At 67.9% G+C, this 57,671-nt stretch carries 46 protein-coding genes and 1 riboswitch (2 of these 47 only partly in view); of the genes, 19 read left to right on the top strand and 27 right to left on the bottom strand.

Annotation, left to right across the window (positions count from 1 at the left end; translation table 11 throughout):
* Both GQ674_RS14120 and GQ674_RS14125 read left to right on the top strand, forming a co-directional pair.
* A protein-coding gene (locus GQ674_RS14120) for an L-serine ammonia-lyase (RefSeq protein WP_159497579.1) crosses the window boundary here: on the top strand, positions 1–527 show its final stretch. It extends 856 nt beyond the left edge of the window; 527 of the gene's 1,383 nt are visible here — the last part of the coding sequence; its start codon lies beyond the left edge, outside the window; the stop codon is at positions 525–527.
* 114 nt (positions 528–641) lie between these two features.
* Complete coding sequence (locus tag GQ674_RS14125) at positions 642–1,643, top strand: alpha/beta hydrolase (protein WP_159497580.1); 1,002 nt, start codon at positions 642–644, stop codon at positions 1,641–1,643.
* 207 nt (positions 1,644–1,850) lie between these two features.
* On the opposite strand, the gene GQ674_RS14130 is transcribed toward GQ674_RS14125, so the two are convergent.
* The 3 genes from GQ674_RS14130 to GQ674_RS14140 are packed head-to-tail and all read right to left on the bottom strand — an operon-like array spanning position 1,851 to position 5,190.
* A complete protein-coding gene (locus GQ674_RS14130; protein WP_159497581.1) occupies positions 1,851–2,921 on the bottom strand; it encodes a homoserine dehydrogenase in 1,071 nt (356 codons plus the stop codon).
* On the bottom strand, positions 2,918–4,162 hold the full coding sequence (locus GQ674_RS14135) for an O-succinylhomoserine (thiol)-lyase (protein ID WP_159497582.1): 1,245 nt from the start codon (positions 4,160–4,162) through the stop codon (positions 2,918–2,920). The genes GQ674_RS14130 and GQ674_RS14135 overlap by 4 nt, the downstream gene beginning before the upstream one ends.
* Positions 4,159–5,190, bottom strand: a complete 1,032-nt coding sequence (locus GQ674_RS14140) for a homoserine O-succinyltransferase (RefSeq protein WP_137191633.1) — start codon at positions 5,188–5,190, stop codon at positions 4,159–4,161. The genes GQ674_RS14135 and GQ674_RS14140 overlap by 4 nt, the downstream gene beginning before the upstream one ends.
* Positions 5,191–5,268: 78 nt before the next feature.
* Positions 5,269–5,389: riboswitch (SAM riboswitch) on the bottom strand.
* 155 nt (positions 5,390–5,544) lie between these two features.
* On the opposite strand from GQ674_RS14140, the gene GQ674_RS14145 reads away from it, so the two are divergent.
* The 4 genes from GQ674_RS14145 (at position 5,545) to GQ674_RS14160 (ending at position 11,582) form a co-directional block, all read left to right on the top strand.
* Positions 5,545–6,438, top strand: coding sequence for a M23 family metallopeptidase (locus GQ674_RS14145; protein WP_159497583.1), 894 nt, complete (start codon positions 5,545–5,547; stop codon positions 6,436–6,438).
* A 76-nt stretch (positions 6,439–6,514) separates the two neighbouring features.
* Entirely contained in the window at positions 6,515–8,119 is a 1,605-nt protein-coding gene (locus GQ674_RS14150) for a peptide chain release factor 3 (protein WP_159497584.1), read from the top strand.
* Positions 8,120–8,203: 84 nt separating this feature from the next.
* The gene (locus GQ674_RS14155) at positions 8,204–8,845 is read left to right on the top strand and encodes a hemolysin III family protein (RefSeq protein ID WP_137191636.1); all 642 of its coding nucleotides are present in this window, start codon (positions 8,204–8,206) and stop codon (positions 8,843–8,845) included.
* A 751-nt stretch (positions 8,846–9,596) separates the two neighbouring features.
* Positions 9,597–11,582: an AsmA family protein gene (locus GQ674_RS14160; RefSeq protein WP_159497585.1), complete on the top strand. Its 1,986-nt coding sequence runs from the start codon at positions 9,597–9,599 to the stop codon at positions 11,580–11,582.
* A gap of 343 nt (positions 11,583–11,925) precedes the next feature.
* On the opposite strand, the gene GQ674_RS14165 is transcribed toward GQ674_RS14160, so the two are convergent.
* From GQ674_RS14165 to mtgA, 3 genes are read right to left on the bottom strand one after another with little or no spacing between them, the layout of a single operon-like run.
* The gene (locus GQ674_RS14165; protein ID WP_159497586.1) at positions 11,926–12,357 is read right to left on the bottom strand and encodes a CBS domain-containing protein; all 432 of its coding nucleotides are present in this window, start codon (positions 12,355–12,357) and stop codon (positions 11,926–11,928) included.
* A complete protein-coding gene (locus GQ674_RS14170; protein ID WP_159497587.1) occupies positions 12,317–13,336 on the bottom strand; it encodes a glycosyltransferase family 2 protein in 1,020 nt (339 codons plus the stop codon). Before GQ674_RS14170 ends, GQ674_RS14165 begins: the two co-directional genes overlap by 41 nt.
* 39 nt (positions 13,337–13,375) lie before the next feature.
* Entirely contained in the window at positions 13,376–14,125 is a 750-nt protein-coding gene (gene mtgA, locus GQ674_RS14175) for a monofunctional biosynthetic peptidoglycan transglycosylase (RefSeq protein WP_159497588.1), read from the bottom strand.
* 79 nt (positions 14,126–14,204) lie between these two features.
* On the opposite strand from mtgA, the gene GQ674_RS14180 reads away from it, so the two are divergent.
* The 4 genes from GQ674_RS14180 to GQ674_RS14195 all read left to right on the top strand — a co-directional run bounded on the left by GQ674_RS14180 (position 14,205) and on the right by GQ674_RS14195 (position 20,819).
* Positions 14,205–15,101, top strand: coding sequence for an Hsp33 family molecular chaperone HslO (locus GQ674_RS14180; RefSeq protein WP_159497589.1), 897 nt, complete (start codon positions 14,205–14,207; stop codon positions 15,099–15,101).
* 119 nt (positions 15,102–15,220) lie between these two features.
* The gene (locus GQ674_RS14185) at positions 15,221–16,081 is read left to right on the top strand and encodes a hypothetical protein (RefSeq protein ID WP_159497590.1); all 861 of its coding nucleotides are present in this window, start codon (positions 15,221–15,223) and stop codon (positions 16,079–16,081) included.
* A gap of 445 nt (positions 16,082–16,526) precedes the next feature.
* Positions 16,527–19,430, top strand: coding sequence for a TonB-dependent receptor (locus tag GQ674_RS14190; RefSeq protein ID WP_159497591.1), 2,904 nt, complete (start codon positions 16,527–16,529; stop codon positions 19,428–19,430).
* A gap of 75 nt (positions 19,431–19,505) precedes the next feature.
* Positions 19,506–20,819 carry an aspartyl/asparaginyl beta-hydroxylase domain-containing protein gene (locus GQ674_RS14195; RefSeq protein ID WP_159497592.1) on the top strand — a complete coding sequence of 438 codons (1,314 nt, stop codon included), beginning with the start codon at positions 19,506–19,508 and terminating at the stop codon, positions 20,817–20,819.
* A 2-nt stretch (positions 20,820–20,821) separates the two neighbouring features.
* On the opposite strand, the gene GQ674_RS14200 is transcribed toward GQ674_RS14195, so the two are convergent.
* Entirely contained in the window at positions 20,822–21,424 is a 603-nt protein-coding gene (locus tag GQ674_RS14200; RefSeq protein ID WP_125357883.1) for a TetR/AcrR family transcriptional regulator, read from the bottom strand.
* A gap of 166 nt (positions 21,425–21,590) precedes the next feature.
* Between GQ674_RS14200 and GQ674_RS14205 the strand changes: the two genes are divergently transcribed.
* The 3 genes from GQ674_RS14205 (at position 21,591) to GQ674_RS14215 (ending at position 25,521) form a co-directional block, all read left to right on the top strand.
* The gene (locus tag GQ674_RS14205) at positions 21,591–22,511 is read left to right on the top strand and encodes an alpha/beta hydrolase (RefSeq protein WP_159497593.1); all 921 of its coding nucleotides are present in this window, start codon (positions 21,591–21,593) and stop codon (positions 22,509–22,511) included.
* Positions 22,508–24,988 (top strand): acyl-CoA dehydrogenase, encoded by a 2,481-nt coding sequence (locus GQ674_RS14210; protein WP_159497594.1) that lies wholly within the window; start codon positions 22,508–22,510, stop codon positions 24,986–24,988. The genes GQ674_RS14205 and GQ674_RS14210 overlap by 4 nt, the downstream gene beginning before the upstream one ends.
* Positions 24,989–25,050: 62 nt before the next feature.
* On the top strand, positions 25,051–25,521 hold the full coding sequence (locus GQ674_RS14215) for a hotdog fold domain-containing protein (RefSeq protein ID WP_159497595.1): 471 nt from the start codon (positions 25,051–25,053) through the stop codon (positions 25,519–25,521).
* An 87-nt stretch (positions 25,522–25,608) separates the two neighbouring features.
* On the opposite strand, the gene GQ674_RS14220 is transcribed toward GQ674_RS14215, so the two are convergent.
* Together GQ674_RS14220 and GQ674_RS14225 are read right to left on the bottom strand one after the other, a co-directional pair.
* Positions 25,609–25,965, bottom strand: a complete 357-nt coding sequence (locus tag GQ674_RS14220) for a DUF1304 domain-containing protein (protein ID WP_121038995.1) — start codon at positions 25,963–25,965, stop codon at positions 25,609–25,611.
* Between the two features lie 31 nt (positions 25,966–25,996).
* Positions 25,997–27,334, bottom strand: coding sequence for an MFS transporter (locus GQ674_RS14225; protein ID WP_159497596.1), 1,338 nt, complete (start codon positions 27,332–27,334; stop codon positions 25,997–25,999).
* Between the two features lie 206 nt (positions 27,335–27,540).
* Between GQ674_RS14225 and GQ674_RS14230 the strand changes: the two genes are divergently transcribed.
* The gene (locus GQ674_RS14230; RefSeq protein WP_236546088.1) at positions 27,541–29,145 is read left to right on the top strand and encodes a choline dehydrogenase; all 1,605 of its coding nucleotides are present in this window, start codon (positions 27,541–27,543) and stop codon (positions 29,143–29,145) included.
* A gap of 153 nt (positions 29,146–29,298) precedes the next feature.
* Positions 29,299–30,687: a serine hydrolase domain-containing protein gene (locus GQ674_RS14235; RefSeq protein WP_159497597.1), complete on the top strand. Its 1,389-nt coding sequence runs from the start codon at positions 29,299–29,301 to the stop codon at positions 30,685–30,687.
* A gap of 473 nt (positions 30,688–31,160) precedes the next feature.
* On the opposite strand, the gene GQ674_RS14240 is transcribed toward GQ674_RS14235, so the two are convergent.
* The 9 genes from GQ674_RS14240 to nudE all read right to left on the bottom strand — a co-directional run bounded on the left by GQ674_RS14240 (position 31,161) and on the right by nudE (position 38,461).
* On the bottom strand, positions 31,161–31,712 hold the full coding sequence (locus GQ674_RS14240) for a histone (protein WP_128097885.1): 552 nt from the start codon (positions 31,710–31,712) through the stop codon (positions 31,161–31,163).
* A gap of 937 nt (positions 31,713–32,649) precedes the next feature.
* Entirely contained in the window at positions 32,650–33,045 is a 396-nt protein-coding gene (gene gcvH, locus GQ674_RS14245) for a glycine cleavage system protein GcvH (RefSeq protein WP_128097886.1), read from the bottom strand.
* 89 nt (positions 33,046–33,134) lie between these two features.
* Entirely contained in the window at positions 33,135–34,247 is a 1,113-nt protein-coding gene (gene gcvT / locus GQ674_RS14250) for a glycine cleavage system aminomethyltransferase GcvT (RefSeq protein ID WP_159497598.1), read from the bottom strand.
* A gap of 75 nt (positions 34,248–34,322) precedes the next feature.
* Positions 34,323–34,754 (bottom strand): NfeD family protein, encoded by a 432-nt coding sequence (locus GQ674_RS14255; protein WP_159497599.1) that lies wholly within the window; start codon positions 34,752–34,754, stop codon positions 34,323–34,325.
* A gap of 1 nt (position 34,755) precedes the next feature.
* Positions 34,756–35,718, bottom strand: coding sequence for an SPFH domain-containing protein (locus GQ674_RS14260; protein WP_159497600.1), 963 nt, complete (start codon positions 35,716–35,718; stop codon positions 34,756–34,758).
* 238 nt (positions 35,719–35,956) lie between these two features.
* Entirely contained in the window at positions 35,957–36,280 is a 324-nt protein-coding gene (locus GQ674_RS14265; RefSeq protein ID WP_159497601.1) for a YnfA family protein, read from the bottom strand.
* Positions 36,277–37,089, bottom strand: coding sequence for a nucleoside triphosphate pyrophosphohydrolase (gene mazG, locus GQ674_RS14270; protein ID WP_159497602.1), 813 nt, complete (start codon positions 37,087–37,089; stop codon positions 36,277–36,279). Before mazG ends, GQ674_RS14265 begins: the two co-directional genes overlap by 4 nt.
* Positions 37,090–37,112: 23 nt before the next feature.
* Complete coding sequence (cysQ, locus tag GQ674_RS14275) at positions 37,113–37,916, bottom strand: 3'(2'),5'-bisphosphate nucleotidase CysQ (protein WP_159497603.1); 804 nt, start codon at positions 37,914–37,916, stop codon at positions 37,113–37,115.
* Positions 37,913–38,461: an ADP compounds hydrolase NudE gene (nudE, locus tag GQ674_RS14280; RefSeq protein ID WP_128097892.1), complete on the bottom strand. Its 549-nt coding sequence runs from the start codon at positions 38,459–38,461 to the stop codon at positions 37,913–37,915. Before nudE ends, cysQ begins: the two co-directional genes overlap by 4 nt.
* Before the next feature lie 50 nt (positions 38,462–38,511).
* On the opposite strand from nudE, the gene bioA reads away from it, so the two are divergent.
* Together bioA and GQ674_RS14290 are read left to right on the top strand one after the other, a co-directional pair.
* Positions 38,512–39,903, top strand: a complete 1,392-nt coding sequence (bioA, locus tag GQ674_RS14285; RefSeq protein ID WP_159497604.1) for an adenosylmethionine--8-amino-7-oxononanoate transaminase — start codon at positions 38,512–38,514, stop codon at positions 39,901–39,903.
* On the top strand, positions 39,894–40,628 hold the full coding sequence (locus GQ674_RS14290) for a 16S rRNA (uracil(1498)-N(3))-methyltransferase (RefSeq protein WP_159497605.1): 735 nt from the start codon (positions 39,894–39,896) through the stop codon (positions 40,626–40,628). The genes bioA and GQ674_RS14290 overlap by 10 nt, the downstream gene beginning before the upstream one ends.
* Before the next feature lie 202 nt (positions 40,629–40,830).
* Here GQ674_RS14290 and GQ674_RS14295 read toward each other — a convergent pair whose 3' ends face one another.
* From GQ674_RS14295 to pilG, 7 genes are all read right to left on the bottom strand, one after another.
* A complete protein-coding gene (locus tag GQ674_RS14295; protein WP_159497606.1) occupies positions 40,831–41,304 on the bottom strand; it encodes a chemotaxis protein CheW in 474 nt (157 codons plus the stop codon).
* 33 nt (positions 41,305–41,337) lie between these two features.
* Entirely contained in the window at positions 41,338–42,675 is a 1,338-nt protein-coding gene (locus GQ674_RS14300; RefSeq protein WP_159497607.1) for a chemotaxis protein CheB, read from the bottom strand.
* Positions 42,662–49,561, bottom strand: a complete 6,900-nt coding sequence (locus GQ674_RS14305) for an Hpt domain-containing protein (protein WP_159497608.1) — start codon at positions 49,559–49,561, stop codon at positions 42,662–42,664. The genes GQ674_RS14300 and GQ674_RS14305 overlap by 14 nt, the downstream gene beginning before the upstream one ends.
* A 94-nt stretch (positions 49,562–49,655) precedes the next feature.
* Positions 49,656–51,692 carry a methyl-accepting chemotaxis protein gene (locus tag GQ674_RS14310; RefSeq protein ID WP_159497609.1) on the bottom strand — a complete coding sequence of 679 codons (2,037 nt, stop codon included), beginning with the start codon at positions 51,690–51,692 and terminating at the stop codon, positions 49,656–49,658.
* Between the two features lie 44 nt (positions 51,693–51,736).
* Complete coding sequence (locus GQ674_RS14315) at positions 51,737–52,267, bottom strand: chemotaxis protein CheW (RefSeq protein ID WP_038686785.1); 531 nt, start codon at positions 52,265–52,267, stop codon at positions 51,737–51,739.
* Complete coding sequence (locus GQ674_RS14320) at positions 52,267–52,629, bottom strand: response regulator (protein ID WP_038686783.1); 363 nt, start codon at positions 52,627–52,629, stop codon at positions 52,267–52,269. The genes GQ674_RS14315 and GQ674_RS14320 overlap by 1 nt, the downstream gene beginning before the upstream one ends.
* 17 nt (positions 52,630–52,646) lie before the next feature.
* Entirely contained in the window at positions 52,647–53,048 is a 402-nt protein-coding gene (gene pilG, locus GQ674_RS14325) for a twitching motility response regulator PilG (protein ID WP_017356958.1), read from the bottom strand.
* A 247-nt stretch (positions 53,049–53,295) separates the two neighbouring features.
* Here pilG and gshB point away from each other — a divergent pair, with 247 nt between their 5' ends.
* Both gshB and GQ674_RS14335 read left to right on the top strand, forming a co-directional pair.
* Positions 53,296–54,246, top strand: a complete 951-nt coding sequence (gene gshB, locus GQ674_RS14330) for a glutathione synthase (RefSeq protein ID WP_128097898.1) — start codon at positions 53,296–53,298, stop codon at positions 54,244–54,246.
* Entirely contained in the window at positions 54,243–55,130 is an 888-nt protein-coding gene (locus GQ674_RS14335) for an energy transducer TonB (RefSeq protein WP_159497610.1), read from the top strand. Before gshB ends, GQ674_RS14335 begins: the two co-directional genes overlap by 4 nt.
* A gap of 62 nt (positions 55,131–55,192) precedes the next feature.
* Here GQ674_RS14335 and tsaB read toward each other — a convergent pair whose 3' ends face one another.
* A complete protein-coding gene (tsaB, locus tag GQ674_RS14340) occupies positions 55,193–55,900 on the bottom strand; it encodes a tRNA (adenosine(37)-N6)-threonylcarbamoyltransferase complex dimerization subunit type 1 TsaB (RefSeq protein ID WP_159497611.1) in 708 nt (235 codons plus the stop codon).
* A gap of 5 nt (positions 55,901–55,905) precedes the next feature.
* Positions 55,906–57,671, bottom strand: the 3' portion of a protein-coding gene (locus GQ674_RS14345) for an ATP-dependent DNA helicase (RefSeq protein ID WP_159497612.1). The gene runs 295 nt beyond the window's last position; 1,766 of the gene's 2,061 nt are visible here — the last part of the coding sequence; its start codon lies beyond the right edge, outside the window; its stop codon occupies positions 55,906–55,908.

Below are 57,671 nucleotides of genomic sequence, written 5' to 3' on the forward strand. Positions count from 1 at the left end.
GCGTGGTCACCGCGCCGACCAACGGTGCGGCCGGCGTACTGCCGGCGGTGCTGCATTACTTCGACCGTTTCTGCCCCGGCGCCAATGAACAACGCATCTTCGACTTCCTGCTGACCTCGGCGGCCATCGGCATCCTGTACAAGGAAAACGCCTCGATCTCGGGCGCCGAAGTGGGCTGCCAGGGCGAAGTGGGCGTGGCCTGCTCGATGGCGGCCGGCGGCCTGGTCGCCGCGCTCGGCGGCAACCCCAGCCAGATCGAGAACGCGGCCGAAATCGGCATGGAGCACAACCTTGGCCTGACCTGCGACCCGATCGGCGGGCTGGTGCAGATTCCCTGCATCGAGCGCAACGCGATGGGCGCGGTGAAGGCGATCAATGCCAGCCGCATGGCCATGCGCGGCGACGGCAAGCACAAAGTCTCGCTGGACAAGGTCATCAAGACCATGCGCGACACCGGCCGCGACATGCAGGACAAGTACAAGGAAACCAGCCGCGGCGGGCTCGCGGTCAACGTCATCGAGTGCTGATCCACTGACCCGCCGGTAGAGCCGACCGTTGGTCGGCTGCTCGCATGCGCATCATCGGCACACCTGCACGACCGCTCCGGTACAGTCAGGCCTCCCCCCGTTCCGGAGACCGCCATGCGCATCCTGGCTGCCGCCCTGCTCGCCTGCCTGCCCCTGACCTCCCTTGCCGCCGACACCTACGGGCCCCGCCTGGAAGGCTTCGACTACCCGTGGCCGGTCAAGACCTTCGACCTTGAATCGCAGCGGCAGCCGCTGCAGATGGCCTACCTGGACGTTCCCCCGGCCGGCACCGCCGTGGCGGGCACGGTGGTGCTGCTGCACGGCAAGAACTTCTGCGCGGCCACCTGGAAAGACACCATCAGCGCACTCAGCGCGGCCGGCTACCGGGTAATCGCACCGGACCAGATCGGGTTCTGCAAATCCAGCAAGCCCGAGCGCTATCAGTATTCCTTCGGCCAACTGGCCGCCAATACCCATGCGCTGCTCGCCCACCTGGGCCTGGATGCGGCCCAGGTCGACCTGGTCGGCCATTCAATGGGCGGCATGCTGGCCGCGCGCTATGCGTTGATGTACCCGCAGCAGCTGCGCCGACTGGCGCTGGTCAACCCGATCGGACTGGAAGACTGGAAGGCCAAGGGTGTGCCGTGGCGCAGCATCGACGCATGGTATGCCGGCGAACTGAAGACCACCTTCGACAGCATCAAGAAGTACCAGCTGGACGTGTACTACAACGGCGACTGGACGCCGGCGTATGAGCAGTGGGCGCGCATGCAGTCGCGCATGTACGACGGCCCCGGCAAACAGGCGGTGGCCTGGAGCCAGGCACTGACCTCGGACATGGTGTTCAACCAGCCGGTGGTCCATGAACTGCCGGACATCCGCGTGCCCACTACGCTTTTCATCGGGCAGAAGGATCGCACCGCGATCGGCCGCGACCTGGCGCCGCCCGCGCTCAAGGCCACGCTGGGCGACTACCCGGCACTGGGCAAGGCCGCTGCCGCCGCCATCCCCGGTGCCACCCTGGTGCCCTTCGACGACCTGGGCCATTCGCCGCAGGTCCAGGCCCCCGCGCGGTTCAACGCCGCGTTGCTGAAGGCGCTGTCCAACGCCCCCTGACCACCGACGTAGAGCCGACCGTTGGTCGGCTGCCGTTCGCGCGATGTTGAGATCAAGAGCAGCCGACCAACGGTCGGCTCTACGCGCGGAATGCGCCAGCGTTGCAATGCTCCGTGTCACCGATACGCCCACCCCGGTAGAGCCGACCGTTGGTCGGCTGCCGTTCGCGCGATGCTGAGATCAGGAGCAGCCGACCAACGGTCGGCTCTACCGGTGGCGCACGATCGCCAGTACGTCATCCAGCAGCGCCGCCGCAGTGACGTCCGCGCCTGCGCCCGGCCCCTGGATCAGCAGCGGCTGGGTGGGGTACCGATCGCTGTGGATGGCCACGCGGTTGTCGGTCTGGCCGCCACCGGCCAACGCATGGCCCAGCGGCAGGATGCGCAGGCCGACCGTCGCGCCGTCATGGTCGAAGCCGCCGACGAAGCGCAGGCAGCCGCCCTGTTCCTGCGCCTGCTGCCAAAGCGACTGCAGCGGTGCATCCAGCAGCGACAGCTGCGCCAGCGCGGCGTCGGTCGGCAGCGCGGCGAGTGCGGCCGGCACCAGCGAGTTCACCGCCACCTGCTCGCCGCGCAGTGCGATGCCACTGGCCCGTGCCAGGATCAGCAGCTTGCGGCGCACGTCCTCACCGGACAGGTCCACGCGCGGATCGGGCTCGGTATACCCGGCACTGGCCGCTTCACGCACCCATTCTGAAAATGCGCGCTGGCCGTCATAGTGATGAAACAGCCAGGCCAACGAACCGGACAGCACGCCTTCCACGCGGTGGATGCGGTCGCCGCCGGCCACCAGCGCGCGCAGGCTGCTGAGCAGGGGCAACCCGGCACCGACCGTGGCGCTGTCACCGTACTGCGCGCCGCCGCCGACCCGCCCTTCGGTGATCGCCTGCGCCCGCGCCAGCTGCGCACCCTGGCCCAGCTTGTTGGCGGTCACCACGTGCACGCCACGCGCCAGCCATTGTTCGTGCCAGTTGGCCACGTCGTCGCTGGCCGTGGCATCCACCACCACGTCGCCCCGCTGCAGCCCTTCGGCTTCCGCCCACGGTTGCAGCGCCGGCACGCCGCGCGCCGCCAGGTTGGCCTGCTGCAGTTCGTGGTCCGGTGCGTGCGCGCAGGCACGGGCCGTGCGCGAGTTGGCCAGCCAGGAGAACGCCGGCAACGCCACGCCGCGCGCCTGCAGCGACTGATAGCGCTGTACGAATGCGGTGCCCACTGTGCCGGTGCCGAGCAGCGCCAGGCGGCGTGCCGGGGCGGCGTCAAGGCTCAATACGGCGCTCATGCGTCCACCTGTTTGCGCACCACGGCCGTGGCCTGCAGGTCGAGCACCGCCTGCGCGCGCTCCAGCCCGGCCTGCAGGTCGGCCACCAGGTCTTCCGGCGACTCGATGCCCACCGACAGGCGCAGCAGCCCTTCGCTGATGCCGGCATGCGCGCGCGCTTCGGGCGTCATCGCCGCGTGGGTCATGGTGGCCGGGTGCGCCACCAGGCTTTCAACCCCGCCCAGCGATTCGGCCAGGGTGAAACAGCGCAGGCCATCGACGAACGCGCGCACCGCCGCATGCGGATCATCGCCCGGGCAGGAAGCCAGTTCGAAGGACAGCATCGCGCCGAAGCCGTCCTGCTGGCGGGCGGCGATGGCATGGCCGGGGTGATCGGCCAGGCCCGGGTAGTAGACCTTGGCCACCGCATCGCTGGCGGCCAGCAGGTTGACCACCGCGGTGGTGTTTTCCTGGTGCGCGCGCAGGCGAGCGCCAAGGGTGCGCAGGCCGCGCAGGGTCAGGAACGCGTCGAACGGGGAGCCGGTCAGGCCCAGCGCGTTGGCCCACCACACTAGCTGTTCGTGCACGGCCGGGTCACGGGCGATCACCGCGCCGCCGACCACGTCGCTGTGGCCGTTGATGTACTTGGTGGTGGAGTGCAGCACCAGGTCCGCGCCGAACGCGATCGGCCGCTGCAGCGCCGGCGACAGGAAGGTGTTGTCCACCACTACCTTGGCCCCGGCCTTGTGCGCGGCATCGATGACGAAACGCAGGTCGGTGATGCGCAGCAGCGGGTTGGACGGGGTTTCCACCAGCACCAGCGTGGGCGACTGCGCCAGCGCGTCGGCCAGCGAGCGCGGGTCGGTGAGATCGGCGGTGATCAAGCCGAAGTGGCCTTTCTTCGCCAATGCGTTGAACAGGCGCCAGCTGCCGCCGTAGGCATCGTGCGGCACCACCAGCGTGTCACCGGGCTGCAGCAGCGCGTTGAGCACCAGGTTGATCGCGCCCATGCCGGTGGAGGTGATCACCCCGCCCGCGCCGCCTTCCAGCTCGGCCAGTGCTTCGCCCAGCAGGTCGCGGGTCGGGTTGCCGCTGCGGGTGTAGTCGTACTGACGCTTGTTGCCGAAGCCATCGAAGCTGAAATTGGAGGACAGCACGATCGGCGGGGTCACCGCGCCGTGGGCGGTATCGCGGTCGATGCCGGCGCGCACGGCGGCGGTGACACGGCTACAGGACGGCTCGGTACCGGTGGACTGGCTCATGCGGTTTCTCCCAGGGAACGGATGGCGTTGGCGAGGATCGCGTCGATGCGATCGGTTTCTTTGAGGAAGGCGTCGTGCCCGTAGGGCGAGCGCAGCACGCGCAGGCTGCCGCGCGGACCCAGCCCTTCCACCAGGCCAACGCAATCGGCCAGCGGCACCAGGCGGTCGCCTTCCACGGCCACCACGACGGTCGGCACCCGGATGGCGGCAGGGTCGACGCGGTGCAGGTCGATCGATTCGGACAAGCGCAGGTAGGCATCGACCGGGGTGCGCGCGGCGTACTGCGCGCCTGCGGCATCGAGGTAGTCTTCGGCCGCCACACGTACGCGGCCATTGACCACTTCCGGCGGCGCGTCGAAGCGCTCGCCGAATTCTTCCGGCGTGCGGTAGCTGAGCATCGCGAACTGGCGGGCCAGTACCAGCCCGTGGCTTTCAGCGCACTGCAGCTGGCCCAGCGCCACGGCACGGCGCTGCAGCGCACGCCACGCGGCGGCATACGGATGCGGGCGGTGCGCGCCGCTCACCGCCACCAGCTTGAGCAGGCGCTGGCGGTGGCGGATGGCGAACTGCTGCCCCACCAGCGCGCCGTAGGAGTAGCCCACAAAGCACTGCAGCTGGGGAATGCCAAGGTGATCGAGCAGCAACGCCAGCGCGTCGGCCTGGTCGGCGGTGTCGATCGGAAGGTCGAGGGCGCCATCGGCGCCGATGAAATCGAACGCCAGGATGCGCTGCACCGCCGGGTCCAGCGCGCGCCCCGCCGCGACCAGGCCTTCGGCCCAGCCCTTCTCCGGGAATTCGGCATTGGCGGCCACATGGCGATGCGCCGAGATGCCTCCGGCCAGCACCACCACCGGCGCATCGCCGCGGCCGACCAGTTCGTAGCGCAGCCGGACCGGGCGCGGACCGTTGTGGCGCATCGACAGCACGGCGGCGATTTCGCCGCGCACGGCGTGCAATCCCGCGTCGAGCGGAACGCTGACCGGGGCGAAAGTGTCGGTGGCAACAGCGGCGGCAGTGGCGAAACCCATGGCGGTATCCAAAGTAGGAAAACGGCCATCGAGCTTTCGCGGAGCTCGCGTTCGAAGTGCACGCACGGTGCACGGTTCGAACCATCTTTCGGAAGACGCCAACGGTCTCCGCAGGATTTGGCACCTACGCAGGTCGCTTGCGCGTCTGCGGGCTGCCCCGGCTTCAAAGGGCCTGTCCCTCTGCCGGTCTCGATGGTGGAGCCACGATGCCAGCCCTTTCCGGCCATGTCAATCCTTTCATCGGGATGAAGCGATATAGTTTTTCCTCATCAGGCGTGCGGCCCATGCCGGCGGCCGCTTTCCTGAATGAACCCGGGTGCGTACAGTCGCGGCCATCGTTACTGGATGCCTGCCATGCGCCCTACCCTGCTGCTGACCGTGCTCCTTGTGCCCCTGGGACTGCAGGCCGCCGCCGCGCCAGAGGGGGCGGGCTGGCGCGCCGGGTGGGGGCTGGTCGAGCAGGCTGCGACCCGCGCGCCTGCGGCCCCGGCCAAAGCAGGCATCGCCACGGTGAGGCTGGAAGGGGGCGGCAACCGCTGGCAGGCGCGGGTGGACAACCACCTGCCAGGGCCGGTGCAGGTGGCGCTGCGCCAGCCGGCCGGGGCGACCGCCCTGCCCGGGTTGCCGCTGCAGACCGTCCTGGCGGGCTCGGCCAGCGTGGTGGTGAGCCGCCTGCAGCTGCCCGGCGACGTGCCGCGTCTGGACGTGCTGCTGGACGCCGTGCCCGGTGACCCGGCCGCCAACCCGCAGGACGTGGCCTACGCGCTGCCGTTCGACGCCCGGGGCTTTCAGGTCAGCCAGGCCCCGCAGGGCCGCTTCAGCCATACCGATGCCGAGAACCGCGATGCCATCGACTTCGCCCTCCCCGAGGGCACCCCGGTGCTGGCCGCGCGGGCCGGCCGGGTGATGCAGGTGCAGGGCACCTTCGCTGACCACGGCCTGGACCCGCAGCGCGACCGTGACCGGGCCAACTTCATCCGGATCCTGCACGAGGACGGCAGCATGGCGGTGTACGCCCATCTGCAGGCCAACGGCGTGCTGGTGCGGAGCGGCCAGTGGGTGGACGCCGGGCAGCGCATCGGGCTGTCGGGCAACACCGGCTACAGCACCGCCCCGCACCTTCACTTCGTGGTGCAGGCCAACAGCGGCATGCAGTTGCGCTCGGTGCCGGTGCGCATCGTGACCCCGCAGGGCGAGCTGCACTTCGCCCGTGCGTCCGCCGCCAGCGGCACCACCGGGAAGCCCTGACCCCGGCCGCCGCCCACCCCCGCTATACTGGGCGGCTTATCTCCATGAAAAGCGCCCCGGGCGGGCGCGTCACGCCATGTCCGAAGTCGCTACCGAAGCTGCGCGCCGTCGTACCTTCGCCATCATTTCCCATCCTGACGCCGGCAAGACCACGCTGACCGAAAAGCTGCTGCTGTTCGGCGGTGCGATCCAGATGGCCGGCTCGGTGAAGGGCCGCAAGGCCGCCCGCCACGCTACCTCCGACTGGATGGCGCTGGAAAAGGAGCGCGGGATCTCGGTCACCTCCTCGGTGATGCAGTTCCCGTACGAAGGCAAGATCGTCAACCTGCTCGACACCCCCGGCCACGCCGACTTCGGCGAGGACACCTACCGCGTGCTCACCGCAGTGGACTCGGCGCTGATGGTGATCGACGTGGCCAAGGGCGTGGAAGAGCGCACCATCAAGCTGATGGAAGTGTGCCGGCTGCGCGACACGCCGATCATGACCTTCATCAACAAGCTGGACCGCGAAGGCAAGGAGCCGATCGACCTGCTGGACGAAGTGGAGAGCGTGCTGGGCATCCAGTGCGCCCCGGTGACCTGGCCGATCGGCATGGGCCAGCGCCTGAAGGGCGTGGTCCACCTGATCAGCGGCGAAGTGCACCTGTACGAGCAGGGCCGCAACTTCACCCGCCAGGATTCGACCATTTTCCCGTCGATCGATTCGCCTGGCCTGGCCGAGAAGATCGGCGAGCGCATGCTGGCCGACCTGCGCGACGAACTGGAACTGGTGCAGGGCGCCAGCCATCCGTTCGACCTGGAGGCCTACCTGGCCGGCAAGCAGACCCCGGTGTTCTTCGGTTCGGGCGTGAACAACTTCGGCGTGCAGCCGCTGCTGGACTTCTTCGTCGAGCACGCGCCGTCGCCGCAGCCGCGCGCCACCACCGGCCGGGTGATCGCCCCGCAGGAAAACAAGCTGACCGGTTTTGTGTTCAAGATCCAGGCCAACATGGACCCGCAGCACCGCGACCGCGTGGCCTTCATGCGGGTGTGTTCGGGGCGTTTCGTGGCCGGCATGAAGACCTTCCACGTGCGCACCGGCAAGGAGATGAAGCTGGCCAACGCGCTGACCTTCATGGCCAGCGACCGCGAGATCGCCGCCGAGGCGTGGCCGGGCGATGTGATCGGCATCCACAACCACGGGACGATCTCCATCGGTGACACCTTCACCGAAGGCGAAGCGGTGAGCTTCACCGGCATTCCGAACTTCGCCCCGGAACTGTTCCGTCGCGCACGCCTGCGCGATCCGCTGAAGCTCAAGCAGCTGCAGAAGGGCCTGGCGCAGCTGTCCGAAGAGGGCGCCACCCAGTTCTTCCGCCCGCTGATGAGCAACGATTTGATCCTGGGCGCGGTGGGTGTGCTGCAGTTCGACGTGGCGGCCTACCGCCTGAAGGACGAGTACGGGGTGGAAGCCACCTTCGAGCCGGTGAGCGTGACCACGGCGCGCTGGGTGAGCTGCAGCAACGAGAAGAAGCTGGAGGAGTTCCGCGAGAAGAACGCGGGCAACCTGAGCATCGATGCGGCCGGCCACCTGGTGTACCTCGCGCCGACCCGGGTCAACCTGCAGTTGGCGCAGGAGCGCGCGCCGGACGTGCGGTTCGCGGCCACGCGCGAGGCGGCACACAGCATTTCGGTGTCCTGAGACACCGGCTGAACAGGCACGCGTGCATGCGCGTGCCAACGCGGCGATGATAGGGGGGAGCGGGTCCCCCTCCCCGCACTGTCGATGGCCATGACCACTGTTGCTTCCGTTCGTGAAGAAATCGCCAGCGCCCTGACCCACGGGTTGGGCGCGGTTGCCGCGCTCGCCGCCAGTGCGGTGCTGATAACCCTTGCCGCCATCTACGGCGACGGCTGGCAGTTGGCCAGCGCGATCGTGTTCGGGGTGGCGCTGTTGCTGCTGTATACGGCATCTACGCTGTACCACGCGATCCAGCACCCGGTGGCGAAGGGGCGGTTGAAGGTGTTCGACCATTGCGCGATCTATGTGTTGATCGCCGGTACGTATACGCCGTTCACGCTGATCGGCCTGCGCGGCGGTCCGTGGGGCTGGGGGATGTTCACGGCGATCTGGGCGCTTGCACTGGCCGGGGTGATTTTCAAGCTGTTCTTTACCGGCCGCTTCAAGCTGCTGTCGACGATCATCTACATCGCGATGGGCTGGATGGTGATGGTGGCGATCAAGCCGATGTGGGCATCGATCGACGGCTGGACGCTGGGCTGGCTGTTGGCCGGCGGTCTGTCCTATACGTTGGGCACCTATTTCTACCACCGCGAGTCGATCCGCTATTCGCACGCGATCTGGCATCTGTTCGTGATCGGCGGCAGTGTCTGCCATTTCGTTGCGGTTACTGCGCAGATTCTTTAGAGGTTGTTTGTTTTTTTCGGCAACTTTTTCAGGTCAAGGTCAAGGTCAACTGCTGAAGCCGGTTGGCCGGTGCTGTCGGGCTGGGTCGGGGCGGGTGGGTTGGCCGGACACGCCGTGAATCCATCCCTGGAGGCTCGTGGGCGCCATCCATGGCGCCCAACGGTCCCGCCAACCCACCCGCCCCGACCCCTGACAGTTTTTCGGGCCTCTTGGTGAAAGCGGTGGAGCGGAGCTGAGCTATTGCCCCGCCACACACCCTTCCCAATACCCCAAACGCCCAAATCCCCGCCCCAGAATCGACGGCCCACACACCTCGGCATCCATCAAGATCAGCCACCGATGGAAGATCAGCCACCCATGGGGTGGCTCTACGCCTGGCATACCGGGGTCTGTCGGGGTGTGGCGCGGGTGGTTTTACGGGACCGTTGGGCGCCATGGATGGCGCTCACGAGCTTACAGGGGTGAGGGCGCATTGCTTGCGAGGCACTGCCTCGCATGCGTCCGAACGCACAGCCGCCAACGGCTGGGCCGGGCCGCGGAGCGGGACTTGCAGCGTGTCCCGCAGACCCACCCGCGCCGCGCCAACCAGCCAAACCCTCAGCCAAAGGCCGTTGAAGTTGCAGTTGCAGTTGCAGTCGCAGTTGCCGTGGCTGTTGCTCTTGCTGCTGCTCTAAAAGCTTCTAAAAAAAGACCGCACCCTGACACCATCCTTACCAATGCTTCGCACCCCCTGCACGATGAACAGGCAAGGATGGAGCACGTGAACACTGTCGACTCCCCTGCCCCATCCCCCGTGTCGCGCCGCCGGCGCTGGCGTCGTCCTGGCAAACGTGGACAGCGTTGGCTCGCCATCCTCGTCTTCCTTTTCGCAGGGGTCCTCCTGCTGATCGCGCTGTGGGACTGGAACTGGTTCAAAGGCCCCGTCGAACGCGCCGTCCAGGCCAAAACCGGGCGCGAGTTCCATATCAATGGAGACCTCGACGTCGACCTCGGCCGCACCACCACCGTCCGCGCCGATCGCCTCACCTTCGCCAACGCCAGCTGGGCCAAGACCCCGCAGATGGCCAGCGCCGACCGCGCGGAAATCGCCATCCGCGTCTGGCCCCTGCTGCGCGGCCAGGTCCATATCCCAGAAGTCCGCCTCACCCGCCCCGATCTCCTGCTCGAAACCGGTCCCGGCAAGGACACCCCCGGCAACTGGGATTTCCTCGGCCCGTCAACCGGCAACCCGCCGCAGTTGCAGCGCCTGCTGATCGATGATGGCCGGCTGAAGTTCCTCGATGCCGCCGGACGCACCGACGTCCTGGTCGCCCTCAACAGCGGTAAACCGCGCAGCGCAGACAGCGCACCGCCCCTGCTGGTCAACGGCAAGGGGCGCTGGAAAGGCAACCCGTTCACCCTCGACGGCAGCACCGAATCGCCGCTCGAACTGACCAACAGCGACCACCCGTTCCGCATCCATCTGGACGGCCGCGCCGGCGGCACCCATGCCATCGCCAGCGGCACCCTGACCAACCCCTTCGCGCTGCGTACCTTCGATCTTGAACTGATGCTCAGTGGCCAGGACATGGAAGACCTGTTCCCGCTGATCGGCGTGGCCATGCCCTCCACGCCGCCGTACCGCCTGAAGGGCCGGCTCAAGCGCAACAACGACATCTGGCGCTATGAGAATTTCACCGGTACCGCCGGCGACAGCGACCTGGGCGGCACCGCGCAGATCGACGTGGGCGGCGAGCGGCCGTTCCTGAAGGCCGACCTGGTGTCCAAGCGCCTGGACTTCGATGATCTGGCCGGCTTCATTGGTGCGCCCCCGAAGACCGGCGCCGGCGAAACCGCCAACGCCGAACAGAAGGCCAAGGCCGCCGCGCTCGCCACGCGCGCCAAGGTCCTGCCGGACACCCCGTACAACCTGACCAAACTGCGCGCGATGGATGCCGACGTGCGCTGGAAGGCCCAGCGCATCAACTCGCCGGTGCTGCCGCTGGACGACATGGACGCGCACCTCAAACTGGACGGCGGCCTCCTGCGCCTGGAACCGCTCAACTTCGGCGTGGCCGGCGGCGACATCCGCAGCACCATCCGCATGGACGCGCGCAAGGACACCATTTCCACGCAGCTGCAGGCCAGCCTGCGCAAGATCCAGCTGGGCAAACTGATGCCCGATTCCAAGCTTGCCGAACAGGCGTCGGGCGGTATCAGCGGCGACCTTGCCCTGGCCGGCACCGGCAACTCCGTCGCGGCCATGCTGGGCAGTTCCGATGGCAATGTCGCTCTTGGCATTGGCCGTGGCCATGTCGGCAACCTGGTCATGGAGCTGGCCGGGCTGGATGTGGCCGAGTCGCTGAAATTCCTGTTCACCGGCGACAAGCAGATTCCGCTGCGCTGCGCGTTCGGTGATTTCGGCGTGGCCAACGGGGTGATGACCTCGCGCGCGCTTGCCTTTGATACCACCGACACGCTGATCGTCGGCGAGGGCACCGTGGACCTCAAACAGGAACGGCTGGACCTGCTGCTGCGCCCGCGGCCGAAGGACATCAGCATCCTCGCCCTGCGCTCGCCGCTGCGCATCGGCGGCAGCTTCAAGGACCCCTCGTTCCGCCCGGACTTCAAGGCGCTCGGCATCCGCGGTGCGATCGCGCTGACACTGGGCAGCATCGCCCCGCCCGCCGCGCTGCTGGCCACCATTGAAACCGGCCCGGGCAAGGATTCGAACTGTGGTGGTCGTTACGCGAAGTGAGTGCGGCCAGAGGTCAGCGTACCGACCAACGGTCGGTACCTACCGGGAGCGGTGTGCGTGCATCGCGACATCCTGATCGCGCACCGCGAACGCACAGGATCGGTGCGCGTGTATCGCGCGACCGGACTACGCACAAGGTAGTGTCGACCGGTGGTCGACACGCTCCGCCCCTCTTCCAACCGCGCGCTCGAGAACTGTCCAGAGCCCGTGGGAAGGCCGGTGCAGGACCGTTGGGCGGCATGGATGCCGCCCACGAGCCCCCACACGGATGGGTTCACGGCGTGTCCTGCACCGGCGCCTGACCCATGGGCTCAGCCACGTGTCAGCAAGGCGCCAACCGCATTTACCCCGCGACGATGTACTGCTGCAGCTGGTCCAGCTTCTGGGCCTGCTCGTCGATCACCGATTTCACCAGGTCACCGATCGATATCACGCCCACCACGCTGCCGCCATCCACCACCGGCAGGTGCCGGATCCGGTAGTCGGTCACCAGTTGCAGGCAATGCTCCACCTGCTCGGACAGCGCCACGGTCACCACCTTGGGGGTCATGATGTCGCTCACCCGCGTGGTCCGCGACGAGCGCTCATGCAGCACGATCTTGCGCGCGTAATCGCGCTCGGACAGGATGCCGACCAGTTGCCGGCCGTCCATCACCAGCACCGCGCCAATCCCTTTTTCAGCCATCAGGCGGATCGCATCGATCACCGGCGATTCCGGGCCTACCGCGAAAACCTCAGGGGACTTGCCGTCCAACAGCTGTCGTACCGTGGTCATCTCGTTGCTCTCCACCGATGGGATGCACGGACGAGTCTGCCACGAACGGTGCCTGCCAGGTGTCAACCAGGTACAGCGGGCGCTGCTTGGACTCGTCGTACAAGCGCCCCAGGTATTCCCCGATCAGCCCCAGCGCAATCAGCTGCACGCCGCCCAGGAACAGGATCGCCGCCATCATCGTCGGCCAGCCGGCCACGCGGTCGCCATACAGCGCCGCCTTGGCAACCACCCAGACCGCAAACACGAACGCCACACTGGCGGTCAGCAGGCCCAGATAGGTCGTCACCCGTAGCGGCGCGGTCGAAAACCCGGTAATGCCTTCCAGCGCGAAGTTCCACAGCTTCCACAGCCCGAACTTGCTCTGCCCCACCAGCCGCGCGTGTCTACGGTAGGGCAGCGCCTTGCGCCGGAAGCCCACCCAGCCGAACAACCCCTTCATGAACCGGTGGCGCTCACGCAGCTGTCCCAGCGCCTGCAGCGCGCGCGGCGACAGCAGCCGGAAATCGCCGGTGTCGGCCGGAATGGGGGTCTTGGACAGCCGCCCGATCACGCGGTAAAAGGCCGCCGCCGTGCTTCGCTTCAACCAGCTTTCGCCGTCGCGGGCCAGCCGCGTGCCATACACGTTGTCGTAGCCCTGCTGCCACAGTGCGACGAACTCGGGGATCAGTTCCGGCGGATCCTGGCCATCGGCGTCCAGGATCATCACCGCGCCGCTGTCGACGAAATCCAGCCCCGCCGTGAGCGCGGCCTCCTTGCCGAAGTTGCGCGACAGGCGCAGCACCCCCACGCTGGGATCCGCATCGGCCAGGGCCTGCATCACCGCCCAGGTGGCGTCGCTGCTGCCGTCGTCCACGTACAGCACGCGGCCGTCGATGCCGTGCAGCCCGTCCAGCACCGCGCGCAGGCGGGGGTGCAGCCGCGGCAGCGCCAGGGCTTCATTGTGGGCAGCGATGACCAGGGTGAGGCGTTGGACAGTCATGCGGCGATTGTAGCCTTGCCCCGTCACCTTCATGAATCGTCAGTCGTCGGCCAGGTAGCCGCTTCCGCCCAGCTGCCGCGCCTGCCGCTGGATCCACGCCGCGCGACGCTGCACATAGGGCCCCGGCCTGGACGCGTTGTAGCGCCGCGGCGCCGGCAGCACCGCCGCCAGTCGGGCGCTTTCGGCCGGACTCAACCGCGCCGCGTCCTTGCCCCAGAACTGGCGTGCCGCCGCCTGCGCGCCGTAGATGCCATCGCCGAACTCGGCGATGTTGGCGTACATCTCCAGAATCCTCGACTTCGGCCACAGTGCCTCGATCAGCACCGTGTACCAGACCTCCAGGCCCTTGCGAACCCAGCTGCGCCCCTGCCACAGGAACAGGTTCTTGGCCACCTGCTGGCTGATCGTGCTGGCCCCGCGCAGCCGGCCGCCCCTGGCATTGTGGTCGCGTGCCTTCTCGATGGCCTGCAGGTCGAACCCGTTGTGCACGGGGAAGCGCTGGTCCTCGGCGGCCACCAGCGAAATCGGCAGGCTGGGTGCCATCTGGTCCAGGTCGCGCCACTGGTAGTGCAGCCGGTAGTCCCACTCGCCCTGGCCCAGCGCCTCGCCGTACCGCCACAGCATCACCATGGACACCGGCGGGTCGATGAACCGCAGAACCAGGACCTGCAGCACGCTGAAGGCGGCGAACAGCACCGGCAGCCATAGCAGGCGTTTCCAGTGCCAGCGTCGCGGGCGCGACGGTTCCAGGCCCGGTTCGGCCTTGAGGTTGCTGCGCTCTGCCCCCATTAGTGGTGCATCCTTTGCTTGCACGGTTGTCGGCGCATTATCCGGCAACTGCATCCCACTTCGCGCGCCCATAGAACCGATGACCGCCCAATCCGACACCCTTGTCCGTTTCCTGCTCCCCGATGCCGGCGTCCGCGGCGTGCATGTGCACCTCGATGCGACCTGGGCTGAAATCCTCTCGCACGCGGTCTACCCGCCGGCCGCCGCCGAACTGCTCGGCGAAGCCGCCGTCGCCTCGGCGCTGTTCACCGGCCACACCAAGGTCGATGGCCGCCTGTCGATCCAGCTGCGCAGCAACACCGCCATGCGCACCCTGTTCGCCGAATGCACCGCCGCCGGCACCCTGCGCGGCATCGTGCAGCTGGCCGACGGTGGCGGCGATGCCCCGCGCGACCTGACCACCCTGGGCGATGACGCGCTGCTGGCCATCACCATCGAAAACCCGGGCCTGGACCCGCGCGAACCGCAGCGCTACCAGAGCCTGGTCGGGCTGACGGCCGCCGGCCTGGACGAAGCGTTCGAAGACTACTTCCGGCAGTCCGAGCAGCTGCCCACCCGCCTGCTGCTGGCGGCCGACGGCACCCGGGCCGCTGGCCTGCTGCTGCAGAAGCTGCCCGGCGACGAAGGCGACAACGACGGCTGGTCTCGCGCCAGTGCCCTGTTCGAGACCCTGGGCAAGCAGGAACTGCTGGACGTGCCCGGCAATGACCTGCTGCACCGCCTGTTCCATGAAGAGAAGCCGGAACTGCTCGGCGAGCGGGGGCTGCGCTTTGCGTGCTCGTGCTCGCGCGAACGGGTGGAAGGCATGCTGCAGTCGCTGGGCGAGGACGAAGCCCGCGCCGCCGCCGAGCCGACCGGCGCGGTGGACGTGCGTTGCGAATTCTGCGGACAGGAGTATCACTTTCCGTTGACGGAGTTCGCCATACTGTTCAGCGACACCGGTGTTTCCCCACCGGCACCTGAACGGCTTCAGTAATCGCCGCACGAGTTTTGTTCTGGGGAGAACCAAGACTTGTTAAGAATTCATAAACGCCCTAGGATCAGTGTCCCGCTTCGGCGGGAACTTGTGCTCACCGCTGCTGTCTGAGAGTTCCCATGCGTTCCCTTCTGCGTCTACCGCTGGCCCTTGTGATCGCCCTCGCCGCGATCACGGGCGCGCATGCGCAGAACAAACCGCGCCAGGACAGCACAGTGATTCCTGTGTGGAACAAGGGCAGCGGCAAGGTCGAGGCCCTGCTGTACCTGGAACCCACCGGTGAACAGGCCGTTGGCGCGCGCTGGCACTTCGGCCGCAGTTCGCTCGACGCCGCCTTCGGGCTGTCCTCGGGCGACTCGCTGGGCCTGCTCTGCAACAGCAGCCGCGGCACCAGCATCAGCGGCCTGGCCAGTCATTGCATGCTGGCCAGCTTGGGCGATGACGATGACAACGCCTCGTTGAGTCGCCGGGTCAGCGGTACGGCCGCGTTCAACCGTCCGGGTGGTCGCCTCGGCATCACCGCCGGGACCGGCCGTGACACCCTGCCGGCCTGGTTGGCCGGCCCGAACAAGTCACCGGCATTGCGCGCCGAACAGAACGACCTGACTGTGTTCGGCCAGAAGAACATCGGTCGCGAAGGCTTTGTCTCGATCGGCGGCACCTACGCCAAGGCACGCCTGGTGCCGCTGTCCGATGCGTCCCCGGCCATCGTGGACCGCTGGGACAGCAAGAGCCTGACCATCGGCGCCGGCTACGGCAACTTCAGCGGCAACATCATCGGCCGCGTGGTCGATGTGCCCGGCCAGCCCGGCAAGTGGGAAGGCCTGGGGGTCGGCTTGACCTGGCGCACGCCCTGGAGCGGGCAGCTGACCGTAGGCGCCGAGAACGTGATCACGCGCGGCAAGAATCCGTTCGCCCCGCGCAACGAGAGCACCGACGAAGGCACCGTGCCCTACGTCCGTTACGAACAGGATCTATGATCGACGCGCGCCGTGTGGCGCCGCCGAACGAGCCAAATGCGCGCCTCACGGCGCGTTTTTTTTGCCTGGAACCCCGGCCCCCCGTGGCCCACACCTGCCCCACGCGGCGGTCCAGCGCTGCACACCGTGTATCGCCACCGGCGCATCCGCCGGCAAATGGGACGTGACGACACCGTTCGATACATACCGTTACAAATCAACTGCAACTATTTTCATCACAAATACTTAACCAATGAGACAGCAAGTTCCTTGAGCGCCGGAAAATCATTGATCCACAACGACTTTGCCGAATTTAACCCAGTTCACACCCTTCATTAACGTGGCTTTAATTCTCTCCAGTCGGCAGTTACTATCGAGTCAGCCTCGTGGTGATTGGCGCTCATTTGGTGCCGCCGCAGGCAAACACCCCAGTGAATACCCAAGATTCCCTTGGAGAGAGAGAGCAATGAATTTCAAATCCAACAAACTGCGTGACGCGGTGATCGTCGCGCTGGTCGCGACGGGCGCCACCGGCGCCGTGCAGGCCCAGGAAGCCGAGACCACCGGTGCAACCAACCTCGATCGCATCCAGGTCACCGGCTCGCGCATCCGCTCGGTCGATACCGAAACCCAGCAGCCGGTGCTGGTCATCAGCCGTGACACCATCGAGCACTCCGGTGTGACCAGCGTTGGCCAGCTGATGCAGAACATCAGCGCCAACAACGGCTTCTCGATGAATGCCCAGGTGAACAACGGCGGCGACGGCTCGTCCGGCGTCAACCTGCGCGGCCTGGGCGCTGCACGTACCCTGGTGCTGGTCAACGGCCGCCGTTGGGTCAGCGCCCTGGATGCCTCGGTCGACCTCAACACCATTCCGATCGCGGCGGTTGAGCGCGTTGAAGTGCTGAAGGACGGCGCCTCGTCGATCTACGGCTCCGACGCCATCGGCGGCGTGGTCAACCTGATCACCCGCAAGGACTACGAAGGCGCGGAAGCCCGCGTGTACGTCGGCCAGATGGGCCCGGGCGATGGCCAGCAGCAGGCCTACGACTTCACCATGGGCGCCAACAGCGACCGCGGCAACATCCTGTTCAGCGCAAGCTACAGCAAGGATGACGCTGTAAGGGCCCGCGACCGCGCGATCTCGCGCAACCCCACGTTCGGTCTGACCCAGCGCAGCTCGGTTTCGTCCTCGGGCGTGATCTGGCAGCCGGTCGATGCCGCCGGCAATGCGATCTGGCCGGAACAGTTCACCAACGAAGACGACTACTACGCCGCGCTCGACAACGTCGACATGAGCGTCATCAACAATGGCGCCGATTCGCGCGACCTGGCCAACTACCACCCGTACACCACGGCGGGCGATGGTTACAACTACGCCTCGGACAACTACCTGCTGACGCCGTCGGAGCGTCGCTCGCTGTTCGTGCAGGGTGCCTTCGACATCACCGACTCGGTGACCTTCCGTTCCGAGGCGCTGTACAACCAGCGTGAGTCCGAGCAGGCGCTGGCCGGCTTCCCGGTCACCGAAGGCTTCTACCTGGCCGGCACCCGCGGCCTGGACAAGGACAGCTACTTCAACCCGTACAAGGGCACTGCGCAGGCGCGTGACCTGGATTACGGCCGCCGCTTCACCGAGCAGCCCCGCATCTACAACCAGGACGTGAAGACCTTCCACTTCTACGGTGGTCTGGAAGGCGTGTTTAACTTCGCCGACCGTGCGTTCAACTGGGATGCGGGCTACCGCTACAGCCGTACCGACCAGAACGACCGCATGCGCGGTGACCTGAATACCTTGAACCTGAACGCCGCCACCGGCCCGTCCTTCATGGACACCGACGGCGTGATCAAGTGCGGTGCCCCGGGTGCGATCGTGGCCGGCTGCATTCCGATCAACCCGCTCAGCTCGGCCGGCTCGATCAACCAGGAACAGCTGGACTATGTGATGTTCACCGCACATGACCAGTACCAGAACCTGAGCAAGAGCTTCACCGCCAACCTGGCCGGCGATCTGTTCCAGCTGCCGGGCGGCATGGCCGGTTTCGCGCTGGGCTTCGAAAACCGCAAGGAAAGCGGCTACGACGATCCGGATGCCCTGGTCGCCGCCGGCTACACCTCGGGTAATGCGCGCAAGGCCACCGCCGGCGCCTACTCGCTGGACGACGCCTTCCTGGAATTGGCCCTGCCGCTGCTGTCCGACCTGCCGGGTGCCCAGTTGCTGGAACTCAGCGCCGCCACGCGCTTCTCGGACTACAGCAACTTCGGCCAGACCACCAACAGCAAGTTTGGCTTCAAGTGGAAGCCGATCAACGACCTGATGGTGCGTGGTAACTGGTCCGAAGGCTTCCGTGCGCCGTCGATCACCAATCTGTACCGCGGCAACAGCGACAGCTACATCAACTTCGGCGATCCCTGCTCCTCCGATTGGAGTGGCTACACCGCCGATGTCCAGGCCCGCTGCGTCGCCGGTGGCGTGTCCCCGACCTTCGTCCAGCAGACCAACGCTGGCCTGGGCTACGGCGGTCAGACCATCTTCCCGTTCACCCTCGGCGGCAACCCGGACCTGGGTCCGGAAACGGCCACCAACTACACCCTGGGCTTCGTCTACAGCCCGAGCTACCTGCAGGGCTTCGACATCGCGCTTGATTGGTACAAGATCAAGATCGAAAACGCGATCAGCACCCCGACCTCGGACTTCATCCTGGACCAGTGCTACGTTGCTCCCAATGGCGATCGTAGCTACTGCGACAGCAGCTACTTCGTCCGCGATGGCGCCGGCCGCATCACCAACATGTTCCTGCTGCCGCGCAACCTGGCAGAACGTGAAGTGGAAGGTTTCGACCTGAGCGTCCGTTACCGCCTGCCGGACACCGCATGGGGCAGCTTCTCGTTCAACTGGGATAGCGCCTACGTCTCCACCGACAAGTCGCGCGCCAACAAGGACGCCGACTGGGAGAACTCGGTCGGCATCTACGAGCAGGACACCCCCGGCTGGCGCCTGAGCTCCAACCTGACCACCGATTGGACCCTGGGTGACTTCGGCGTGACCTGGACGATGCGCTACCGTTCTTCGTTGTCGGAAAGCTGCATCGGCCGCACGGCTGCGCACCTGGCTGCCGGCCTGTGCTCGGATCCGGACAAGCTGGGCCTGGCCGGCCAGCCGGACCCGCGCAACCACATCGAATCGGTGCTGTACCACGACGTGGAAGGCCGCTACAACCTGCCGTGGAACGCCACCGTGGCCATCGGTGGTCGCAACGTGTTCAAGAAGGATCCGCCGCTGGCGGGCCGCGCCTTCGCCAACACCTACGACTACTCGTATGACACCCCGGGTGGTTACTACTACATGCGTTACACCCAGCGCTTCTAAGCGGGGCGTGGCGTAAGTGACACAGTGGCCCCGGAAACGGGGCCACTTTTTTTCCCGCACACCACGGTCAAGCCCATGCCCGCCCCTTTGCCCCCGCCCCTGTCGGCACTCATCGAGCAAGCCCACCAGCTGGCCGCCTCAGGCAACCCCAGCGCCGCCGAACGCTGCTTCGAGCAGGTACGACAACGCGACCCGGACAACCTGCAGGCACTCAATTTCATCGCGCTGTGCCACAGCGCGCGCGGACACCACCACGACGCCACCCGCCTGCTGCAACGCGCACTAGCGCTGGCGCCCGACGACGTGGGCACGCACAAGAACCTCGCCGTTTCACTGATTCAACAGCAGCAGTACGATGCCGCCGAGCCACTGCTGCGCGACGCATTGGCACTGGACCCCGGCTTCTTTGTCGCCCGCCTGTACCTGGGCTGGGTGCAGGAGCAGCAGCGCCGGCCGCACCTGGCGCTGACCACGTACTTTCTGGCGGTCAACGCCGCCCAGAAGCAGGGCAACTGGCTGAGCGACGACAGCACGCCCCCGGGGCTTCGCCCACGCGTTCTGCATGCCATGAAGTTCCTCGCGCACGGGCGGCACGACGTACTTCATCGCCTGCTCGCGCCCCTGCACGCCCAGCACGGCGCCCAGGCGCTGCGACGGGTGGACAAGGCCGTGGATGGCTACCTGGGGCGCATGCGCCTGCAGACAGCCGATCCGCTGCAGCGCCCAAGCTTCCTGTACTTCCCCGACCTGCCGGCCACGCCCTATCTGGACCGGTCGCTGTTCCCCTGGTACGAGGCACTTGAAGACCAGACCGACCCGCTGCGTGAGGAACTGGTGTCAGTGCTGGACGAACGCGCCCTGCTGCAACCGTTCCTGGGGGACGCCGCCAATGCGGGCGGCCAAAGCTACCTGGCGGGCGAAGCGGGCGCCACAGCGCGCTGGGATGGGTTCTTCTTCCATCGGCACGGCCGGCGATATGACGACAACTGCGCGCGTTGCCCGCGTACCGCCGCCGCCCTGCAGGCGACCACGCTGGTGCAGATTCCCGGCCATGCTCCGGAGGCGCTCTATTCGGTACTGGGCCCGGGCTCGCACATCCGCCCGCATACCGGGGTGACCAACACCCGCATCGTCACCCACCTGCCGCTGCTGGTACCCGAGCACTGCGCGCTGCGCGTGGCCGGGCAGACCCATGCATGGGAGACGGGACGCTGCATCAGCTTTGACGACACCTGGGAGCACGAAGCCTGGAACCGCGGCACCCAGACCCGCGTGGTGCTGCTGTTCGATGTATGGAACCCGCACCTGACCGACGTCGAACGCGATGCGGTCAGCCAGCTGGTCACGGCCATCGCCGAATTGAATGGCGCCCAGGTACTGGACGAGTAACCTCAGCCGATCGGGATCAACGTCTCGATCACATGCTCCACGTAGGCCTCGAAATCCTCGCGGGCCTGCTTGGGCTGCTGCAGTTGCAGCGACAGCTGCAGGAAGCCGACGTATGCCGCGTACGCCAGGCGCGCGCGGTGCTGCGCATCGGTGCGGCTCAACCCGGCCTGACGGAACGAGGCCACCAGGTACTCCAGCCGACGGTGCGAGACGCGGTCGATGACCGGGCGCACCATCGGGTGGTCCAGCGCCTTGAGCAGCTCGCTGTAGATGATGTGCGGCTGCACTTCATGGGCCACCACCTGGAACAGCTGGCGCAGACGCGCACGCGGGTCCGGCACGTCTTCCAGGCTGCCGAACACCTGTTCCTGCTCGAACAGCTCCCAGCGCTCCAGCGCCGCCTGCAGCAGCGCGTCACGGGACGGGAAGTGCCAGTAGAAGCTGCCCTTGGTGACCCCCAGGCGACGCGCCAGCGGCTCGACCGCCACCGCGCCAACGCCTTGTTCTGCAATCAGGTCCAGGGCAGCCTGGGCCCAGTCTTCCGCGCTCAGGCGGCTGTTGCGGCCGGCACGTGGCTCGCCGGCGGAAGCTTCAGGTTCATTCATGGCGTTGATTTAACCATACGCCGGGGTCCGTGTCCGCCAAAATGGCACGCCGTGACCGGCGCCAATGCCCGCGCCGTCACTGACGTAGCGCCCTTCCGCCGCGCCGCGAAGGGCTTCCATACCCCCAAGTATTGACATGCCCACGGGCAGGTCCATACTAGCGAGTATGGTCATTCCTTCTTCTACCCTGCCCCGCGTTGACGATGAGCGACTGACCGGCGCGCACGATGCCGTGCTGGCCGCCTCCCGCTCCTCGGCCGGGCGCCGCGGCACCGTGCTGTTCGCCCATGGCTTCGGCCAGACCCGGCATGCCTGGACACCCACCGCACTCTCGCTGGCCGCCGCTGGCTACCAGACCCTGGCTTACGATGCGCGCGGCCATGGCGACTCGGACTGGAACCCGGCCGACCTGCCCTACCACGGCGAACAATTTGCCGATGACCTGATCGTGCTGGCCGGCGAACAGCCGCAGCCGCCGATCCTGGTCGCCGCCTCGATGGGCGGGCTGTTCGGGCTGCTCGCCGAATCGCGCTGGCCGGGCCTTTTCTCGGCCATGGTGCTGGTGGACATCACCCCGCGCTGGGATACCGCCGGGGTCGAACGCATTCTGATGTTCATGACCGCCCACCCGGATGGCTTCGCCTCGCTGACGCAGGCCGCCGATGTGATCTCGGCCTACATGCCGCATCGTCCACGCAAGTCCGAAGACTCGCTGCGCGCACTGCTGCGCGAGGACGGCCATGGCCGCTGGCGCTGGCATTGGGACCCGCGCCTGGTCGCCGAACTGGCGCGCGACAGCGAACAACACCAGGACGCGCTTGCCGAAGCGGCGCGCCAGGTCAAATGCCCCCTGCTGCTGGTCAGCGGTGGCCGCAGCACCCTGGTCACCCCGCAGACGGTGGCCGAGTTCCTGGCGTTGGTGCCACATGCACGCCACGTGCAGCTGCCGGAGGCCACGCACATGGTCGCCGGTGATGACAACAACGCCTTTACCGCTACTGTGTTGGACTATCTGGACGTGTTGCCCTCGGCCTCCGCCGTTGCACAGTCCGCCACTACCGAGCACGTCACCGGAGCACGCTCATGAGCATTGTCGTTCCCTTCCTGGCCATCCTGCTGGCGGGCGCCATCGTCGCCTACCACCGGATGCGGCTGATCACCTGGACGATCGTCAGCCTGGTGCTGCTGGCCGCCTGCTGGTTCATCCCGTACGTCAGCCAGACCGCCACGATCGTGGCTGCGGCCATCGTCGCGGTCATCGCCGTGCCGCTGCTGCTGCCCTTCATCCGCAAGCCGCTGCTGACCGCGCCGATGATGAAGGTGTTCCGCAAGGTGCTGCCGCCGCTGTCGCAGACCGAGCGCATCGCGCTGGAAACCGGCTCGGTCGGCTTTGAAGGCGAGCTGTTCACCGGCGACCCGGACTGGAACATCCTGCTGAACTACCCCAAGCCGCAGCTGACCGCCGAGGAACAGGCCTTCCTGGATGGCCCGGTCGAAGAGCTGTGCAAAATGGTCAACGACTGGGAAATCACCCACGTCTACGCCGACCTGCCGCCGGAACTGTGGAGCTTCATCAAGAAGAACAAGTTCTTCGGCATGATCATTCCGAAGGAATACGGCGGCCTGGGCTTCAGCGCGCTGGCCCACCACAAGGTGATCCAGAAGCTGGCATCGGTGTCGAGCGTGGTCAGCTCCACCGTCGGCGTGCCCAACTCGCTCGGCCCGGGCGAACTGCTCAACCACTACGGCACCCAGGCGCAGAAGGACCAGTACCTGCCGCGCCTGGCCGATGGCCGCGAAGTGCCCTGCTTCGGCCTGACCGGCCCGTTCGCCGGCTCGGACGCCACCTCGATTCCCGATTACGGCATCGTCTGCAAGGGCGAGTGGAACGGCGAGCAGGTGCTTGGCGTGAAGCTCACCTTCGACAAGCGCTACATCACCCTGGCCCCGGTGGCCACGCTGATCGGCCTGGCGTTCCGCATGTACGATCCGGACGGCCTGATCGGCACCACCCGCGACATCGGCATCACCCTGGCGCTGCTGCCGCGTGACACCGCCGGCGTGGAAATCGGCCGCCGCCACTTCCCGCTCAACTCGACCTTCCAGAACGGCCCGATCCGCGGCAAGGACGTGTTCATTCCGCTCACCCAGCTGATCGGCGGCGCCGAAAAGGCCGGCAAGGGCTGGAACATGCTCAACGAGTGCCTGGCCGTGGGCCGCTCGATCACCCTGCCGTCCACCGCCAGTGGCGGTGCCAAGGCCGGCGCGGTGGTGACCGGTGCCTACGCGCGCATCCGCAAGCAGTTCGGCCTGTCCGTCGGCCGCTTCGAAGGCGTGGAAGAAGCGCTGGCCCGCATCGGCGGCAAGGCCTATGCGATCAGCGCGCTGTGCCAGGCCACTGCCGCTGCGGTGGACCGCGGCGACGTGCCGTCGGTGCCGTCGGCGATTGCCAAGTACCACTGCACCACCATGAGCCGTGAAGTGATCTCGGACATGATGGATGTGATCGGCGGCAAGGGCATCATCCTGGGACCGCGCAACTTCGCCGGCCGCAGCTGGCAGGCCGCACCGATCGCCATCACGGTGGAAGGCGCCAACATCATGACCCGCAGCCTGCTGATCTTCGGCCAGGGTGCGATCCTCTGCCACCCGTGGGTGCTGAAGGAAATGAAGGCCGCGCAGGACCCGGACACCCGTGCCGGCCTGCAGGAGTTCGACCGCAGCCTGTTCGGCCACATCCGCTTCGGCATCTCCAACGCCGTGCGTTCGTTCTGGTTCGGCCTGACCGGTGCGCGCTTCGGTGCCGCACCGGGCGATGCCTACACCCGCCGCTACTTCCGCAAGCTGGACCGCTATTCGGCCAACCTGGCGCTGATGGCCGACATCTCGATGATGACCCTCGGCGGCAAGCTGAAGTTCAAGGAATCGCTGTCCGGCCGCTTGGGCGATGTGCTGAGCCACATCTACATGACCAGCGCCATGCTCAAGCGTTACCACGACGAAGGCGCGCCGGTGGCCGACCAGCCGCTGCTGGCCTGGGCCTTCCATGACAGCGTGCACACGATTGAAACGTCGCTGTCGGCGGCGCTGCGCAACTTCCCGATCCGTCCGATCGGCTGGCTGATGTGGCTGCTGATCTTCCCGTTCGGCCGCCGTGCCGAGGCCCCCGGCGATCGCCTGGGCCACCGCGTGGCTGCGCTGCTGATGGCCCCCAACGAAGCCCGCGACCGTCTGGCCAGTGGCGTCTTCCTGACCCCGTGCGAGAACAACCCGGGCGGCCGCATCAACAGCTACCTGTCCAAGGCGATCATGGCCGAGCCGGTCGAGCGCAAGTTCATCAAGGCGGTCAAGACCAAGGGCATCGAAGCCCTGGACTTCGCCACCCAGTTGGACGAAGCGCTCGCCGAAGGCGTGATCACCCAGGACGAGCGCACCCTGCTCGAAGAGCTGCGCGCGCTCACCCTGGAAACCATCACCGTGGACGACTTCGATCCGCACGAACTGCGCTCGGCCGGTTACTACGACCGCGAGCGCAAGGACGCGCAGTCGCAGCAAGCGGCGTGATCGAGGCAGCAACGTAACCCCCAACGGCGGACTTCGGTCCGCCGTTTTCTTGAGAGGCGTCCATGTCCGCTCCCCTGTTGAACCTGTATCGCCGGATGCAGCGCTGGCCCGCCGGCAGCTGGCTGTTTTCCCGCGCAGTGTGCGTCAAGGCGCCCTACTTCGCCAGCATCGCCCCGCGCATCACCCTGCTTGAGCCCGGCCGTTGCGAAGGGCGCATCGCGCACCGGCGCAAGGTCACCAACCATATCGGCACCGTGCACGCCATCGCGCTGTGCAACCTGGCCGAACTCACTGCCGGGCTGATGGTGGATGCCTCGCTGCCCAACGGCATGCGCTGGATCCCGAAAGGCATGGAGGTGCAGTACCTGGCCAAGGCGACGGGCACCCAGCATGCGGTGGCCACGCCGGAGCAGCCGATCGTGGCGGCCGAGGCAGGCTACGCGCTGCCGGTGAAGGTGCAGGTGCGCGATGACGCCGGCACGGCCGTGTTCGAGGCGCGGATCGCGATGTGGGTCTCACCAGTCAAGCGTTGATCGCGGGTGCGCAGCCACCCATCGGGTGGCGCTACCTCCGATCCGTCTGTCGCACGATGGCGCCACGCCATGCGTGGCTGACGTCTGTCAGGCAGGCACCATCCACCATGCCGCCACGGCCAGGATCGCCGGCACAGCCTGGATGAAGAAGATCCGCTTGTTGACGCTGTACGCGCCATAGCAGCCGGCCACGATCACGCAGCCCAGCATGAAGTTCACCAGCATCGGCAGGTGATCGAACAGGCCCCAGAACAGGCCGGCGGCGAGGAAGCCGTTGTACAGCCCCTGATTGGCCGCCAGCACGCGCGTGGCCTGCGCCTTTTCCGGCGTATTGCGGAAGGTTTTCAGGCCCAGCGGCTTGGTCCACAGGAACATTTCCAGGACCAGGAAGTAGACGTGCAGCAGGGCGACCAGCAAGGTCAGTGACAGCGCGATCCAATACATGGGCAGGCCTCCAGAACGTAATGCAGAGAGCTTACTCCGGGCGCTCGCCCGGCAGCTTCTTTTCTTCGCGCAGCAGGCCGAGGGCCGCGATGGTCATCGCACCAGCCACGACCAGGCCGCCAACGAACACGATGTGCGAACCGAACAGCGACAGCCCCTTGTGCAGCCAGGCGAAGCTCAGATCCGCACCGCGGTAGACCACGGTGTCGATGGCGGCGCCGGCCTTGTAGCGCCACTGGCGGTCCACCCGGGTGTAGATGGTCTCGCGTGCCGGCTTGGCCAGGGAGAATTCACTGGCGCGGGTCATCACCTGCACGATCGCGACCATCAGCGGCAGCGGCGAGGCGGCCAGCACCGAGAACCCGATGATGATCGCCACGCCCGGAATCAACAGCGCCGGAGCGATCCCGTAACGCGACAGCAGCCAGCGCGTCGCACCGAGCTGGATGATCAGGGTCAGCGCGTTCACCGCCAGGTCCACACGTGAGAAAAACGCGGTGCTGGCGGCCGGGTCGGTGTAAAGGCGGCGCACGATCGAAGCCTGCTCGTTGTAGAGCATGGTGCCTACGCCCACGCCAAACAGCACCATCAGCGCCAGCCAGCGCAGCATCGGCTCACGCACGATCAGCTTCAGGCCATCGAACACGCTGCCGCCCATCGGCGTCTCGCCGGAGACCAGTTCCCGCTCCTGTTCGCGCGCCACCGCCCACAGCCGCAGCCGCCAGATGCAGCCCAGGCAGATGAGCAGGAAACCAGCCGAGACCAGCATCAGATTGGCGATGCCGACCCGCTGCACCAGTGCCGAGGTGATGATCGGGCCGAGGAACGCCCCGATCGTCCCGGCCGCGCCGAGGTAGCCGTAATACGCGCGCGCCTCCACGTTGGAGAACACGTCGGCCATGAAGCTCCAGAACACGGCCACCGCGAACAGGTTGAAGACGGTGATCCAGAAGAAGAACGCCATGCCGCGCCCGGGCACGCCGGTCTCGAACATCACGTAGAACCCGAGCAGGGTGACGATGAAGAACCCGTACACCACCGGCAGGAACACGCGGCGCGGATAGCGGCTCACCAGCGCGCCGTACAGCGGCTGCAGCACAAGCATGATGAAGAACACGCAGGTGAACAGGAACTGCAGCACGAAGTCCTGCAGGGCGATCCCATGGCCGGCGAACCACTCGATCAGCGGCAGCGGGAACACGGTCTGCAGATCGGAGGAGGCCGCCATCGCTTCGCGCACCGGGCGCAGCACGTAGTAGCCGCTGAGCAGGCAGAAGAAATACAGCGAGGCCCAGATCAGCGGTGGCGAACGCCGCCACGCACTCAGCATCCCACCGGCTGCCGTGCCGGTCCCGGTCGCCGCGGTCATTGCCCGCTCTGCGCGGACAAGGGGCGTTGCAACGGCAGCATGTGGGGAACTCCGGGCGTCGAAGCGCGCAAGGTAAACGATGCACCGCAACATCGCCAGTAGCAGCGCTGTTCACCGGCGCAACGCTGCGTGGCCATGATCGCGCTGCCCCGTCGCAGGCCCTGCTGCCCTATGCTCGGGGCCATCTACCGAAGGGGCCGCCAGCCGTGGTGACGGACACGTACGACTACATCATCGTCGGCGCAGGATCGGCCGGCTGCGTGCTGGCCAACCGGCTCAGCGCCGACCCGCGTTGTCGGGTATTGCTGCTGGAAGCCGGTCCACGCGACCGCAACCCGTTCATCCACATGCCGGCCGGGTTGGCGCGGCTGGTCAACAACCGCCGCATCAACTGGAACCTGGACACCGACGCCGAGCCGGCGCTGGCAGGCCGCCGCCTGTGGTGGCCGCGCGGCAAGGTGCTGGGCGGCTCCAGTTCGATCAACGCGATGTGCTACGTGCGCGGCGTCCCCGCCGACTACGACGGCTGGGCGGCCGGCGGCGCCGAGGGTTGGGGGTGGGCGCAGGTGCTGCCGTGGTTCCTGCACAGCGAAGCCAACAGCCGCGGCGGCAGCGCACTGCACGGCGACGCCGGCCCGTTGTCGGTCGCCGACCTGCGCCACCACAACCCGCTCTCCGACGCCTTTCTCGACGCTGCCGTGCAGGCCGGGCATGCGCGCAACGACGACTTCAACGGCGCCCGCCAGCTCGGGGTCGGGCTGTACCAGGTGACCCAGCGCGATGGCGCGCGCTGCTCCAGCGCCACCGCCTATCTGCACCCGGCGCGCGGCCGGCGCAACCTCACCGTGCTCACCGGTGCACATGCCACCGCGCTGCGCCTGGAGGGCAACACCGCCACGGGGGTGCATTTCCGCCACGGCCGCCGGCACCGGCATGCCGCGGCCAGCGCGGAGGTGATTCTCAGCGCCGGTGCGGTGCACTCGCCGCAGCTGCTGATGCTGTCGGGCATCGGTGCGGCCGCCCAGTTGCGGGAGCACGGCATCGCCGTTCGTACCGACCTGCCCGGGGTGGGCGCCAACCTGCAGGATCACCTGGACATCTGCACGCTGGTGCATACCCATCCGGGCGTGAGCTACGACCGCAGCAACCAGGCCCGGATCGCCTTCGACTACTTCCTGCGTGGCCGCTGCGGCGCCGGCACCAGCAACATCGCCGAGGCCGGTGGCTTCGCCCGCTCACCGCTGGCCGTCGACGCGCGCGCCGACGTGCAGTTCCACTTCGTGCCGGCGATGCTGGACAACCACGGCCGCCACCGCCTGCCCGGCGACGGCTACACCCTGCATGCCTGTGCCCTGCACCCGCGCAGCCGGGGCCGGATCAGCCTGCGCGACGCCAACCCCGCCTCGCCACCGCGCATCCAGGCCCATTACCTGAGTGATCCCGACGGGATGGATCTGGCGATGATGAAAGCGTGCGTGCGGATGTCGGCCGAGATCCTGCGCCAAGCGGCGTTCGACCGCTGGCGCGGGGCACCGATCTTCCCGCCGCGGCAGGACCTGGACGAGGCCGCGCTGGAGGCCTTCATCCGCGCCAAGGCCGAGACCATTTACCACCCGGTGGGCACCTGCGCGATGGGCACCCATGCCGGGGCGGTGGTCGACCCGCAGCTGCGCGTGCACGGCGTGCGCCGCCTGCGCGTGGTGGATGCCTCGGTGATGCCCAGCCTGGTCAGCGGCAATACCAACGCGCCCACCCTCATGCTGGCCGAACGCGCCGCGCAGTGGATCCTGGAGGCGGCCTCGGCAAGCTGAACAGGGGTGCGCCGCGCGCGTCGGCACTGCACGCGCAAGGGATGCAAAAACCGCGCCTTTTCAACCAGATACGCATTCATCTTCGCTTGGTTTGTGCAATCAGGAAAAGCAGCGCTAGAATCACCCACAGCAGTTGCGCACGGGTCCCAAACGATGAATCAGAACAGCAGGCGTCGCCCGATCCGTTCGGCGGCCACCGGGTTGCTGGGCATGTTGATGCCCATCGCGATGTCGTCCACTGCACAGACGCCCAGTGCTGCGCCGACCGCATTCCCTGTCAACATCGAAAACACCGCGACGATCGCGCACACCCAGCCGGCCGCCTATCGCACCACGCCCGCCACCGTGCAGGTGCTGCCGCCGGCCCAGGGCTTCAACGTGGCTGCGATCGAAGCGATGGCCCAGCAGCTGACCTACGGCGAGCGCGTCCCGGGCATGGCCGTGGCCATCGTCCAGGGCGGCCGTGTGCTCAGCGCGCGCGGCTACGGCGTCACCGACGTCAACAACCCGCAGATGGTCGATGCGCACACCGTGTTCCGTTTGGCATCGCTGTCCAAGGCGTTCGCCGGCACCATGGCCGGCCTGCTGGTCAACGACGGCACGCTGCGCTGGGACAGCAAGGTCACCGACTACGTGCCCGGGTTCCAGCTGAGCTCGCCGGAGGCCACCGAACGCCTCACCGTGGCCGACCTGCTCAGCCACCGCGTCGGCCTGCCCTACAACGCGTACGACCGCGACGTGGAAGCCAACGCCGAGTACTACACGCTCACCCACAAGCTGGCCTCGACCTCGCTCAAGTGCCTGCCGGGCGATTGCTATGCCTACCAGAACGTGGCCTTCAGCCTGATCGGCGACGTGGTCTACGCCGCCTCGGGCAGCTTCTACGAGCAGTCGGTGGAACGCCGCCTGTTCAAGCCGCTGGGCATGGACGACGCCAGCCTCGGCCTGGCCGGCATCCAGGCCAGTTCGCGCTGGGCGCGCCCGCATGTGCGCAGCCGCAACGGCTGGGTGTCGCTGAACCCGAAGCCCACCTACTACCGCTTGGCGCCTGCAGCCGGCGTCAACGCCAGCGCCAGCGACATGGCCCAGTGGTTGCTGGCCCACACCGGCCACCGCCCCGACGTGCTGCCTGCGCCGCTGCTGGCCACGCTGCACTCCACCCTGATCAATACCCCCGGCGAGATGCGCTCGGGCTGGCGCCGCGAGCGCCTGCACTCGGCCGGGTACGCACTGGGCTGGCGCAACTTCGACTACGCCGGGCATGAAGTGATTTTCCATGCAGGTGCCGTGCAGGGCTATCGCGGCCTGGTCGCGCTGGTACCCGAACGCGACCTGGGCATCGCCATCATGTGGAACGGCGAAAGCAGCCTGCCCAGCGGCCTGCTGCCGACGGTGCTGGACCAGGCCATCGGCCTGCCGACCCAGCGCTGGCTCGACGTGGACACCGACTTCGGCAGCGACAACCTGATGGTGGAAGACGGCGCCCCGGCAACCAAGCGCAAGGGCGTGTCGTCCAACCGCGCGGTTGCCTCGCCGCGCTGATTACGGCGCGAGGATGCATCAACGAGGCGGCCGATTGGCCGCCTTTTTTGTCGGGCGGGAGAGCCGACCGTTGGTCGGCTGCCACAAACGTATACGGTAGAGCCGACCGTTGGTCGGCTGCCACGAACGGGAACGGTAGAGCCGACCGTTGGTCGGCTGCCACGATCGGATACGGTAGAGCCGACCGTTGGTCGGCTGCCAGCGAATCGCCGAAGAAGCAGCCGACCAACGGTCGGCTCTACCGGAACACCGTGCGTCGCGCGCATCCCCGGTCCGCACAATGCCGGGCGTCGTGTTGCCCCCGGTCCGCATGATGCCGCGCGTTGTCTGCCCCGGTCCGCATACCCGATGCCATCCGGCCGCCGCCGGCCTAAGCGCCGCGCGCCTGCGGCGCACAATGATCGCCCATAAAAAAACCCCCTCCCCGCTGGGCTGCCAGGGAAGGGGTTTCAGTTACGGCATCGGGAACTGCGTCAGATCAGCGGTGCCGGGGTTGCCGGCAGGGCGACCGGTGCGGCCTTCTTCTTGCGAACGGCCGGCTTGCGCTTTGCAACCTTCTTCACCGCCTTCTTGGCAGCGGCCTTCTTCGCCGGCGCCTTGCGTGCGGTGGCCTTCTTCGCGGTGGCCTTCTTGGCTACCTTGCGTACGGCCTTTTTCGCGGTCTTCTTGGCAGCCTTCTTGGCCGTGGCCTTTTTGGCTACCTTGCGGACGGCTTTCTTGGCGGTCTTCTTGGCGGCGGCCTTCTTGGCGACCTTGCGGACTGCCTTCTTCGCCGTCTTCTTCACTGCCTTTTTCGCGGTCTTCTTGGCGGCGGCCTTCTTGGCAACCTTGCGGACTGCCTTCTTTGCCGTCTTCTTCACTGCCTTGCGGGCGGTCGCCTTCTTCGCTGCCTTCTTCACCGTCTTCTTGGCGGCCGCCTTCTTGGCTACCTTCTTCACGGCCTTCTTGGCGGCGGCTTTCTTGGCTACCTTCTTGACGGCCTTTTTGGCGGCCGGCTTTTTCTTCGCAGCTTTCTTGGTTGCCATGGGATGGCTCCTCGTCAGTGATCTATGGAGTGAAAACGCCCAGGTAAAGCAAACCCGCAGTGCGACATCGCGGGGACCGCCGTCGCGTCAAGCGCGTCGTGACGGATACGGGGATACCCACCGCAGGTGACCAGGCGGGTATCGAATGGGAAGGGGCCTTGCGGTTCGCCGAGGGAAGCGAAGCCATCTCCACCGTCTTCTGACGCGAGGTGGATGTCCAGGTTGTGCTTCGCGACTGGATGTCGATTCTGCTCACTCTGTTCGCAGCAAGGTCTGCTGTGGCGAAACCTAATCACGCTTTTTTTCACTGTCAACAACCCCGGCGAAAAATTTTCACACCGAAGGCCCCCGCAAGCCGACGCCGCCCCCCTCCACGAACACCGCCAACGGCGTGCAATGTTGCCGCGCGCACAGCGACCGGACACGCCACGCGTGCCGCACGCGAAAAGAAAACCGCTTAAAAGAAGCACTTTCGTATTTTCAGCACGCGCGCACCGCGCGCATCCCGGCACCAGTGCGCGCGCACCCGACGGCACCCCGGACGCTACCCACACCGCACCCAAACGGAGGCGAAAACTTTTCACATCTTCGATCGCTTTTTGCCACCGGATTTACGCAAATGCGCAAACTTTCCGGCGGTCATCGCCACCCGGATCGCACCGGTTCGACGTGCCGTCACCGCCGCGCGCGACCCGGATGCGCACCGCGAGCGCGCGCCAAGGACACCCGGCGCACACGGCGACACCCAAACGTGCGCTCATGACCGGACAGTAATGCACACCTCACCGATGCGCATAAGCGGCCGACGGCGTCGCGAACGCCGACCGCATCGCTGGCGTTTTTTCGTCACGCACGGATAACGATGGCGCTGACGGCCACGGCGCGGGCAAAAAAAAACGGCCGCACCAGGCGACCGTTCTTTCTGATCCGGCGACGATCAGTGATCGTCGTCTTCCAGCAGCTCGGCGTACTCGTCCGGGCCCAGCAGATCGTTCAACTCGTCGTTGGCCGAGAACTCGACCACGTAGATCCAGCCTTCGCCGTAGGCATCTTCGTTGATGGTTTCCGGCTTGTCCGACAGCGCTTCGTTGACTTCGACCACGGTGCCGGTGACCGGGCTGTACACGTCCGAGGCGGCCTTGACCGACTCGACCACGGCCGCCTGCTGGCCGGCCTTCACTTCATCGCCGACGGCCGGCAGTTCGACGTACACCAGGTCGCCAAGCAGGCCCTGGGCGTGGTCGGAAATACCGACGGTGACGCGGCCATTGCCTTCGACACGTGCCCACTCATGGGACTTGAGGAATTTGAGGTCGCCGGGGATCTCGCTCATGGGACTGCTCCGAGGAATATCAGGGGTCAAGAAACGGGGGTAGTGTAACCACCGGCGCCGACCACTGACAGGTCGGCGCCGGGAAAAAATCAGGCGTCGGCGAGCACGCCCGGCTGGGCCTGGCCTTCGCGCACGAACGGGAACTTCACCACGCGTACCGGCACCTGCTTGCCGCGGATGTCCACGTGCACCTGGCCCAGTTCACCGGCCGGCACCCGCGCGAACGCAATGCCCTTGCCCAGGGTCGGGGAGAACGTGCCCGACAGGATCTCGCCCTGGCCGCTGGCGGTGAGCACCGGCTGGCCGTGGCGCAACACGCCCTTCTCGTCCATCACCAGGCCGATCAGCTGGCGCGCGTCGCCCGCCGCCTTCTGCGCTTCCAGCGCGCCACGGCCGATGAACTCGCGGCCCTCGTCCAGCGCCACGGTCCAGGCCAGCGCGGCTTCGTAGGGGGTGATGTCTTCATCCATGTCCTGGCCGTACAGGTTCATGCCGGCTTCCAGCCGCAGCGTGTCGCGCGCGCCCAGCCCGGCCGGGCGCACGCCGGCGGCGGCCAGCGCATTCCAGAACGCGACCACGTCGGCCTGCGGCAGCAGGATCTCGAAACCGTCTTCACCGGTGTAGCCGGTACGCGCCACGAACAGCGGCGTGCCACTGGCGGCGGTGGCCTCCAGCGCGGCGAAACGGCCCAGCTTCTCCAGCGCCGCGCGGTCGCCGTCGGCGACCAGGCCGATCACCCGCTCGCGCGCGGTGGGGCCCTGCACGGCGATGATGGCCAGGTCTTCGCGCTCGGTGACGTCCACGTTGAATGCGGCCGCCTGCTCGCGGATCCAGGCCAGGTCCTTTTCGCGGGTGGAGGCGTTGACCACCATGCGGAAGAAGTCGTCGGCCAGGTAGTAGACGATCAGGTCGTCGATGACGCCGCCGCGCGGGTTGAGCATGCACGAATACAGCGCCTTGCCGGTGGCCTTCAGCTTGTCCACCGAATTGGCCAGCAGCGTGCGCAGGAACGGCTTGACCTGCTCACCGCGCAGGTCGACCACGGTCATGTGGCTGACGTCGAACATGCCCGCATCGGCGCGCACCAGGTGGTGCTCGTCCAGCTGCGAACCGTAATGGATGGGCATGTCCCAGCCACCGAAATCGACCATCTTTGCGCCGAGCGCGCGGTGGGTGTCGTTGAGAAGCGTCTTCTGGGTCATGACCATTTTTCCGGGGGAATGAAGGCAAGACCGGCATTATCCCAGAACCGTCTTCACAACGCCTGCGGCGTTGCGTCAGACCGGCTGCACCTGCAGTGTCATGCCTTCCACCGTCACCACCCGCACCCGGGTGCCTGCCGGCAGATCCGGCCCGGCCACCACCCAGAACGCGTCGTCGATCTTGGCCCGGCCCTTGCCTGCCACGATGTCCTGGTCGATCACCACCACCCGCCCCACCAGCTGCTCGGCGCGGCGGTTCAACAGCGGCGCGTCGCTCTGCCGGTCGCGTCCCCGTCCCCAATGCCGGTAGCACTGGATGGACACCACCGACAGCAGCACGAAGGCCACCACCTGCCACAGCAGGGGAATGTCGCCGAACACCGCTACCAGCACGAATACCGCCGCCGCACCGATGCCGATCCACAGCATGAAGGCGCCCGGTGCCAGCGCCTCGGCGGCGAACAGCACCAGCGCCAGCGCGCCCCACCCCACCACTTCCCAGCGCATCTCAGCCTCCTGCCCGCGGCGGGACGGCGCGCGGGGTTCGCTTGTCTTCCTGTTTGGCAAACGCCTCGCGCGCCAGTTCGGCAACGCCGGCGATCGAGCCGATGACGCCGCTGGCCTCCATCGGCATCAACACCAGCTTCCGGTTCGGGGACGTGGCCAGCTCCTTGAACGCCTCCACGTACTTCTGCGCGATGAAGTAATTGATCGCCTGCACATCGCCCTGGGCGATGGCTTCGGACACCATACGGGTCGCGTTGGCCTCGGCTTCGGCCGAACGTTCGCGGGCTTCGGCATCGCGGAACGCGGCCTCCTTGCGGCCCTCGGCCTCGAGCACGGCGGCCTGCTTCTCGCCTTCGGCGCGCAGGATCTCCGACTGCCGCGACCCCTCTGCCTCCAGGATCTGCGCACGCTTTTCGCGCTCGGCCTTCATCTGCCGCGCCATCGCATCGAGCAGGTCGCGCGGCGGCTGGATGTCGCGGATCTCGATGCGGTTGACCTTCACGCCCCAGGGGTTGGTCGCATGGTCGACCACGTTCAGCAGCTTGGCGTTGATCACCTCGCGCTGGCTGAGCGATTCATCCAGGTCCATCGAGCCGATCACGGTACGGATGTTGGTCTGCACCAGCGCGATCATCGCCACCTCCAGCACCGACACCTCGTAGGCCGCCTTGGAGGCGTCCAGCACCTGGAAGAACACCACCCCGTCCACGCGCACCGCCGCGTTGTCCTTGGTGATCACCTCCTGGCCGGGTACGTCCAGCACCTGCTCCATCATGTTCACCTTGCGCCCTACCCCGTACACGATGGGGATCAGGAAGTGCAGGCCGGGCGACATGGTGTGGGTGTAGCGGCCAAAGCGCTCGACCGTCCATTCGTACCCCTGCGGCACCATCCGCACCGCCTTGAACAGGATGACCACGGCCACGAAGGCCAGCACCAGCGAAAACAGCACGGTCGGAAACATCAGCTTGCTCCTTGCCCCGGGGCGTGGCCCGGGAATGGCGACGCTGCAGCTACAGCCGGATCCGGCCACGGAGAACGTCCGGGAACATCACGCGGTGGCCGGCGAAGGAATGGAACCGTTGGAAGGCGCGGAAGCTGGCGAAGGGGGACATGGCGCGCCCTGCAGGACCGGATGACCGCAGCATAGCGCGTAACGCGGTAGTGCCGGCCGCTGGCCGGCTCTGCTCAGACGCCCCCGGTTACGCGGTGCGTGGGGCGAACATGATCACCATCATGCCGGCCAGGCACAGCCCGACCCCGAGCAGGTCCCAGCGGCTGGGGCGGATGCCGTCCACCAGCCACAGCCACATCAGCGCGGTGCCGACGTAGACCCCGCCGTAGGCCGCATACACGCGCCCACTGGCCGCCGGATGCAGGGTCAGCAGCCAGGCGAACAGGGCCAGACTGCCCGCCGCCGGCAGCAGCAACCAGGCGCTGCCGTCCTTGCGCAGCCACAGCCACGGCAGGTAGCAGCCGACGATTTCGGCCACCGCGGTGAGGATGAACAGCAGCAGCGTTTTCACCGGGTGGCTTCGTCGGCCTTGGCCTGCTGCCAGAGCTGCTCCTGCGCCTCAAGGTCCAGCGCGGCCATTGCGTGGCCCGCGGCCTCGGCCTGCGCTTCCATTGCCCGGAAGCGGCGCTCGAACTTGTGGTTGGCCTGGCGCAGCGCCGCGCCCACGTCCACCTTGGCGTGGCGGGCCAGGTTGGCGCAGACGAACAGCAGGTCGCCCAGCTCCTCCTGCAGGCGGGCGTGGTTGTCCTCGACCGCGCCGCGCGCGAACTCGGCGGCCACCTCGTCCAGCTCTTCGCGCACCTTGTCGATCACCGGCGCCGGGCCGGGCCAGTCGAATCCGACCCGCGCCGCGCGCGCCTGCAGTTTCATCGCCCGCTGCCACTCCGGCAGGCCGCGCGAAATACCGGCCAGGGCGGAGGTGTCGGCATGGCCTTTGGCGGCGCGCTCGGCGCGCTTGATCGCCTCCCAGTTCGTGTTCACGTCCTCGGCGCCGTCGACCTGCGCCTGCGCGAACACATGCGGGTGACGGCGCTGCATCTTGTCGCTGATCGAGCGGGCCACCTCGGCGAAGCCGAACGCACCCTGTTCGCTGGCCATCTGCGCATGGAACACGACCTGCAGCAGCAGATCGCCCAGTTCGTCCTGCAGGTCGACCAGATCACCGCGGTCGATCGCATCGGCGACTTCGTAGGCTTCCTCGATGGTGTACGGCGCGATGCTGGAGAAATCCTGCTGCAGGTCCCAGGGACAGCCGTCGCGCGGGTCGCGCAGCCGCGCCATGATGCCCAGCAGGCGGTCCAGTTCAGCGGTGGCGGTCATCCAGTACTCCTTGGGGCAGCGGGTCAGGCGGGCAGCCACTCGCGCCATGGCAGGCGGGTGTCGCCGAGGGCGATGAAATCGCCGTTCAACAGGCTTTCGCGGCGGTTGTAGCGGAACGGCTTGCCCGTGGCCGCCGACAGCACCGCGCCCCCGGCCGCGTGCAGCACGCACTGGCCGGCGGCGGTGTCCCATTCGGAGGTGGGGCCGAGCCGTGGATACACGTCGAGCGTGCCTTCGGCGATCCGGCAGAACTTGAGCGACGAGCCCTGCGCGACCACCTCGATATCCCCCATCCGCGCCAGCAGGGCCTCGGTCTGCGCGCTGCGGTGCGAGCGGCTGGCGGCCACTTTCAGCGGCGCCGTGGCCGGTGCGCGTGCGCGCAGGACGGTGTCGTGCATCCCCACGCGGCGGTAGGCCAGCTCCCCGCGCATGGCATGCCAGGCAATCCCGCTGACCGGGGCCAGCACTACGCCGAAGGCCGGCGCGCCCTGGTAGATGAGTGCGATGTTGACGCTGAATTCGTCGTTGCGCTTCACGAACTCGCGGGTGCCATCCAGCGGGTCCACCAGCCAGTAGGCGCCCCAGTGCTGGCGCACGTCCCACGGCACCTGGGCCGACTCTTCGGACAGGATCGGCAGGTCCGGGGTGAGCTGCTGCAGGCCGCGCTCGATCACCGCGTTGGCGGCCAGGTCGGCGGCGGTGACCGGGCTGTGGTCGGATTTGATCGTCACGTCGAACGGCGTGGCATACACCGCCATGATGGCGGCGGCGGCGTCCTGGGCGATGGCGATGACGGTTTCGCGCAGATCGGTGGTGAGTTTGATCATGCGCCGCGTTCCAGCCACTGCCGGGCGATGAACAACGCCGCCAGTGATCGGCCCTCGGAAAAATCCTCACGCAGCATCAGCTGGTCCAGCTCGGCCAGCTTCCAGGGCACCACTTCCAGTTCCTCGGGCTCGTCGCCGACCAGGCGTTCGGGATACAGGTCGCGTGCCACCACCAGCCACGACTGGTGGCTCATGTAGGTGGGGGCCAGGGTCATCGCCCGCAGCACGTCCAGGCGCCGGGCGCCGTAACCGGCCTCTTCCTTCAACTCGCGGTCGGCCGCCTGCTCGGGGCTTTCGCCGGCATCGATGCGGCCCTTGACCAGGCCAAGCTCGTAGCGGTGCATGCCGGCGGCGTATTCACGCACCAGCAGCACCGTCTCATCGTCCAGCATCGGCACCACCACCACCGCGCCATGACCGTGGCTGACCAGCCGCTCGAAGCGGCGGCGCTCGCCGTTGGAGAATTCCAGGTCAAGGTGCTGGCGCTGGAACGGCCCGCTCTGCTCGTCCGTGATCTTGTGGATGATGGGCAGGCGACGGCTCATGCGAGCATCTCTAGAATGGGAGCTGGTGAAAACGTCTTCATGAGCCTGAAATGCTAGCAGACCCAGCCCCCTTAACGCTGGCCGATCGGTGGCGGCAACGCGACCTAGCCGTGCTGTGGCATCCGTGCACGCAGATGCGCGAGCACCCCGACACCCTGCCGCTGGTGCCGATCGCGCGTGGCGAAGGCCCGTGGCTGATCGATCATGACGGCAAACGCTACCTGGACGCGGTGAGCAGCTGGTGGACCAATCTGTTCGGCCACGCGCATCCGCGGATCGGCGGCGCCATCGCACAGCAGGCCACCCAGCTGGAACAGGTGATGCTGGCCGGCTTCAGCCATGAGCCTGCGGTGGAACTGGCCGAGCGCCTTCTGGCGATCGCCCCCCGCCAGGCCGGGCGCGAGCCGCTGGCCAAGGTGTTCTATGCCGACAACGGCTCGGCCGGGGTCGAGGTGGCTCTGAAGATGGCCTTCCACTACTTCCGCAACCGCGGCGAACACCACCGCACCCGCTTCGTGGCACTGGAAAACGGCTACCACGGCGAGACGCTGGGCGCGCTGTCGGTGGGCGACATCCCGCTGTACCGCCGGGTGTACGCGCCGCTGCTGACCGAGGCGCTGTTTGCGCCATCGCCGGACGCCTACCTGGCCGAGGACGGGCAGACCGCAGCGCAACGTGCGCACCAGGCCGCCGATGCCCTGGCCACCCTGTTCGACCAGCACCCCGGCGAGATCTGCGCGGTGATCCTGGAGCCGCGCCTGCAGTGCGCCGGCGGCATGCGCATGCACGACCCGGTATACCTGCAGCGTGCGCGCGAACTGTGCGATGCCAACGGTGCGTTCCTGATCGCCGATGAAATCGCCACCGGCTTCGGGCGCACCGGCACGATGTTCGCCTGCGAACAGGCCGGGGTGATGCCCGACCTGCTGTGCCTGTCCAAGGGCCTGACCGGCGGCTTCCTGCCGCTGTCGGCGGTGCTGGCCACCCAGGCGTTGTACGACGCGTTCCTGGACGATTCGCGCGAGCGCGCGTTCCTGCACTCGCACAGCTACACCGGCAATCCGCTGGCCTGCGCCGCGGCCCTGGCCACGCTGGACATCTTCGCCGGCGAGGACGTGATCGCACGCAACCGCAGCACCGCCGAGGTGATGCGCACACTGGCCGCCCCGTTCACCGACCACCCGCACGTGGCCGACGTGCGCCAGGCCGGGATGGTGGTGGCCTTCGAACTGACCCGCAACGGCGACAAACGCACGCCGTTCCCGGTCGAGGCGCGGGTAGGCCTGCACGCCTACACCGCCGCGCTCAAGCGTGGCGTGGTGCTGCGCCCGCTGGGCAACGTGCTGTACTGGATGCCGCCCTACTGTGTGGACGACGACCACCTGGACCTGCTGGCCCAGACCACCCTGGCCGCGATCGAGGAGGCTGTTGCATGCGCGTGACCCGGTGCCATGTCGAGAACCCGCTGGCGGTGGGCCAGACCCTGCCGCTGCCCGAAGAGGCGGCCAATCACCTGGTGCGGGTGATGCGCCTGCGCGAGGGCGACGGCTGCGTGCTGTTCAACGGCGACGGCCACGATTACAGCGCCACCCTGGTGGTGGTGGGCAAGCGCGATGCCCAGGTGCGCATCGACGCCGCGCTGGCGGTGGCCAACGAATCGCCGTTGCACATCACCCTGCTGCAGGGCATCGCCCGCGGCGAGAAGATGGACCTGATCCTGCAGAAGGCCACCGAGCTGGGGGTCAACGCGATCGTGCCGGTCAACGCCGAGCGGACCGAAGTGAAACTGGATGCGGCGCGCGCGGAGAAGCGCCTGGCGCACTGGCACAGCGTGGTGGTCTCGGCGTGTGGCCAGTCCGGGCGGGCCCGCGTGCCGGCCGTGGCCGCACCGCAATCACTTCTGGACGCCGCACGGCAGGTGCCGGCCGAGGCCCTCAAACTCACCCTGGACCCACTGGGAGAGCATCGCCTGTCCACCCTGCAGCCAGCCCCGGGCGGCGTGGTGATCGCGATCGGGCCGGAGGGCGGCTGGTCGCCCCGGGATCGGCAGGCATTGGCCGAGGCGGGCTTCCAGGGGCTGCAGTTGGGTCCGCGCATCCTGCGCACGGAAACGGCGGGGCTGGCCGCCATCGCGGCGGTACAGGCGCGGCTGGGCGACCTGGGCTGACCATCACATTCCGATAGGTAGCGACCGTTGGCCGCTACCTCATCCGGCTGGATGCATGAATGGCCGATGCCCGATGTGCCGGCAGGTGGAACAGCCCCCTTGAGTCAAGGGGGCGCGCCGCCAGGCGCGGGGATCTGGAGAAGTGTTTGCGGGGGGCCCACGATCTGCGCCGCAGATCGTGGGAGGTTTCGCGAATGCGAACCTACCCCGCGACCGGGTACGCCTCGTCCAGCGCCGCTTCCAGCGCGTCCAGGTCGGGCAGCAGCGCGCTCTGCTCGCCCAGCAGCACGCGCATGTGCACGCCCTGCGGCAGTGTTTCCTCGGAGGCGTCGGCCAGCAGGCCGTCACGCGGCACCGAGATCAGCTGCGGGAAGGTCTGGGTGAGCAGCGCGAAATACGGGCGCTTCGGGTTGCCGCCCAGCGCCTTGAGCACCACCACCTTGTTGTTGCTGGTGACCAGTTCGTCGCCCAGCCCGGACAGCCGCGCGAACGAGAGCAGCGGTACGTCCCACCCGTGCCACGCAATCTGGCCGACCAGCCAGGCCGGGGCATCCGGCACGCCCTGCACGGCCACCTTGGACATCATCTCGGCCACGGTGGCATTGGGCAGCAGCACGCGCTCGTGGCCGGCCTGGATCAATACCCCGCGGATTTCGTCGTTGCTGGCGTAACTCATGGCGTGATTCCTGAAAAGGGGACGGCGCAGCGATTACTCGCTCACACCCCAACGTTCGACGATGCGCTGGGCCAGCTGCGGCGGCTCGCCCGCGTCCATCCCGGCGGCCACCGCGGCATTGGCTGCGGCAGGGTCGTAGCAGCCTTCGCCGACCTGTGCACCGACCCAGGCGCCTGCGGCGGCCAAGGCCAGGACATCATCGACCTGCGCGGTATCGGCGCCGCTGAGCAGCACCACCGCGCTGTGCGCCGGCGGCAGCGTGGCCACCTGGACACCCTGTGCATCGCCCTGGAAGTACAGGCCACGCTGGCGTTCGGCCAGGCCGATGTCATCGGGCAGAATGTACGCATTGCCGGCCTGCACGGGCTGGTCGGCTTCGGCCAGCAGCACGGGCAGCGCCGACACGCGCGCCATCTGCTTGACCAGGTTGCCGTAGCGGCCGCCGTCCAGGCGCATGTGCACCAGCACCGGCGTGGCCAGCCCCGCCGGCAACGTGGCGAGCAGGCGGCGCAGCGCGTCCGGGCCGCCGATACCGGCCAGCACCAGCACCGCACCTGCGGCGGCGCCGTCGTTGGGGCGGTCGGCCTCCAGTTCGACCAGCGACAGCCGTTCGATATCGAACGCAGACAGTGCCCGCGGCGCAGCGTCGGCCTCCGTGGCAGCGCGTGCGGGCGCCGCGGCGGCGGTGTCTGCGGTGTCGTCCACCAGCGACCAGCTGCTGTGGTCACCCAGCGGTACGCGGGCCATGGCCGGCGGCGCCGAGGGCGGTACCGGCGGTGGCACCGACGCGGTGGCAGCGGCGGACGTCGGTTGCAGGGCAGCCAGCGCCTCTTCCAGCGACATCGGTTCGCTCAGTGCATCCGGGGCCTGATACAGGCCATCGGCGGGCACATCCGCGGCCGCATCGAACGCCTCTCGGACATGGAAATCCAACGGTGCATCGGCATGCAGCTCGGCCGGCGTGGTCGGCAGGCCGGGCTCGGGCTGGAGCAGGCTGTCCTGCTCCGAACCCGGCGGCAGCACGTCGTGGTGGCCGTGCAGCTTGGCCACCAGGTGCCGCGCCCAGCGCTGTGCTTCCCAGCCTTCACGGCGGGCGGCCAGTTCGGCTTCGTCGAAGATCAGGGTCAGCGACGGCGAACCCAGCACCGGGTCCAGGCGCTCCAGCGCGTCCTCGATCGCCGGTTCCAGCGCGATCAGCACCGCACCCGGCGCCGCATCGCGCAGCACCTGCACGTCCAGCGTGTTGGGATCCTCTTCCAGCACCAGGGTCGCGCCGGCCTGGGCCAACGCGTCGCGCAGGCGCTCGCGGGCCTGCCCCGGGCGCGCCAGCAGCGCTACCGACAACAGCAAAGGCAGGTCATTCGCGGACACGGGCGATCCCCAGCAGGTCGTACACGTTTCGCATCAGGTCCAGTTCCTGGTAAGGCTTGCCCAGGTAACGCTGGACGCCGATTTCGAAGGCGCGCTGACGGTGCTTGTCGCCGCTGCGCGAGGTGATCATCACAATCGGCACATCCTTGTAACGCGGGTCGGCGCGCATCGCGGTGGCCAGTTCATAGCCATCCATGCGCGGCATTTCGATGTCCAGCAGCATCAGGTCGGGGACGCGTTCTTCCAGCCGCTCGAGCGCTTCCACGCCATCGCGGGCCACTGCCACTTCGAAGTTGTGGCGTTCCAGGATGCGGCCGGTGACCTTGCGCATGGTCAGCGAATCGTCGACCACCATCACCAGCGGTGCCTGGCGGTCGCTGACCTGGCTGGTCACGGCGATCGGCTTGTGCGGGTTGGCCTGGAAGCGGCGGACCAGCGGTGCCACGTCGAGGATGACCACCACGCGGCCATCGCCGGTGATGGTGGCGCCGTAGATACCGGGCACCGAGGCGATCTGCAGGCCCACCGGCTTGACCACGATTTCGCGGTTGCCCAGCACCTGGTCGATCGCCACGGCCGCGCGCAGTTCACCGGCACGCACCAGCAGCAGCGGCACCTGGGCCTGGCCCTCGGCACGCGCAGGGCCTTGGCCCACCAGCGTCCCGAGGTCATGCAGGGCGAAGGCTTCGCCACCGTAGTGGTAGTCGCCGTCGATGGTTTCAAAGCGCTCGCGCGAGATCCGGCCGATACCGCTGACCGAGGCTACCGGCACCGCGTAGGTGGTCTCGCCGATCTGCACGAACACCGCCTGGGTGACCGCCAGCGTCTGCGGCAGGCGCAGGGTGAAGGTGACGCCCTGGCCGCGCACCGAGTGGATATCCACCGAGCCGCCCAGCTGGCGCACTTCGTTGTGCACCACGTCCATGCCCACGCCGCGTCCGGCCAGCTGGCTGACCTGGTCGGCGGTGCTGAACCCGGGCGAGAAGATCATCGCGTCCAGTTCGGCATCGCCAAGCACGGCGTCGGCCTGCACCAGGCCACGCTGTTCGGCGCGGCGACGGATCGCCTCGCGGTCCAGCCCGGCGCCGTCGTCGGCCACTTCCAGCACGATTTCCGAGCCTTCGCGGCGCAGACGGATGGCGATTTCGCCTTCCTCGGGCTTGCCGGCAGCGCGGCGCTGTTCCGGGGTTTCCAGCCCATGGGCCACCGAGTTGCGCAGCATGTGTTCCAGCGGCGCGACCATGCGATCCAGGACGTTGCGGTCCAGTTCGCCGTGGGTGCCTTCCAGGATCACGTGCACCTGCTTGCCGGTGTCCTGGCCGGCCTGGCGGACCACGCGACGCAGGCGCGGCACCAGACCGTCGAACGGCACCATGCGCGCGCGCATCAGGCCGTCCTGCAGTTCCGAGCTGACCCGCGACTGCTGTTGCAGCAGCACGTCGTACTGGCGCGACAGGTCGTCCAGCACGCCCTGCAGGCCGCCCAGGTCGGCGGCGGATTCGTTCAGCGCGCGGCTGAGCTGCTGCAGCGTGGAGAAGCGGTCCAGTTCCAGCGGATCGAACTTGTGGTCGGCCTGGTCCTGCTCACGCTGGTAGCGGGCAACGATCTGCGCTTCGGTTTCCAGGTCCAGCCGGCGCAGCTGGTCGCGCAGACGCGCGTTGGTGCGGTCCAGTTCGCCCATGGCGCCACGGAAGGCGCCGAGCTGCTGTTCAAGGCGCGAGCGGTAGATCGCCACTTCACCGGCGTGGTTGACCAGGCGGTCGAGCAGGTCGGCACGCACGCGCACCTGTTCCTGCTGCGGACGGGCCAGGGCATCGTCGTCGCTGCTGGTTTCCAGCGGCACCGGTGCCGAAAGCGGCGCCGCGGCGACGGCGGTATCGACCTCGACCGGTGCGCTGTCCTGCACGGTGTCGGCAGGGGTGTCCACGGCCACGTCCACCCGGCCCAGCGTGCGCTGTTCGAACGCATGGATCAGGTCGTCGGGCATCGCCACGCCGCGGTGCTGACCGGTACGGGTCAGCAGCTGGTGCAGGCGATCGAAGCCACGTTCAAGCAGGTGTACGTCGCTGCGGTCGATGTCGGTGCGGTTGGCCGCCACGGCTTCCAGCAGCGATTCGATGCCATGGCCCAGGTCGCCGATCGGGTTGATCCCGGCCATGCGTGCGCCACCCTTGAGGGTATGCAGGTCACGCTGCAGGCCGGCGATGACGTCGCGGTCGTTCGGCGCGGCGCGCAGTTCGCTGATCAGGCCATCGCAATGGTCGAGCAGGTCCTTGCCTTCTTCCACGAAGATGTCGACCAGCTCCTGGTCGAGCACGCTGAAGTCCAGCGCATCGGCGCTGTCTTCTTCGTCATCGGCATCGGTGCCGGTGTCGGCTTCGGTGTCGCGCACGCTGTCGGCGGCAACCGCTGCCTCGGCGGGGGCGGCCGGTTCCGCATGCGTGGACAGTGCAGCGACCGATGCGCCGGCGACGGCCAACGGTGCATCTTCGAGTTCGAAGAACGGTGTCGGCGCGGCGGTTTGGGTTTCGGTTTCGGTTTCGACCGCATCCTCGGCGAAGGCGTCGGCCTCCTCCGGCTGTTCCTGTACGTCGTGGGTGGCATCCAGGCCCAGCACGCTGTCGGCCGCGTCGTCGGCCTGCGGCGCGTCGATCACGGTCAGACCGTCATCCAGGGCCTGCTGCTCGTCGACCGGCTCACCGAACGCCGGCATCGGCGGCAGGGCTTCGTCCAGTGCGTCGCGCGTGTCCTGATCGTCCGCGTCCAGATCCTGTTCCGATGCGGCGGGTGCGGCGTCGTCGGGTGCGTCGAACGGCGCGTCCGGCACGGTGGTGGTGTCTGCTTCGGCGGTCGTTTCGGCGTCGACGTCGGCGTCCACTTCGACATCGGCCACGGCGTCGGACGCTTCGGCGGTAGCAACCGCCGAAGCGCCATCGAGGACTACGTGATCGACCGAGGTGTCGTCCGCAGCGGCGCCCGTGGCAGCAGCCACGTCGTTCGCCTCGGCCACCGGCGTCGCATCGGCGTCGAAGAAGCGCGACAGGTCGTCGGCGCCGGTCAGTTCGACCGCCTCCAGACCGTCGTGCGCGCCCTGCCCGTCCGCTGTGGCGTCGTGCTGTTCCGCGTCGAATGCGGCGACGTCGGCGACGCCCGGGTCGGCACGGCCTGCGTCAGGCTGTGCGTCGAGCGTCGTCTCGTTGCCCGCGATGGGCGCGGCATTCACCGGAAGATCGGCGTCGAAGTACGCCGACAGGTCATTGCTGACGGTCAGCTCGTCCACGACCGGCACATCGGCGTCCGGCGCGTGACCGGTCTCCGCTTCCACCGCATCGATTTCAAGGGCGACGGGCTCGACCACGGTCAGGGCGTCGGCGTCGACCTCGGCCAGCTGCAGGTCGGTACCGGCGCTGTCGTCCAGGCCGGCGTAACCGTCCTGCGCGTCTGCCTGCGGCAGCGTGGCCAGGGCGTCGTCGTTCGCGGCGATCTCGTCGCCGACCGCCGGCACGGCCGCATCGTGGGACGCGACAGCGTCCACGGCGTCCGCATCCACGGCCTGCGGCTCGACAGCGCCCGGGTCGGCGGCATCGTCGTCCAGCGCGTCCAAGGCGTCTTCTTCATCGTCAGCCACCAGGGCCGGCCAGCGCGCTTCGGGCAGCGTGTCGGCCAGGGCCTGCAGACGCGCGGCAAGCGCGGCCTGCACCGGAATACGCGGTGCGTCGGCCTGCAGGGCCGTCATGGTCGCGGTGATCGCCTCGGCGGTGGCCGACAGCGCGTCCACGCCATCGGCGTCCGGGGGGGTATCGGCGGCCAGCGAGCGCTTGATGAAGCTCTCGGCGCCCCCGGTGACGGCGGTGATTTCGGGCACGTCGGTCATCGCGAACGCACCGTTCATGGTATGCACCGCGCGCAGCAGGCTGTCGGTGACCGGCTGCGGGGCCACGCTGGCCTCGCGCAACCAGGCCTGCAACGTGGCCTGGTGGGTATCCACCTCGGCTTCCAGGATCTCGCGCAGCACTTCGTCGATGTTGGCCGGGGTACCGCTGGCCTCGACGGCGTCGCTGGCTTCGACGGCTTCAACGACGTCCACCACGTCCACCGGGGCGGCCACGACCGGCGCGGCCCGCTGCAGCGGCACATGGAAGGTTTCTTCGCCGGCCGCCACGCGATCGGCAATGGCCTGCATGGCCTGCAGGTCGGCCGTTACGCGGCCCTGGCCGCGTAACGCGGCGTTGAGCTGCGGCAGCACCTCATATGCCTGGGTGACCATGGCCACCACGGCCGGGGTGGCCGGCCGGGTACCGTCGAGCACGCGGTTGAGCATGCCTTCGATTTTCCAGCTGAACTCGCCCAGGGTACGTGCGCCCACCAACCGGCCGCTGCCCTTGAGCGTGTGGAACACGCGGCGGATCGGACGCAGGCGGTCGAGGTTGTCCGGCGCGGCGCGCCAGACCGGCAGCAGGTTGCCGAGGTTGACCAGTTCCTCGTCGAACTCTTCGATGAAGACCTCGCGGATGTCCTGGTCGATGTTCTCGCCATCGTCCTCGAACCCGGCCTCGATGCTGTCGGTCTCACCGACTGCATTGGCCGGCGATACCGCAGCCAGCGCATCGGGAGTGATCGCCGGTGCGGTGCTGAACTGCGCGGCGGCCGCATCCAGCTCGGCCAGGAAGCGCGCGGACTCGTCGTCCAGCTCGATCTTGCCGATCACGGCGGCATGCACGCCGGTGCTGCTGTGGGTCACCACCGGGGTCGGTTCCTGCGCAGCCCCGTCGTCACCGGGGGTGTCCTCGTCGGTGTCGGTCGGCACCGCCGCATCAATGGATGCGTCTGCAACGGGACTGTCGTCTGCAACCGCGGCCAGATCGATCTCCTCGACCGGCTCGGCGCTGATCGCCTCACCATGCTCAACGGCTTCTGCGTCGGCCCCGTGCCCGGTGGCGTCCGCAACGTCATCGGCATGGCCGTCGGACGCCTGCAGGAACGACGGCAACTCGGCCACGTCCAGGTCGGACGCGGCCTCGGCCATCGGCTCCGCGGCAGGAGCCACGGTATCGTCGATCTCCAGCGACAGCACGTCGCCTGCATTGTGCAACGGCGCATCGAAGGTGAATTCGATGGGCGCGTCGCTGAACTCCAGTACGTCGTGCTCGGCGGCAACCGGGTCGAACCCACCGCTGAAGGAGACGGCAGCCTGCGCGTGCTCATCAGCCTGCGCGGACACCGTGTCGGTGGCGTCCAGCGCATCCAGGGCGACATGCATCGGCGGCAGCGCGTCCCAGCGCACTGCAGGGCTGTCCTCGGCAATCACCGGGTCGAAATGGGCGAAGCTGGGGCCGGCGTGGTCGGTGGTGGCGTCGGCCTCGGTGGACAGGGTCCACTGCGGCGCTTCCGGCGCGGGCGCGGTCGATGCGTCGAACACCAGCGACGGCGCGGCTGCCGCTGCGCTGGCCAGGGCGGCGTCAGGCAGCGGGTCGAAGGTGACGTCCGGGAACGACGGTGGCACGCTGCCCGGCGGCGGTGCGCTCGGGGTGACGGGCACGGCGATCGGCTCGACCGACGGCGCATCCCACTGCGTCAACTCGATCGGCTCGGCGGCCACCGGCAGGGCCTCTGCGGTGGTGTCCGGCTGGGCGGCATCGGCGTCCGGCAACGGCCAGTAACGGAGGGTTTCCAGGCTGGTGCGGGTGATGTCCAGGATTTCCTCGCGACCCGGGCGACGTTCGCGCAGGGCTTCGAGGTAGTACTCCAGGCTGGCCATGGCATCGGCCAGGGTATCCAGCTGGCGCCCGCTCGGCACGCGCTGGCGGCCGATCAGTTCCACCGTGATGTACTGGCGCACACCCTGCAGGTAGTCGGCCGGGGTGGCCAGGTCGAGCATGCGCAACGCACCGGACACCTCGCCCAGCAGGCGCGGCACTTCCTGCAGCTGCTGGTGGTTCCAGTTGGTTTCGATGAAGGCGACGAAGTGCTCGCGGGCGGCGGCGAAATTGGCGATGGCTTCATGCGCCAGCACCTCCACCGTGCGCCGGTTCTCCACTGCGCTCGGATCGTCCTCGCCACTGCCGCCGGCGCCCAGATGGGCGACCTGGTCGTCCAGCGAAGCGTCCACGTACAGCAGCGCACCGGCGATATCCAGCAGCAGGCTTTCGTCGATCTGCTGTTCGCCCTGCACGACGCCGCGCAGCGCATCGCGCTGCTGCACGACCACGCCGCGGGCCACGCCCAGGCCCATCATGCCCAGGGTATCGGCAACGGCGCCCAGTTCGTTGACCTGGGTCTGCAGCTGCACCGGATCGCCACCGGTGCGCAGGTGCAGGTCCAGCGCATCCTTGATGCGCAGCAGTTCTTCCTTGACCGCATTGCCCACGGTATCGAGCAGCTCGCGGTTGCGGCCGCTCAGGCTGCCGCGCGCGTGGTCGAGCTCGGCCTCGGTGGCGGTGACGCTGTCCGGCGCGAACGCGAACAGCACGCTTTCGTTGATGCCCGGCGCGGCGCGTGCCGACCGGATGTCGTTGAGCAGCGGCAGCAGCACGATCGGAATGTCGCGGTGCCCGTTCTGCAGGCGCTCCAGGTAGTCGGGCAGCAGCACGCTGCCGCGCATCAGGGTGGCGCAGGCTTCGTCACGGTCGGGCACCTCGCCGGCACCGATGGCGTTGGCCAGCTGCTCCAGTTCTTCGGCCACCATCGCCGGGGCATACAGCTCCACCATGCGCAGGGTGCCCTGCACCTGGTGCAGGTACCCGGCGCAGAAGCGCATGCGGCCGGCATCGGAGGGGTCTTCGGCGTAGTACTCCACCTCGTTGCGCACCTGGCGCAGGGTTTCGTCCAGTTCCGGCTTGACCCAGCCCAGGGCGGCGTGGCTCATGGCATCGCGCAGCGTGCTCATGCCAGGTCTCCCGGCAGGGGCGCGCGCGTGTCGTGCTGTGGGTTATCGCGATGCATCATTTGCTGATTCCTTCCCTCTCCGCCCTGCCCGCGGCTCACGCCGGCAGCTTGAAGTCGGCAACCGAGCGGCGCAGGTCGGCCGCCAGCTGTGCCAAATGACCGATCGACTCGGCGGTCTGTCCCGCACCCTGCGAGGTCTGGCCGGTAATCTGCCGGATCACGCCCATGGTGCGGGTGATGTCCGAGGCGGCCGACGACTGCTGCTGGGCGGCGATCGAGATGTTCTTGATGAGGTTGTTGAGCGCGTTGGACACGCGTTCGATTTCAGTCAGCGCGGTACCGGCGTCTTCGGCCAGGCGCGCACCGGACACCACTTCGGCGGTGGTCTGCTCCATCGAGCTGACCGCTTCGTTGGTATCGGCCTGAATGGCCTGGACCAGGCCTTCGATCCGTCGGGTCGCGCCGGAGGTACGTTCTGCCAGGCGCTGCACTTCGTCGGCCACCACGGCGAAACCACGGCCGGCCTCACCGGCCGAGGCCGCCTGCACCGCGGCGTTCAACGCCAGGATGTTGGTCTGCTCGGAAATGTCGTTGATCAGTTCCACGATCGAGCCGATCTCCTGCGAGGATTCGCCCAGGCGCTTGATGCGCTTGGAGGTTTCCTGGATCTGGTCGCGGATCTGGTCCATGCCCTGGATGGTCTCGCGCACCACGCCGGCGCCTTCGGCGGCGATCACCACCGAGCGCTGTGCCACGTCGGCCGACTCGGCCGAGTTGCGCGACACCTGTTCGATGCTCGAGGCGATTTCGCCGATGCGGTCCGAGGCCGAGGTGATCTGGTTGGCCTGGTGGCCCGCCGCTTCGGCCAGCTGCATGGCCGTGGCCTGGGTTTCCTGGGTGGACAGCGCGACCTTGGCCGAGGTGTCGTTGATGGTGGTCACCAGGTGGCGCAGTTCGTCCACGGCGTAGTTGATGGCGTCTGCGATCGCGCCGGTCATGTCCTCGGTCACCGAGGCCTTCACCGTCAGGTCGCCTTCACCCAGCGAGCTGATTTCGTCCAGCAGCCGCATGATGGCCTGCTGGTTGCGGCTGTTGAATTCCACCTGGGTCTGGTAACGCAGGTCCTGCTCGCGCGAACGGCTGCGCACGGTGCTGCTGACGAAGCCGATGATGGCGATCAGCGACAGCGCACCGGAAATCACGCCCAGCCAGAAGTTCGGGAACAGGCGCGTGTCGCGCACCGAACCGAACGAGGAGAACGCTTCAAACAGCTTCTTGCTGTCGTCCAGCATGCGGGTGGCACCACCGGTCAGCGCGGCGGCCGAGGACTGCGCCGAGAACAACTGGCGCGAGCTGGCCAGGATCGCGTCGGCGTCCTTCTTCATGGTGTCCCACTGCTTCTGGGACTGCTCCAGCGCGGCCAGCGCGCCGGCATTGCGCACTGGGGTGATGCCCAGTTCTTCGTTGCCGTTGCGCAGGGCGTCCAGCACCTGGGTGAACACCACCGAGTCGCGGGCGAGCGCGTCGCCGGCGGCGGCGGCATTGGCACCACCGGCGCGCATTTCGGTGACCCGGCGGGCCATCGAGCCCACCACCACCACCTGCTGCAGCGCGTTGTACACCTGCGAGGCCGGGGCACCGCCGGCGGACATCGCACGCACCACTTCGTTCAGCTGTGCCTGCAGTGCCGGCACGCCGTTGACGAAGTTGTTGGCGTTGCCGGCCAGGGCCAGCACCGCCGGCTCACTGGCCACCAGCTGGGCGGCGCTCTTGCCGAGCGGCTCCCAGGTCTGGCTGAGCTGGTTGAGCGGGCCGGACACGTTCGCTTCGGAACCGTAGCGACCCTGCAGGCTGCTCACGGTGCTCTCGATGCGGGTCTTGGTGTCCTTGAACGCGGTGAACGCCTGGGCGTTGCCCGAGACCGCTTCACGGCCCTGGTTGGCCAGCTGCTGGGACAACACCTGCAGATCGGCCGCGCCGGTACTGGCGCCGGCCAGGCGACTGCCCTGCCAGGTGGCGACGCCGGTGTTGACGCCGAACACGATCATCGACAGGGCCAGCAGGCCGAGCCAGAAATTGGTTCCCACCGACCCGAGCTTGCCGGCCTTGGCGGATTCCGAAGCAGTACTCATCGTTCAACCTCGATCATCAAATACGGTGAGACAGGCGGCAGCGATCAGGCCGCGGCCTGCCTGAATTCGGGAGTGCGCGACAGCAGCGACAGCGAGAAGACGCCCCAATCGTGCCCATCGCCGTGGAAGGCACGGTCGATGAAGTGGGCATAGCGGCCGCTGGCGAGATCGCCGATGGCGATGTCCTGGCCCTGGTCGAAGCTGCGCTGGCCGAACAGTTCATCGATGGTGAGCGCGACGTCGCCGCCGGCCTGGCGCATGATCAACACGCGCTGGCCTTCCTGGTGCACGGTGCGCTCGCCTTCCAGGAAGTACTTCAGGTCCACCACCGGGAACAGGTTGCCGCGCAGGTTGCCCACGCCCAGCAGCCACGGCTGCGCGCCGGGCACCGGGGTGATCGGCGGCATCGGCACGATTTCAACCACTTCGCGGAAATCCGACACCAGGTGGCGCTTGCCCACGCGGTAACCGACGCCACGCCACAGGTCCTGTGCGAACTGACGCTCGGGCAGCTGCACGGCATGGGCCAGGCTGCGCCGTTCGTAGGCTTCCAGGATGTCGAAAGGAGAACGCATCAGACCACCAACTGGTTGATCCGCGCGATCAGTTCCTCCTCGCGCGGCGGCTTGACGATGTAGTCGGCCGCCCCCTGGCGCAGCCCCCACGCCTTGTCGGTCTCCATCGCCTTGGTGCTGACGATGACGACCGGAATATGTTTGATGGCCGCGTCACGCGCCATCGCACGGGTGGCCTGGAAGCCACTCATGCCCGGAAGGACCACGTCCATCAGCACCAGCTGCGGCGCATGCTCGCGCACGAGCACCAGCCCGTCTTCTGCGTTGTCCGCTTCCAGTACTTCGTGCCCGGCCTTGGTCAACCACTGCGTGAACACCGCGCGGTCGGTCGGTGAATCCTCGATCAGAACGATTCGAGCCATTGTGCCTTTCCCCCTGGTCAGGCGTTGACGTATGTGCGGATGGCACCCAGCAGTTCTTCACGCGTGAATGGCTTGGTCAGGTACTGCTCCGAGCCGACGATGCGCCCGCGCGCCTTGTCGAACAGGCCGTCCTTGGAGGACAGCATGATCACCGGGGTCGACTTGAACAGCTGGTTGCCCTTGATCAGCGCACAGGTCTGATAGCCGTCCAGCCGCGGCATCATGATGTCCACGAAGATGATCTGCGGCTGTTGGTCGGCGATCTTGGCCAACGCCTCGAAACCATCGGTCGCGGTCACCACCTCGCAGCCTTCGCGCTTGAGCAGTGTTTCGGCGGTCCTGCGAATGGTCTTCGAATCGTCGATGACCATGACCCTAAGCCCTGCGAGTTCCCCACCCGCAGCCATGTTTTCAGTCATTACCTTTCCCCGGGCGCGCGACGCTTCTGCTTGGTCCGGCGTCGCTGCGAAAGCGTATCTATATCGCACTTCCCGCGCAGGCTACAAGCGCGGCCACTTCAGCCAAGCCGCAGACGGGTCGAACCGGGCCGGATCGGCCGGATTTGCGCAAACCCGGGCCCCGGCGGACGCAGCGTTGCACCCCGCCGGGCAGGCAACCGGCCCCGGTTGCGGCTACCATCATCGCCCTGCCCGCCAGGTTGCGACCATGCCGTTGAATGTCATCGTGGTGATGGACCCCATCGCCCATATCAAGATTGCCAAGGACACCACCTTCGCGATGCTGCTGGAAGCCCAGCGCCGCGGTCACGCCCTGCACTACGTCAGCCCCGGCGGGCTGGCCCTGCGCGACGGCCAGGCGGTCGCCCGCACCGCGCCGCTGCAGGTGCGCGAGGACAAGGCCGACTGGTTCACCCTGGGCGAATTCAGCCAGACCGTGTTCGGCCCCGGCCAGGTGGTGCTGATGCGCAAGGACCCGCCGGTGGATGCCGAATTCATCTACGACACCCATGTGCTCAGCGTGGCCCAGCAGGCCGGCGCGCTGGTGGTCAACGACCCCCAGGGGCTGCGCGATTTCAACGAGAAGCTGGCCGCGCTGCTGTTCCCGCAGTGCTGCCCGCCGACCCTGGTCAGCCGCCGCAACGCCGACCTGAAGGCCTTCGTGCTGGAACATGGCCAGGCCGTGCTCAAGCCGCTGGACGGCATGGGCGGGCGCTCGATCTTCCGCAGCGGCACCGGCGACCCCAACCTCAACGTGATCCTGGAAACCCTGACCGACGGCGAGCGCACGCTGGCGCTGGCGCAGAAGTTCATCCCGGACATCACCGCCGGCGACAAGCGGATCCTGCTGGTCGACGGCGAGCCGGTGGACTACTGCCTGGCGCGGATCCCGCAGGGCGACGAGTTCCGCGGCAACCTGGCCGCCGGCGGCCGCGGTGAAGGCCGCCCGCTGAGCGACCGCGACCGCTGGATCGCCGCCCAGGTCGGGCCGGAGATGAAGCGCCGCGGCATGCGCTTTGTCGGCCTGGACGTGATCGGCGATTACCTGACCGAAGTGAACGTCACCAGCCCCACCTGCGTGCGCGAGCTGGATGCCCAGTTCGGGCTCAACATCGCCGGCACCCTGTTCGACGCGATCGAGGCCGGCCTGCCGCGATGAGTGCGACGGCCGCACCGCTACTGCCGCTGCAGGCGCGCGAGTCGCAGCGCCTGGGCGCGACCCTGGCGCTGTCGCTGCTGGTGCATGCGCTGTTGATCCTGGGGGTGGGCTTTGCGGTGAGCGACAAGGCCGCGCTGGTACCCACCCTGGAGGTGATCTTCAGCCAGACCCAGACGGCGCTGACGCCCAAACAGGCCGATTTCCTGGCCCAGGCCAACCAACAGGGCGGCGGCGACCACGACAAGGCCCAGCGCCCGCGCGACAACCAGGCCGGGATCGTGCCGCAGCCGCAGGCCGGGCTGTCGCCGGTGCCGCAGCAGCGCCAGGATGCGGCCAGCCCGCCGCCACCGCAGGCGCGGGTGGTGTCCAGCCGCAACAGCACCGAGCAGGTGGCCAGCGCGCAGCCGCAGCCAGTGCCCGAGCACCCGCAGCCGGAGGCCCCGCTGAATGCGCGCGAGCAGCGCGACGCGGAAATGGCCCGGTTGGCCGCCGAGGTGCACCTGCGCTCGGCGCAGTACGCCAAGCGCCCGAACCGGAAGTTCGTGTCGGCCAGCACCCGGGAATACGCCTACGCCAACTACCTGCGGGCGTGGGTGGATCGCGCCGAACGCGTGGGCAACCTCAATTACCCCGACGAAGCCCGCCAGCGCCGCCTCGGCGGCCAGGTGGTGATCACCGTCGGCGTGCGCCGCGACGGCAGCGTGGAAAGCGCGCGGATCCTGCGCAGCAGCGGCACCCCGTTGTTGGATGAGGCTGCCCTGCGCGTGGTCCGCCTGGCGCAGCCGTTCCCGCCGTTGCCCAAGACGGACGACGGCGTGGAGATCCTGCAGGTGACGCGGACGTGGGCGTTCATGCCCGGTGGTACGCTGCGCGACGACCGGTGAGCGGGCGATAGCCGACCGACGGTCGGGTCTGCCCGGGGTGATCAGCCGACCAACGGTCGGCTCTACCTGGCGGTTTTGGCGGCGCGGGCGGCGTGTTGTTCCACCAGCGTCAACGCTACGTTGTTGCGCAGGTAGGCCGGCTCGACGCGCTCCGGTGCCATGCCCTCGCCGCGCGCGAACGCCGGCACCGCCAGGGTCAGCAGGTCCGATGCACGCGGCAGCGCCTGTGCATCGACGCCGTCGAGCTGATCGGCCAGGCGCGTGGCCAGCAGGCCGTCGGCTGCGCCGAAGCCGGTGCCCACGCCGAACCAGCGGGTGCCTTCGGGCAGCACCACCGCCTCCGGCGCACAGACGATCTCTTCGCCCCGCAGCTGCCACTGGCCGTCCACGCGGACTTGGCGCGCCACGTACACCTCGCCCATGCGGGCATCGATGCTGCTCAGCACCAGGTCGGCGCCGGCCGGCGCGCGCAGCGCCAGCACCTGCAGCGTGGACACCGGCACCAGCGGGCGGTCCAGCGCCAGGGCGATGCCCTGTGCGATCGCGATGGCCAGGCGAACGCCCGTGAACGCGCCCGGGCCGCGCCCCAGCGCGATGGCATCCAGCTGCGAACGCGCAACGCCGGCCTCGGCCAGCAGGGCCTCGGCCCACGGCAGGCTCAGCTCGGCATGACGGCGCGGAGCGATCTCGAACCGCTCAAGCACCTGCCCATCCACATACAGGGCGACGGAACAGGCTTCGGTGGCGGTTTCAAAGGCGAGCAGTTTCATGGCGGTCAGAACAGGGAAGTGGGGAAGTCATCGGGTGCCGCGGGTGACACAGCGGCTGCAGGGGGCGCCGCTATGGCAGGCGGTGCCGGCAGCGCGTCAGGCGGCCATTGTGGCGCAAAGAAGCCGCGTACATCGTCCAGCGCGCGGGTGCGGCGGAACGGTGGCAGCGAATCCAGGAAGATCCGGCCGTAGCTGCGGCTGAGCAGGCGCGGGTCGCACAGCACCAGCACCCCGCGGTCGGTCTCGCTGCGGATCAGCCGCCCGACGCCCTGCTTGAGCGCGATTACCGCCTGCGGCAGCTGCTCATCGCGGAACGGATTGCCGCCGTCGCGCCGGATCGCATCCAGCCGCGCCTCGAACACCGGATCATCCGGCGCGGCGAACGGCAGCTTGTCGATCACCACCACGCTGAGCGCATCGCCGACCACGTCCACGCCTTCACGGAAACTGGCCGAGCCCAGCAGCACGCCATTGCCCGAGTCGCGGAAGCGCTGCAGCAGGGTCGCGCGCGGCGCCTCGCCCTGCACGAACAGCGGCCACGGCCCATCCCGCAGCGCCTCGGCCGCTTCGCGCAGCGCGCGGTGCGAGGCAAACAGCAGGAACGCCCTGCCCTGCGATGCCTCCAGTACCGGCGTGAGTGCCCGGATCAAGGCAGTACCGAATCCCCGCGCAGCCGGATCGGGCAGATCGGTGGGCAGGTAGCACAGCGCCTGGGTCGCCCAGTCGAACGGGCTGGGCTGCAGCAGGGTGACCGGATCGTCCAGCCCGAGCCGCTGCGAAATATGCGCGAACCCGCCGTCCACGGTGAGCGTGGCCGAGGTGAATACCCAGGCGGCCATCGAGCGCTGGCGGTGCTCACGCAGCGGCCCGGACACGTCCATCGGGGTGCGCTGGCAGCGGAAGCCGCGCGGGGTCAGTTCGTACCACAGCACGTCGGCCGGGGCCGCAGCCAGTTCCGGGTCGGCATCGAAATCAAGCATCGGGGCATCTTCGCCGAGCCAGCGCGACAACCGCCCAACCGCTTCCATCGCGCGCGCGTGGCAGGCATCCAGCCCGGGCGATGCCTCGCGTACCCCGACCAGCGCATCGCGCAGAGTCACCAGGGCCGACATCGCCGCATCGAAGCCATCGCGCACCTGCGGCACGGCCAGTGCGCGCCACTGGGTGCCACGCGCTGGCAACCCATCCATGGCGGTGCGCAGGTCGCGCAGGGTCTGTTCCAGCGCCGCAGCGGGCACCTGCAGCGTGGCCTGTGCACCGGCCACGCTGCGGCTTTCGGCCAGGCAGTCGCGCGCCAGTTCCTGCCACGGGCGCATGCCGAACCCTTCGCCGAAGAAATTGGCGGCCAGTTCCGGCAGCTGGTGCGCTTCGTCGATGACGAAGGCCTGCGCGCCCGGCAGGATCTCGCCGAAGCCTTCCTGCTTGAGCGCCAGGTCGGCCAGCAGCAGGTGGTGGTTGACCACCACCACATCGGCCGCCTGCGCACGCTGGCGCGCCTGCACCACGAAGCAGTCGTCCCAGAACGGGCACTCGTTGCCCAGGCAGTTGTCGACGGTAGAGGTGACCATCGGATACAGCGGCGAGTCTTCCGGCAGCGCCTCCAGCTCGGCCATGTCGCCGAAGCGGCTGCGCCCGGACCAGGCCAGGATGCGCTGGAACTGCGCCACCTGCTCCGGCGAACTGAACCGCGGTTCGCCGCGGGCCTGCTGCAGGCGGTAGCGGCACAGGTAGTTCGCCCGGCCCTTGAGCAGCGCGCTGCTGTGGCCCACAC

It is taken from the genome of Stenotrophomonas sp. 364 (assembly GCF_009832905.1).
Lineage (GTDB): Bacteria > Pseudomonadota > Gammaproteobacteria > Xanthomonadales > Xanthomonadaceae > Stenotrophomonas > Stenotrophomonas maltophilia_AP.

Excerpts from the sequence above, each read along its gene's own strand:
- GQ674_RS14295 (WP_159497606.1), bottom strand. The coding sequence starts at position 41,304 with ATGAGTTACGCCAGCAACGACGAAATCCGCGGGGTATTGATCCAGGCC.
- GQ674_RS14135 (WP_159497582.1), bottom strand. The coding sequence starts at position 4,162 with ATGAGCCAGTCCACCGGTACCGAGCCGTCCTGTAGCCGTGTCACCGCC.
- GQ674_RS14205 (WP_159497593.1), top strand. The coding sequence starts at position 21,591 with ATGGTCATTCCTTCTTCTACCCTGCCCCGCGTTGACGATGAGCGACTG.
- cysQ (WP_159497603.1), bottom strand. The coding sequence starts at position 37,916 with ATGATCAAACTCACCACCGATCTGCGCGAAACCGTCATCGCCATCGCC.
- GQ674_RS14125 (WP_159497580.1), top strand. The coding sequence starts at position 642 with ATGCGCATCCTGGCTGCCGCCCTGCTCGCCTGCCTGCCCCTGACCTCC.
- gcvH (WP_128097886.1), bottom strand. The coding sequence starts at position 33,045 with ATGAGCGAGATCCCCGGCGACCTCAAATTCCTCAAGTCCCATGAGTGG.
- GQ674_RS14315 (WP_038686785.1), bottom strand. The coding sequence starts at position 52,267 with ATGCGTTCTCCTTTCGACATCCTGGAAGCCTACGAACGGCGCAGCCTG.
- GQ674_RS14260 (WP_159497600.1), bottom strand. The coding sequence starts at position 35,718 with ATGTTTCCGACCGTGCTGTTTTCGCTGGTGCTGGCCTTCGTGGCCGTG.
- GQ674_RS14180 (WP_159497589.1), top strand. The coding sequence starts at position 14,205 with ATGACCGCCCAATCCGACACCCTTGTCCGTTTCCTGCTCCCCGATGCC.
- GQ674_RS14160 (WP_159497585.1), top strand. The coding sequence starts at position 9,597 with ATGGAGCACGTGAACACTGTCGACTCCCCTGCCCCATCCCCCGTGTCG.
- GQ674_RS14190 (WP_159497591.1), top strand. The coding sequence starts at position 16,527 with ATGAATTTCAAATCCAACAAACTGCGTGACGCGGTGATCGTCGCGCTG.
- gshB (WP_128097898.1), top strand. The coding sequence starts at position 53,296 with ATGCCGTTGAATGTCATCGTGGTGATGGACCCCATCGCCCATATCAAG.
- GQ674_RS14170 (WP_159497587.1), bottom strand. The coding sequence starts at position 13,336 with ATGACTGTCCAACGCCTCACCCTGGTCATCGCTGCCCACAATGAAGCC.
- tsaB (WP_159497611.1), bottom strand. The coding sequence starts at position 55,900 with ATGAAACTGCTCGCCTTTGAAACCGCCACCGAAGCCTGTTCCGTCGCC.
- GQ674_RS14225 (WP_159497596.1), bottom strand. The coding sequence starts at position 27,334 with ATGACCGCGGCGACCGGGACCGGCACGGCAGCCGGTGGGATGCTGAGT.
- GQ674_RS14290 (WP_159497605.1), top strand. The coding sequence starts at position 39,894 with ATGCGCGTGACCCGGTGCCATGTCGAGAACCCGCTGGCGGTGGGCCAG.
- GQ674_RS14240 (WP_128097885.1), bottom strand. The coding sequence starts at position 31,712 with ATGGCAACCAAGAAAGCTGCGAAGAAAAAGCCGGCCGCCAAAAAGGCC.
- mazG (WP_159497602.1), bottom strand. The coding sequence starts at position 37,089 with ATGACCGCCACCGCTGAACTGGACCGCCTGCTGGGCATCATGGCGCGG.
- GQ674_RS14185 (WP_159497590.1), top strand. The coding sequence starts at position 15,221 with ATGCGTTCCCTTCTGCGTCTACCGCTGGCCCTTGTGATCGCCCTCGCC.
- GQ674_RS14335 (WP_159497610.1), top strand. The coding sequence starts at position 54,243 with ATGAGTGCGACGGCCGCACCGCTACTGCCGCTGCAGGCGCGCGAGTCG.
- GQ674_RS14320 (WP_038686783.1), bottom strand. The coding sequence starts at position 52,629 with ATGGCTCGAATCGTTCTGATCGAGGATTCACCGACCGACCGCGCGGTG.
- GQ674_RS14235 (WP_159497597.1), top strand. The coding sequence starts at position 29,299 with ATGAATCAGAACAGCAGGCGTCGCCCGATCCGTTCGGCGGCCACCGGG.
- GQ674_RS14310 (WP_159497609.1), bottom strand. The coding sequence starts at position 51,692 with ATGAGTACTGCTTCGGAATCCGCCAAGGCCGGCAAGCTCGGGTCGGTG.
- GQ674_RS14220 (WP_121038995.1), bottom strand. The coding sequence starts at position 25,965 with ATGTATTGGATCGCGCTGTCACTGACCTTGCTGGTCGCCCTGCTGCAC.
- nudE (WP_128097892.1), bottom strand. The coding sequence starts at position 38,461 with ATGAGCCGTCGCCTGCCCATCATCCACAAGATCACGGACGAGCAGAGC.
- GQ674_RS14195 (WP_159497592.1), top strand. The coding sequence starts at position 19,506 with ATGCCCGCCCCTTTGCCCCCGCCCCTGTCGGCACTCATCGAGCAAGCC.
- GQ674_RS14210 (WP_159497594.1), top strand. The coding sequence starts at position 22,508 with ATGAGCATTGTCGTTCCCTTCCTGGCCATCCTGCTGGCGGGCGCCATC.
- GQ674_RS14145 (WP_159497583.1), top strand. The coding sequence starts at position 5,545 with ATGCGCCCTACCCTGCTGCTGACCGTGCTCCTTGTGCCCCTGGGACTG.
- GQ674_RS14165 (WP_159497586.1), bottom strand. The coding sequence starts at position 12,357 with ATGACCACGGTACGACAGCTGTTGGACGGCAAGTCCCCTGAGGTTTTC.
- gcvT (WP_159497598.1), bottom strand. The coding sequence starts at position 34,247 with ATGACCCAGAAGACGCTTCTCAACGACACCCACCGCGCGCTCGGCGCA.
- pilG (WP_017356958.1), bottom strand. The coding sequence starts at position 53,048 with ATGACTGAAAACATGGCTGCGGGTGGGGAACTCGCAGGGCTTAGGGTC.
- GQ674_RS14150 (WP_159497584.1), top strand. The coding sequence starts at position 6,515 with ATGTCCGAAGTCGCTACCGAAGCTGCGCGCCGTCGTACCTTCGCCATC.
- GQ674_RS14155 (WP_137191636.1), top strand. The coding sequence starts at position 8,204 with ATGGCCATGACCACTGTTGCTTCCGTTCGTGAAGAAATCGCCAGCGCC.
- GQ674_RS14200 (WP_125357883.1), bottom strand. The coding sequence starts at position 21,424 with ATGAATGAACCTGAAGCTTCCGCCGGCGAGCCACGTGCCGGCCGCAAC.
- bioA (WP_159497604.1), top strand. The coding sequence starts at position 38,512 with ATGCTAGCAGACCCAGCCCCCTTAACGCTGGCCGATCGGTGGCGGCAA.
- GQ674_RS14215 (WP_159497595.1), top strand. The coding sequence starts at position 25,051 with ATGTCCGCTCCCCTGTTGAACCTGTATCGCCGGATGCAGCGCTGGCCC.
- GQ674_RS14305 (WP_159497608.1), bottom strand. The coding sequence starts at position 49,561 with ATGAGCACGCTGCGCGATGCCATGAGCCACGCCGCCCTGGGCTGGGTC.
- GQ674_RS14255 (WP_159497599.1), bottom strand. The coding sequence starts at position 34,754 with ATGCGCTGGGAAGTGGTGGGGTGGGGCGCGCTGGCGCTGGTGCTGTTC.
- GQ674_RS14130 (WP_159497581.1), bottom strand. The coding sequence starts at position 2,921 with ATGAGCGCCGTATTGAGCCTTGACGCCGCCCCGGCACGCCGCCTGGCG.
- mtgA (WP_159497588.1), bottom strand. The coding sequence starts at position 14,125 with ATGGGGGCAGAGCGCAGCAACCTCAAGGCCGAACCGGGCCTGGAACCG.
- GQ674_RS14140 (WP_137191633.1), bottom strand. The coding sequence starts at position 5,190 with ATGGGTTTCGCCACTGCCGCCGCTGTTGCCACCGACACTTTCGCCCCG.